Here is a 56361-nt window from a genome sequence, read left to right as displayed (position 1 = left end):
AGCCAGTACAGTACCGGAGGCGGCGTATTTTCGCGCGGCGGTGGGAGAAAAATGCTGAAGGTCATGGTGCAATTTAAGGTGGCGGAATCATGACGCCAGCGTTGCTGCCAGCCTTCAAAACAGCGGTGCTCTTCGAGCATTTCCATGCACGGCTCCTTGTTGTGTTGAATCTGAATATGTTTGCGAATTCACCATAATACAGATAATTCATGACGCCGTGAGTAACTTTCACTTCCGCAATGGGCAAACATACTTCATCATCTATATAACTTCGCGTTAACACTTTGTATCGACCCGGTCGCTGAAAGGCTGTGCCAATTTCAATAATTATCGCGGTGAATACTGGATTATGTGCGCAGCCTCACGCACAATGTTCTGGCTGTGACACAGCCTAAAAACTTTGCCCCACGCAGGGCAGAGGCGCCCCACCTGCAGGAGAAGAATAAATGTCATCACTCAGTAAAGAAGCGGCCCTGGTTCATGAAGCGCTGGTTGCGCGTGGTCTCGAAACACCGCTGCGCCCGCCCGTGCAAGAGATGGATAACGAAACGCGCAAACGTCTTATTTCCGGCCATATGACCGAGATTATGCAATTGCTCAATCTCGATTTGAGCGATGACAGCCTGATGGAAACGCCGCATCGCATCGCGAAAATGTATGTCGATGAGATTTTTTCCGGTCTCGATTACGCCAATTTTCCGAAAATCACCGTCATCGAAAACAAAATGAAGGTGGATGAGATGGTTACCGTGCGTGATATCACGCTGACCAGCACCTGCGAACATCACTTTGTCACTATCGATGGCAAAGCGACGGTGGCGTATATCCCGAAAGAATCCGTGATTGGTCTGTCGAAGATTAACCGTATCGTGCAATTCTTTGCCCAGCGCCCGCAGGTGCAGGAGCGTCTGACCCAACAAATCCTCACCGCACTGCAAACCCTGCTGGGAACTAATAATGTTGCGGTGTCGATAGATGCGGTGCATTACTGCGTGAAAGCGCGCGGCATTCGCGATGCGACCAGCGCTACGACCACTACCTCACTGGGCGGATTATTTAAATCCAGCCAGAATACGCGTCAGGAATTCCTGCGCGCTGTACGTCACCACAACTGACAAGGGCAGGACCATGGAGCGTAATGTCACGCTGGATTTTATTCGTGGCGTTGCCATCCTCGGGATCCTGCTTCTCAATATCAGCGCCTTTGGTTTGCCAAAGGCGGCATATCTCAATCCGGCCTGGTCTGGCAGCATTACTTTATCGGATGCCTGGACCTGGGCGGTGCTCGATCTCTTCGCGCAGGTCAAATTCCTCACGCTGTTCGCTCTGCTCTTCGGCGCGGGCTTGCAAATGCTGCTGCCACGCGGAAAACGCTGGATCCAGTCGCGACTCACGCTGCTGGTCTTACTGGGGTTTATTCACGGCTTACTATTCTGGGATGGCGATATCCTGCTGGCGTATGGCTTAATTGGCCTGATTGGCTGGCGGCTGATTCGTGATGCCCCATCGGTAAAAAGCCTGTTTAACACCGGGGCATTGCTGTATCTGGTAGGAATCGGCGTACTGCTGCTGCTGGGCACGATTTCTGGCGGCGAAACCAGTCGCGCCTGGACACCGGATGCCTCCGCGTTGCTGTATGAAAAGTACTGGAAGATTAATGGCGGCATGGAAGCGGTGAGTAACCGCGTGGATATGCTGTCAAACAGCCTGCTGGCGCTGGGGGCGCAGTACGGCTGGCAACTGGCGGGGATGATGCTGCTGGGCGCTGCATTGATGCGCAGCGGCTGGCTGAAAGGGCAGTACAGTTTGTCGCATTATCGACGTACAGGTGTTCTGCTGGTGTTGACCGGTATGGCAATCAATCTGCCGGCGATTATGCTGCAGTGGCATCTTGACTGGGCGTACCGCTGGTGTGCTTTCCTGTTACAAGCCCCGCGTGAACTGAGCGCGCCGTTTCAGACTATCGGCTACGCTGCGCTAATGTTTGGTTTCTGGCCGCAACTGAGTCGCTGCAAGATTGTTATCGCTATTGCCTGCGTCGGGCGCATGGCATTGACCAATTATCTGTTGCAGACACTTATCTGCACCACGTTGTTTTATCAGTTCGGTTTATTTATGCACTTCGACCGGCTGGCGCTGCTGTTTTTCGTAATTCCTGTCTGGGCTATTAACCTCCTTTTCTCCGTCATTTGGCTGCGTTTTTACCGGCAGGGCCCGGTGGAGTGGCTATGGCGTCAATTAACCCTGCGTGCTTCAGGGACATCATTGCCGCGAACATCCAGATAACGATCTGGATCACATTCATTAACAAAATGGATGTAACCGTTTTCATTCCTGTGACATGACTCACGCAGTCCTGTACCTCGTGCTGACAAAATACACAGCCTGGGGTGTCCGTGGGCAACCGCAATCTTAAACAGGGCAGTGAATATGGTAACCATACGTGATGTGGCACGGCAGTCTGGCGTTTCTGTAGCGACGGTTTCCCGCGTACTGAATAACAGTGCGCTGGTGAGTCCTGACACCCGTGAAGCGGTAATGAAGGCGGTGACACAGTTAGGCTATCGACCCAATGCCAATGCGCAAGCGCTGGCGACGCAGGTGAGTGACACCATTGGGGTCGTGGTGATGGATGTATCAGATTCATTTTTTGGTGCATTGGTGAAAGCCGTGGATCTGGTGGCTCAGCAGCACCAGAAATATGTGCTGATTGGCAACAGTTATCATGAAGCTGAAAAAGAACGTCATGCCATCGAAGTCCTGATCCGTCAACGTTGTAATGCTTTGATTGTCCACTCAAAAGCGCTGAGCGATCGCGAGCTAGGCGAGTTTATGGAACACATCCCGGGGATGGTGCTTATCAATCGCATCGTACCGGGTTATGCCCATCGCTGTGTCTGTCTGGACAATATCAGCGGAGCTAAAATGGCCACCCGCATGCTGCTCAATAATGGTCATCAACGTATTGGCTACCTGGCGTCAAGCCACCGAATTGAAGATGATGCGATGCGCAAAGAGGGCTGGATGAGCGCGTTGCAGGAACACGGCATCACGCCGGCGGAAAGCTGGGTAGGTACCGGTTCGCCGGATATGCCGGGGGGCGAATCTGCCATGGTGGAACTGCTGGGGCGCAATTTGCAGCTGACGGCGGTTTTTGCCTACAACGACAATATGGCCGCCGGGGCGCTGACGGCGTTAAAAGACAACGGCATCGCCATTCCATTACACCTGTCTATCATTGGTTTCGATGATATCCCGATTGCCCGTTACACCGATCCTCAACTGACCACCGTGCGCTACCCCATTGCGTCAATGGCGAAAATGGCGACGGAGCTTGCGCTACAAGGGGCGGCGGGCACGCTGGATCCGGCGGCAACGCACTGTTTTATGCCGACGTTGGTGCGACGTCATTCTGTGGCGTTGCGACAGAATGCGGCACCGATCACTAACTGATAATGTCACCTGATGTAACCGCTTTCAATCTGTGAGTAAATTCACAGTATCTTAACAATGCGATAGCTATGATGACACTGTTTGTTGCGCTGTAACTACTATGTAACGGTGAATAATCACTTTCATCGAGGTGTGGGCGTCTTAAACAACAATTAAAGCCTGTTTTTGGAGCGTTGCTAGACACGGAAGAAATATTTTTAAAAGTGAGCTTCGGCGTTCAGTAACAGTTTAGTAACGTTCTGTCCCGCCGAGCATTTATCTCAAGTACTACCCTGCATAATAAAACCGGAGATACCATGAATAAGAAGGTGTTGACCCTGTCTGCTGTAATGGCAAGCATGTTATTCGGTGCGGCTGCGCACGCTGCTGATACCCGTATTGGTGTGACGATTTATAAGTATGACGATAACTTTATGTCTGTGGTACGTAAAGCAATCGAAAAAGATGCCAAAACGGCGCCAGATGTACAGCTGCTGATGAATGACTCCCAGAACGATCAGTCTAAACAAAACGATCAGATTGATGTGTTGCTGGCAAAAGGCGTGAAAGCTCTGGCGATCAACCTGGTTGACCCGGCAGCAGCGGGCACGGTCATTGAGAAAGCACGCGGTCAGAACGTTCCTATCGTGTTCTTCAACAAAGAGCCTTCTCGTAAAGCGCTGGACAGCTATGACAAAGCCTTCTACGTCGGTACTGACTCCAAAGAATCCGGCATCATTCAGGGCGATTTGATTGCTAAGCACTGGGCGGCAAACCCGAACTGGGACCTGAACAAAGACGGTAAAATTCAGTTTGTTCTGCTGAAAGGCGAGCCGGGACACCCGGATGCTGAAGCACGTACCACCTACGTGATTAAAGAGCTGAACGACAAGGGCATTAAAACTGAGCAGTTGCAGTTAGACACCGCTATGTGGGATACCGCTCAGGCGAAAGATAAAGTTGATGCGTGGATGTCCGGTCCAAATGCTAACAAAATTGAAGTCGTTATCGCGAACAACGACGCTATGGCAATGGGTGCGATAGAAGCGCTGAAAGCACACAACAAAACCAGCGTACCGGTATTTGGCGTGGATGCATTGCCAGAAGCACTGGCACTGGTTAAATCTGGCGCAATGGCCGGTACCGTGCTGAACGATGCTAACAACCAGGCGAAAGCGACTTTCGATCTGGCGAAAAATCTGGCTGCTGGCAAAGGCGCAGCGGATGGCACGACCTGGAAAATCGAGAATAAAATCGTTCGTATTCCTTACGTCGGCGTCGATAAAGATAATCTGGCAGAGTTCACCAACAAATAAATACTCCGTATATGGGCGCAATTTCATTGCGCCCTTAATACCACGCTTTGCAAGGCCAACAAGGTATAATTATGGTCAGCACTCATACTCAGTCGTCGGGCGAATACTTGTTGGAAATGAGCGGCATCAACAAGTCCTTTCCGGGCGTTAAGGCTCTTGATAATGTTAATTTAAAAGTCCGCCCACATTCTATTCATGCCCTGATGGGCGAGAATGGCGCGGGAAAGTCGACATTATTAAAATGTCTTTTTGGGATCTATCAAAAAGATTCCGGCAGTATTTTATTTCAGGGTAAAGAAATCGATTTTCATTCTGCTAAAGAAGCGCTTGAAAACGGTATTTCAATGGTACACCAGGAATTAAACCTGGTATTACAACGTTCTGTGATGGACAACATGTGGCTGGGGCGCTATCCCACCAAAGGCATGTTTGTCGATCAGGATAAAATGTACCGTGATACCAAAGCGATATTTGATGAGCTGGATATTGATATCGATCCGCGTGCGCGTGTCGGTACGTTATCGGTTTCACAAATGCAGATGATAGAAATTGCCAAAGCATTTTCGTATGACGCCAAAATCGTCATCATGGATGAACCGACCTCATCGTTAACCGAAAAAGAGGTTAATCATCTGTTCACCATCATCCGTAAGCTGAAAGAACGTGGCTGCGGTATCGTATATATTTCTCACAAAATGGAAGAAATCTTCCAGCTGTGCGATGAAATTACCGTCCTGCGTGATGGTCAGTGGATTGCCACCCAGCCGCTGGAAGGGCTGGATATGGATAAGATCATCGCCATGATGGTGGGACGTTCGCTGAACCAACGTTTTCCGGATAAAGAGAACACGCCGGGTGAAGTGATTCTTGAGGTACGCAATCTGACGTCGCTACGTCAGCCGTCAATTCGTGATATCTCGTTTGATCTGCATAAAGGGGAAATCCTTGGTATTGCCGGGTTAGTTGGCGCAAAACGCACGGATATCGTTGAAACCCTTTTTGGTATTCGCGAAAAATCATCGGGTACGATTACGCTCCACGGCAAAAAAATTAATAACCACAGCGCCAATGAAGCCATTAACCATGGTTTTGCGCTGGTCACGGAAGAGCGCCGTTCAACCGGTATTTATGCCTATCTGGATATTGGATTTAACTCGTTAATCTCCAATATTCAGAACTATAAAAACAAAGTAGGTCTGTTGGATAATTCCCGCATGAAGAGCGATACCCAGTGGGTAATTGACTCAATGAGGGTGAAAACGCCGGGCCATCGTACACAAATTGGTTCCTTGTCCGGTGGTAATCAGCAAAAGGTGGTTATTGGTCGTTGGTTGTTAACGCAGCCAGAGATACTGATGCTGGATGAACCTACGCGAGGAATCGACGTTGGTGCAAAATTTGAAATTTATCAGTTAATTGCAGAACTGGCGAAAAAAGAGAAGGGGATTATCATCATCTCCTCTGAAATGCCGGAACTGCTGGGTATTACCGATCGTATTCTGGTTATGAGCAATGGTCTCGTGGCTGGAATTGTTGACACGAAAACAACAACGCAAAACGAAATCCTCCGTCTTGCGTCTTTGCACCTTTAAGATTAGGGGCTCCTCATGAGTGCGTTAAATAAGAAAAGTTTTCTTACTTACCTGAAAGAAGGCGGAATTTACGTTGTTCTTTTAGTTCTGCTGGCCATTATTATTTTCCAGGACCCCACATTCTTAAGTTTACTGAACTTGAGTAACATTCTGACCCAATCCTCGGTGCGTATTATTATCGCGCTGGGCGTAGCCGGACTGATTGTCACCCAGGGGACTGACCTGTCAGCCGGGCGTCAGGTTGGCCTGGCGGCGGTGGTTGCCGCGACGTTACTGCAATCCATGGAGAACGCCAACAAGGTGTTCCCGGAAATGGCCACCATGCCAATCATCGTGGTGGTGCTGATTGTTTGTGCCATCGGTGCCATTATCGGCCTGGTGAACGGTATCATTATCGCTTACCTGAACGTGACGCCGTTTATCACTACCCTCGGCACGATGATCATCGTGTACGGGATCAACTCACTGTATTACGACTTCGTTGGGGCATCGCCGATTTCTGGCTTTGACAGCGGGTTCTCCACCTTTGCGCAGGGCTTTATTGCGCTGGGCAGTTTCCGACTCTCCTACATCACCTTCTATGCACTGATTGCGGTGGCCTTTGTCTGGGTACTGTGGAACAAGACCCGCTTTGGTAAAAACATTTTTGCCATCGGCGGTAACCCGGAAGCGGCGAAAGTGTCGGGTGTTAACGTTGCGCTGAACCTGCTGATTATCTATGCGCTGTCCGGGGTGTTTTACGCTTTCGGTGGTTTGCTGGAAGCAGGGCGTATCGGCTCGGCAACCAACAACCTCGGCTTTATGTATGAGCTGGATGCCATTGCGGCCTGCGTGGTGGGCGGCGTGTCGTTTAGCGGCGGCGTCGGTACCGTCTTTGGCGTAGTGACCGGTGTGATAATCTTCACCGTCATCAACTATGGTCTGACCTACATCGGCGTGAACCCTTACTGGCAGTACATTATTAAGGGCGGCATTATTATCTTCGCCGTGGCGCTGGACTCACTGAAATACGCGCGTAAGAAGTAACGATAGACAACAAAAAGCCCGGGGCAGAGAAATGACTGCACCGGGCTTTTTGTTACTTGTGTTACAGCGTTACTGCATGTGCTTTCTCACCTGTTTTGAATTTGACCTCGCCTAAATCGATGCAGGCGACCGGACAAACGTGACCACACAGCAAGCAGCCGACGCATTTTTCCGTGTCGCAGTGCGGTGTACGGGTCTGCTCATCCCACTCCATCGCCTGATGTCCGCCGTCATAGCAGGAGATATAGCAGCGTCCGCAGCCGACGCATTTTTCGAGGTTGATATGCGGGTAGACGATGTAACTACGGTCAAGATCTTCAGCCGGAATAATATTGGCATTGGCAAGACCGACCATCTCTTCCAGTGAGTTAAACCCCTGATCGGCAAGATAGTGCGACAGTCCGCTGGTCATATCTTCCACAATACGGTAGCCGTACTGCATGATCCCGGTGGTGACCTGCAGCGTGGCAGCACCTAACAGCAAGAATTCGGCGGCATCTTCCCAGGTTTCAATACCGCCAATGCCGCTAATTGGGAAATCACGCAGTTCCGGGTGCGAACGCAATTGTTGGATAAAACGCAGAGCGATCGGTTTTACCGCCTTGCCGGAATAGCCAGAAATACTGGATTTCCCGTTGACCACCGGCATGCCGATCTTCCGCTTCAGGTCGATATTGGTGATGGATTTTACGGTGTTTATGGTCGCGATACCGTCAGCGCCTCCGCGTTTAGCCGCCAGAGCAACCTCGCACATATCACCGATATTGGGCGTCATTTTGGCTAACATCGGCAGGGAGGAACCGCGTTTAACTGCCCGGCAGTATTTCTCAACCAACTCCGGGCTTTGCCCGACATCGCTTCCCATCGCATGTGAAGTCATCTGCGGACACGAGAAGTTGCACTCAATCATATCCGCGCCAGCTTCTTCAACCAGTCGTGCCAGCTCCTGCCATTGCTGCTCATTTTCGCCCATGATTGACGCAATCAGCACCTTATCTGGATAGTGTTGCTTCAGCTTGTGAATAGCGGCCAGGTTCTCTTCCAGCGGATGTTCGGCAATCTGCTCCATATTTTTGAAGCCGATAAAGCCAGTATCTTCTTTTGTCAGATGGTCAAATCGTGGGGAGACTTCATTGGCAATAAAGAAGCCAATTGTTTTAAATACAATGCCGCCCCAGCCGGTGTCATAGGCTTTGGCGCACATCTCAAAACAGTTGCCTACCGGAGAAGATGAGAGGCAAAACGGGTTGGGGAATTTTACGCCGCAAAAGGTAATAGAAAGATCTTTCGTTAACATGAGCAAGCCCCCTCTAAATAGTGATGAATAGCCTGAGCGGCTTCTTTACCGGTTTTCACGGCAGACACCACGGTTTTGTCCCCTTTGATAATATCGCCAGCAGCGAAAAGAACCGGATCGGCGGTTTGATAATTGTGGGTTTCAATAAGATTACGTTGCGCTGTTAACGCGTGAAACGCATCCAACTGCGCATGCTGGCCGACGGCGAGAATAATATGCTCGGCTTCAAGAGAGAGTTCCCCTGGCAGACGCACGTGTTTAAAGGTGACTTTATTTCCGGCAACCGCAACCGGTGTAAAACCGTCGATGATCGACACGCCTAATGCCTGCGTGCTGGTAAACTCTTTGTCACTGGCGGGAAATTCAGCTAATTCTTCACGAGCGACACAGGTCACTGACGGGCAGCCGAGGAGTTTCAGCGTGCTGGCGACATCCATCGCCACATCGCCACCGCCGATGATTAATGCACTTTTGGCGACGGTAATATCGCCGCTTGATTGCCGGGCTCGTTGCAGAAAATCGACGGCAATTTCAACGTGATTCGCCTTCTCAAACAGAGGCAATGTTGAGCCGTAAGACATCCCAACAGTCACCAGCACGGCGCGATTTTCAGCTTTGAGTTGTTCGACGGCGATCGTGTTGCCGACTTCGCAATCGCACTTGATGGTGACGCCCATTTCAACGATGCGCGCAATCTCGAGATCCAACACGGATTGCGGCAGGCGAAACTCAGGGATACCAAAGCGTAACCAGCCTCCCGGTTGAGCCTGCTTTTCATAGATCGTTACGTCATAACCCAGGTTGCTCAGCGTTACGCTGGCCTGCAACCCCGCTGGCCCTGCGCCGATAATGGCGACTTTGCCTCGAGTTTTGGCTGCTGGTTGATAAATTTTCATCGCGGTCTGCTGTTCAAAATCGGTAATAAAACGTTGCAGGCGCGCAATATCGATCGGTTTATCTATTCCTGAGCGCGTACATCCGCGCTGACATAATTTTTCGGTGGGGCATACCCGGGCACAAATGGCACCGAGCGCATTATTTTCGCGAATAGTTTCGGCTGCACCTTTAAAGTTACGGAAATAAATGGAACGGATAAATTTTCCTGGGTCAGTTTGTGCAGGGCAATCCTGGCTACAGGGGGCATCGTGACATAATAAACAGCGCGAGGCCTCTTTTATGGCTAATAAGGGGGTGAAAGCGGGGGTTAGCTCATCCAGATAATTTTGTTGTGGCATCTTTTCTTCCTTAATGCTTGAGTAAATTAAGGCGAACTGTTAATAACAAAATATAAAAATAAGAAGCTATTCTTAAGGCTAAGCATTGCAGGACGAGTATTCTGTGAAAGAATTCACAAATAAAAGACGGTGTGAGGGAAATGCCGATAAGCAGCATTAATCCCTTATATTGAAATAGGAACTATTATCATAATATTAGCTATTCTCAAGCGCTAATATTAATAACTGGATTTTATCGATAAAAGATTAAATAAATCACCATGCCAAAGGATAAACATCCGCATCCGGCGTAAACAAGAACGTATGACCAGAATTGCAGCGGTTCTTGATGCCGATAGGCATAAACGGGTTCACGGGCGTTCTTTTTTATTTTATCCACCGCACCTGTACGCCAGCCTTTCCAGGCTTCACGAAAACAAAATACAGGGATTAACAGAAAGGCTAAAACGACGAAGAGGGTTTGCACATCCATGCTTACTTTCCTTGTTTCTTTTGTAATTCGAGCAATTGTTCAGGCGTGACCGCCGGGTAGCCCTGCGCATCATCCGGAACCTGGTGCAGGGCAGGGATGGGTACCAGTGGACCTAAAAAACGCGGCTCACGTTTAAAAAGATAGAGATCGGCCAGGGCGCCAAAACGTGCGCCAAATTCGCGAACGCGTACAGTCAGCATATCTTTTGGCGACGGTACCGCGTAGCACTGGGCCTGAATGCCCATATGCAGCGCAATAAACAGCGCGCGCTCGCAGTGGAAGCGCTGAGTGATAATGATGAAATCGTTGGTATCAAAGACTTTGCGGGTGCGCACAATAGAGTCAAGCGTACGGAAACCGGCGTAATCAAGCACGATGTCGGCAGGATCGACGCCAGCGGCAATCAGATCTTTTCGCATCGTCATCGGTTCGTTGTAGTTTTGCTGGGCATTGTCGCCGCTGAGCAGCAGATAATTCACCTTACCGCTGTTATAGGCGTTTAATGCGCCCTGAATGCGGTAGCGGTAATACTGGTTAATCACGCCAGTGCGATAATACTTCGCGGTACCTAATACCACGCCGACCTGGCGGTAGGGCAAATCCTGCAATTCGTCGTAGATATAGGGGGCCGTCTTCCAGCTCATCCATCGGTCGAGGCCAAGCACAGTCAACAGCAGCAGACCTGACAGGACTAACAAGCTGTAAAACACGCGCTTTAACATGTAGATAACTCGACAATGGAATGGAATGTTAATCAGGCTACTGTACCCGGCGGCGTAGCGCAAGAAACAGCAGTCTGATTGAGGGGATTTTCAGCAATATTGGCCGGATAGCGGTGTTGCTTTATCCGGCCTACATGACGACCTTTTTACGCTAGCAAAACGCGCTCGATGCGGTTGCAGCCCAGAGCTTTCAGGGTAGCGGCAGTGGCATCCCACTGGATCAACGGCGCATCGGCTTTTTCTGCCAGTACGGCGCGTTGAATATCCGGATAATCGTAGCCGTTCAGATTCAACAGGTTTAATGCACCCTGCAGCGGAGGCAGAGTGGGGTTAAAGGCGGCGTTTTCAGCGTAGCTACCGCTGAAGATTTGACCGTCTTTGCATTCCAGTGCCACACCGCTTGGGGCGTTGCTGTACGGCATATGGCAGCGGTTGGCTGCGGCGATCGCCGCCTGCGTCAGCGCGTCACCTTGCAGCGCAAAGCCGTGATCCTGCTCATCCATCAGCAATGTTTTGATGTCGAGATCTTTCGGACCAAAAGCATCCGGCAGGTAGTCACGCAGCGCGTGCGGCTCACGACCCGGCAAATGAATGCGTAAATCCAGCCCGCTGTTCAGCTCGTTCATAAACTGACGGCAGTGGCCGCAGGGGGTGTAGTTGACGGTAATGGCGGCGAGTCCCTTTTCTCCGCGCAGCCAGGCGTGACTGATGGCGCTTTGCTCGGCATGAACGGTTTGCTGCATCGTCGCGCCGAGGAATTCCATATTGCTACCAAAATACCAGTTGCCACTGACGCCGCGCGCAATGGCACCAACGTTAAAATGGGACAGATCGGTACGTGCGCAGGCGGCAGCCAGCGGCAGCAGAGCGAATGCCAGCGCGTCTTCGTCCAGTCCCGATTCGCGTTTCAGCAAAGAGACCTGCTCCGCAGTCAACATGGCGGGGAAATGGACATCCGCCAGAAGGGGGGCCAGGGCTGATTGCACGTTACCCGCGAGTTGGGCGAAAGCAGTTTGAAAACGTGGATGCATGGCGATGCCTCATAACAATGTAATGGAATCGTAGTTTACGGGCCTGTTACGGCTTTATATGTGATCCAAATCTCACTGTGTATGCAACTCATGAAACTTAAATGAAAAATGTGCAACGCATCGCAAATAAATGAACTAAAAATGACGCTAACCGACTACAGCCAGAATCACCGGGAACAGGAAGGGGGCCACCAGCGAGGTGATGATCCCGCAAATAACCAGTGCCAGGGAACTGAACGCACCTTCCTGGTAATCAAGCTCCGCGCAGCGTGCCGTACCCAGGGCGTGTGACGCGGTCCCCATTGCCAGTCCACGCGCGGCCTTGGTGCGAATGCGCATCGCATTTAACAGTGTGTGGCCAAACACGGCACCCAGGATCCCGACAAAGATGACGCAGACGGCGCTGATAGCAGGAATACCGCCGATGCTACCCCCCACTGCCATGGCGATCGGCGTGGTGACCGATTTAGGCATTATAGATGCGGCAATTTCTGGCGATGCCCCCATCAGTAACGCAATAGTGGTTCCGGTGACCATCGCCACAATGCTACCGGCAAAGCAGATGGCAATAATGGATTTCCAGCGGGCGCGGATTTGGTGCAGCTGTTCGTACAGCGGGTATGCCAACGCGACCACGGCAGGTTGCAGCAAATCGTTCAGCACTTCGCTACCTTTGAAATAGTGATCGTAGGGAATGCCGGTCAGGATCAGAAAAGGAATGATCACCACCATAGCAACCAGCAGCGGGTTTAGCAGCGGCATTTTGATCCGCATTGCCAGCTTACGTGCGCCAAAAAATACCGCCAGCGTGAGGGGTAACGACCACCAGATATACGCCATCATTCTTTTGACCCTTTTTGCCCAACGATTTTGCGTTCACCGTGCACAAGGTGTGAGCTCCAGCTCACCACGAGGAAAACGACCAGCGTACTGATGGTGCAGGACACCACGACCGGTCCAAATTGCGCGCGCAGCAAGTCAAAGTACTGCATGATCCCGACGCCAATCGGGACAAACAGCAGCGCCATGTAACGAATCAGGACGTAGCAACCGGGGTTAACCCATTTCGCTGGCAGTATCTGTAATGCCAGCAGAACAAACAGAATCAGCATGCCAATAATGCTACCCGGGATGGTGATAGGCAGCAGTGAGGCAAGAAAAATACCCGCATACAGGCAGGCATAAATCAGGATAAACGCGCGTAAATATTGCCAGATAATGTTCAGTGACTTGCTCATAGTAGAAACCCTTGACGAGACCTATTCATCATACAATTAAACTCAAAAACGTGCTACCGATCACATCATGAATTCTAAGCATAGTGGAAATAGATAACTGGAACATCAGGCAATAGCCCCAATCGACAGGCTGACGCCTGTGTGCTGCTGACAGTGCTTTGATCTCTTGTACGGAGACGCTACCATAGCGCCTCTCTTTTTTGCAGGTAACAATATGCGTGTTTTACTGGCGCCGATGGAAGGCGTGCTCGACTCACTGGTGCGCGAGCTGCTGACTGAAGTTAATGATTATGATCTGTGCATCACCGAATTTGTGCGCGTGGTGGATCAGCTCCTGCCAGCAAAAGTATTTCATCGGATCTGCCCGGAGCTGCATAACAACAGCCGTACCCCATCCGGCACGCAGGTGCGCATCCAACTGCTGGGGCAGCATCCACAATGGCTGGCAGAGAACGCGGCCCGCGCGGTTGAGTTGGGGTCGTACGGTGTCGATCTGAACTGTGGCTGCCCGTCAAAACTGGTTAACGGCAGCGGTGGCGGCGCAACGCTATTGAAAGATCCTGAACTTATCTATCAGGGCGCGAAGGCGATGCGCGAGGCGGTGCCGGGTCATTTGCCGGTAACGGTGAAAGTGCGCCTGGGCTGGGACAGCAGCGACCGGCAGTTTGAAATCGCCGATGCCGTTCAGCAGGCGGGTGCCAGCGAACTGGCGGTTCATGGCCGCACCAAAGAGCAAGGGTATAAAGCGGAGCATATCAACTGGCAGGCTATCGGTGAGATCCGCCAGCGTCTGACGATTCCGGTTATCGCCAACGGTGAAATCTGGGACTGGCAGAGCGCACAAGATTGTATGGCGGTCACCGGATGTGATGCGGTGATGATCGGACGCGGGGCGCTAAATATCCCGAACCTGAGTCGGGTGGTGAAATACAACGAACCGCGGATGCCGTGGCCCGACGTGGTGACATTACTGAAAAAATATACCCGTCTGGAAAAGCAGGGCGATACCGGGCTATATCATGTGGCGCGTATTAAGCAGTGGCTGGGATATTTACGCAAAGAATATGCCGAAGCGACGACGCTGTTTCAGGAGATTCGCGCTCTCAATAATTCACCGGATATCGCGCGGGCGATTCAGGCCATTGAGATTTAACCGGTCATTATATTACTGGCCGGAGACGGCGTTTACGCCGCCATCCGGCATTGATGTCAGAAAATCATCTTAAACACGCCAGTCACCACCAACAGTCCAATCAGAAAAATAATTAAAATAGCCCACAGCAGAATTTTCATTAGCCTTCCCTTTTTGGTAAGTTCAAATTTAGTATAGGAAACTATTGAAAACTCTGCCTGCAGGCACTGTTATGCCGGCTTACGTGCGCTGAGCAGAAACACCATCGGGCGCTCTTTCTCTTCATCCAGCGCGGGGTTGGCGGCAATCTGTTCAGCAGACGGTCCCCACTCATCAACACAGACAATCTCAAACCCGGCGCCAATCAGCGCGTTGATCCAGGTTGCCAGCTTGCGGTGTTGTTTTTTTACCCCTTCAGCAAACCAGTTGCTGATGCGTTCACCTTCCTGCTGATAGTGATTCACCGGCCAGGAGAGTTGCCCGGTTTTGTCTTTTATCCAACCCTGGGTGAGGGGCGCTGTATAAATTGGGTGTTCTGCCGAAAAGACCAACATTCCGCCTGGTGTTAACGCCTGGTAAATGGTTACCAATAATCGCTCTATATCCTGCAAATAGTGCAAGGCGAGCGAGCTATAAACCAGCTCAAAGGAATCCGCGGTCAACGTCAGCGCGTCAAGATCTTTGCGCTGGTACGAAATACCCTCTCCGGTGGTCATGTTGCAAGCCTGGGCTAACATTTTCTCTGAAATATCTAAGCCCACGACGCTTGCCGCGTGGTTATCGCGTGCGTAGCGGCAAAACCAGCCGTATCCGCAGCCTAGATCGAGAATGCGCTGACCTTGTAACGGAGGGAGCATGGCCTGTAATGCTGGCCATTCGGGCGCGCCGTCGAGTCCTTTTACGGAGCGGTCCAGCGTGGCATATCCGGCAAAGAAGTGCGGATCATCATAGATATTTTGTGACATCGTGCCTCCATTCATAAATTATTAGAATTATTTTATCCGTATTATTAAACGGGAATATATTTTTCTAATTATATATTTTGATGTCCAAAGATGTATTGCCACGCGTAACTAAAAAAGCATCTGCGACAAGTCGTACTCTTTGCACATCATTTCTTACCAGTATATCCCCATGAATCGTAATTCTGTGCTTCTTGCAGCGGCATGCTTGCCGCTTTTTATTCTGCTGCCCGGTTGTGCCCCAATGCACGATACCCGTCAGTCGCTCTCACAGCAGACGCCCGCTGAAAATGTGGATTCTGCGTTACCCGCGGCATTAAAAAATGGTTGGCCGGATAGCCAATGGTGGAAGGCATATCACGATCCCCAGTTGAATGCGTTGATTGACAGCACATTAAAGAATTCGCCTGATATGCAGGTGGCAGAGCAGCGTATCCAACTGGCAGAGGCGCAGGCGAAGGCCGTTGAGGCGCAGGATGGTCCGCAGATTGATTTCTCGGCAGACGTCGAGCGCCAGAAAATGTCGGCAGAAGGCTTGATGGGACCGTTTGCCCTCACCGATCCGGCGGCGGGCACCACCGGGCCGTGGTACACCAATGGCACCATGGGATTAACCGCTGGCTGGAACCTGGATCTGTGGGGTAAGAATCGGGCGGAGGTAACAGCACGCATTGGTGCAGTCAAAGCGCGTGAAGCTGAGCGCGAGCAAACCCGACAGCTTTTGGCGAGCGGTGTCTCCCGCTTATACTGGGAATGGCAGACGCAGGCGGCGCTGAAGACCGTGCTGACGCAAATCGAAACCGAGCAGCAAAATGTGATTACCGTCGATCGCGAGCTGTACCAAAACGGGTTGACCTCCTCGGTAGAAGGCGTTGAAACCGATATTGATTCCGGTAAAACGGAGCAGCAACTCAACGACGTCAACGGGAAAATGAAGGTCATCGAGGCGCGGTTGAGCGCGCTGACCAACACGCAGTCCACCTCGCTGAAGCTGCATGCCACCACGATGCCGGTCGTCGAAAGCCAGTTACCGTCCCAGTTAGGTTATTCCTTGCTGGCCCGCCGACCGGACCTGCAGGCGGCTCACTGGTACATTGAATCTTCTCTAAGCAGTATTGATGCGGCAAAAGCGGCATTTTATCCCGACGTTAACCTGATGGCCTTCCTGCAGCAGGATGCTTTACATCTGAGCGATCTGTTCCGCCATTCTGCCCAACAAATGGGGGTCACCGCCGGATTAACGCTCCCGATCTTCGACAGCGGCAGGTTGAATGCGAATCTCGACATCACCAAAGCGCAAAGTAACCTGACCGTGGCCAATTACAATAAAGCGGTGGTTGATGCGGTGAATGATGTCGCGCGTGCGGCAACGCAGGTGGATACGCTGGCGCAGAAGAATCAGCATCAGTTGCAGATCGAACATGACGCGCAGCGGGTAGTGGGGCTTGCGCAGGCGCGGTTCAACGCCGGGATTATCGCCGGCTCCCGCGTCAGTGAGGCAAAAATTCCGGCACTGCGTGAACAGTGTAACGGCCTGATACTACAAGGTCAGTGGCTGGATGCGTCTATTCAGCTCACCAGCGCCCTGGGTGGCGGATACCACGCATCCTGAGAGTCTGGCCCGGCAGATTCAGGCTGTCGGGTCGGTTTTTTGTTTATTGCGCCGTTTCATCCACCAGCGGACCGCCACCACCAGCCCAACAACCAGAATCAGCCATACCCCATGTTTGATATGCTGGTCGAGGCTGTGCAGCCACGGCGCGACCACTTCTCCACCCACATAACCAAGGGTAGTAAACAGCAATGCCCAGACCAGTGCGCCGAGAATATTCAGCGGTAAAAAGATTTTCGGCGGCAGGTGACTGGCACCAATCAGCAAGGGGCCAATGACCCGAAAGCCATACATAAAACGTGTCCCGACCACGAACAGGTATGGGCGCCGCTGGATCATTTTCTGTGCATACTGAATTTTTGCCCGATGACGCGAGAAGCGACGGAGAATGTTGCCGCCGTAACGACGACCAAGCAGATACAGCAACTGATCGCCAATCATTCCCCCCAGCGCGACAGAGACAACAACCAGCGGAAATTTGAGTAATCCCTGATGCGCCGCCACGCCGCCCAACAGGGTAATGGTTTCGCCTTCGGCCAGGCTGCCAATGATGAGCGCCGCATAGCCGTACTGGGCAATAAGATTGTTTATATCCATACGTCTGTATGACCTCCACAACCATTAGCATACACCTGATGAATTGTTGATGCCGGAAAAGCCGTCACCCAGCGCATCGGTATTTTTACCGTGTACATAAAATAATCAAAAGCTGAATTATACTTGAAGTGTTGAGGTCCGGAGCTGACAAGAAGGGGGCGGTATGAACCATGTCTGGGGGCTATTTTCCCATCCCGATCGTGAAATGCACGTGATCAACAGCGAAAACGAAAGTGTTTCGCATCACTATACCCACCATGTTCTGCTGATGGCGGCCATCCCGGTCATTTGCGCATTTATTGGCACCACGCAAATTGGCTGGAGTTTTGGCGACGGCAACGTATTGCAGTTATCCCTGTTGACCGGATTTGCGATGGCAATTCTGTTTTACGGTGTGATGCTGGCCGGCGTGGCCGTGATGGGCAGGGTTATCTGGTGGATGGCACGTAACTATCCGCAGCGTCCGTCGCTGGCACATTGCATGGTCTTTGCCGGCTATGTCGCCACACCGCTGTTTTTAAGTGGGCTGGTGGCGCTGTATCCGCTGGTCTGGCTGTGTGCCTTAGTCGGAACAATCGCGCTGTTTTACACCGGTTATTTGCTGTATCTCGGCATCCCGACATTCCTGAATATCAGCAGAGAGGAAGGACTCAGCTTTTCCAGCTCAACGCTGGCAATTGGCGTCCTGGTGCTCGAAGTTCTGCTGGCGATTACGGTTATCCTGTGGGGGTACGGATACCGATTGTTCTAAGCTAACAACCTGTCTACTCTGCGTTGCTGGTGTAAAAGCCAGCAACGCAGCATTTCGAGATGATTCTCCGGTGGCGGCAATGCTGCCGGGTGGTTATGATGCCTGCGCTAGCTTGAGCTTATTCTCTATCTCGGGCGGTGTGCGTTGTGACGTGCGTGAACCATTATCAGAAATCTCATCATGCTTAAATTTCGAGTTTCATTATTAAGCCTTGCCCTGGTGCTGGCAGTTCCTTTTGCACCCCAAGCCGTGGCGAAAACGGCGGCTACCGCAGCGGCCTCTCAACCCGAGATTGCGTCTGGTAGTGCGATGATTGTTGATTTGAATACCAATAAGGTCATCTATTCGAACCATCCGGACCTTGTGCGTCCGATTGCGTCGATCACCAAATTAATGACGGCGATGGTGGTGCTGGATGCACGACTGCCGCTGAACGAAAAGCTGAAAGTAGACATCAGCCAGACGCCAGAAATGAAAGGCATCTATTCTCGTGTACGGCTGAACAGTGAAATCAGCCGCAAAGACATGCTGCTGCTGGCGCTGATGTCATCGGAAAACCGTGCGGCGGCAAGCCTGGCGCATCATTATCCTGGCGGTTATAACGCGTTTATTAAAGCGATGAATGCCAAAGCGAAATCACTGGGGATGACTCAGACCCGCTTTGTGGAACCGACAGGGTTATCCATTCATAACGTGTCGACCGCCCGTGACCTCACCAAATTACTGATTGCCAGCAAACAGTATCCGCTGATTGGTCAGTTAAGTACCACGCGTGAAGACATGGCGACCTTTGCCAACCCGGCCTATACGCTGCCGTTCCGCAACACCAACCATCTGGTGTACCGCGATAACTGGAATATCCAGCTTACCAAAACCGGCTTTACCAACGCGGCGGGTCACTGTCTGGTGATGCGCACGGTCATCAACAACAAACCGGTGGCGCTGGTGGTGATGGATGCGTTTGGTAAATACACCCATTTTGCCGATGCCAGCCGTTTACGTACCTGGATAGAAACTGGCAAGGTGATGCCGGTTCCGGCGGCTGCACTGAGCTATAAAAAGCAAAAAGCCGCACAGATGGCGGCGACGGGTGAACAAACTGCGCAGAACGATTAAACCGTAGGCCGGGCAAGCGAAGCGCCCCCGGCAACGTGCCCGATGGCGCTTACGCTTATCGGGCCTACGATTCTTTCCAGAACTTCTGTTTACTGGTTTTACCGATCCCTGGGTTCATGCTGTTGGTCGGATCGTTGGCGCGATAAAAACGCGTCAAGGTTTCCGGCGCTTTGTACAGGTGTCCCACATTGTGCTCTGCCGGGTACTGCGCCCCGCGAGCCTGCAACAGTTCCAACATTTGCTCTTTCAGCGCATGCGCATCCACACCTTTCTTCACAATGTAATCCTGATGGAAGACATAGCACATAAAGTGTCCGTAATAGAGCTTATGCACCAGCTTACTGTCGATCTCGGGCGGCAGATGCTCATACCATTCCGTGTCGTTACGGCGCAACGCAATATCCAGCGCCAGAATATCTTCGACCTCATCGGCATGGACGGCCTGATAGCGAATCGCCGCCCCGGCTGCAGCAAAGCGGTGTAAAAAGGCTTTACTGCCTTCTTCCGGCGTACAGGCAAAGAAATCGCCCTCGGCAGTTTTGAAAAACTCAGTCAACCAGCTTTGTGCTTCGGCCACGCCGCCACCGGCCATTTTTAACAGCAGGTGGTGTTCGTATTTATCGCGCCAGCTTTTCATCCGCGCCGGTAAATGGCTGGGGAATAAATGGCCAAATTTCTGCATGGCACGGTCGGTAAAGTGCGGGCGGAAAATTTTCACTTTTTCCAGCATCGCGTCGGTGCGACCTTTCAGGGTAAAGAAGAACGGCATTTTGTCGGTGCCGAGCTTGTCTATCATCAGAAACGTATCTTTGCCGTACTGCTCGGCGATATCGTAGATATCACGGTGCATGTACTCGCCGGCGACCGGCAGGTGTTCGAACTTTGCCAGAATATGACGGCGGATCTCCGTCAGCACCTCTGGCTGATTGGTACCGATATAAAACACCTGCTGATTTTTCTCGGCTTCAAAGGTGTCGAGGCGCACCGCAAACACCGCCAGTTTTCCCGCGCAACCGGAAGATTCAAACAGCCGATCCGGGTCGGCGTTATAGCGTGCGGGGGTATCGGCTTCGATATCTCTGACGCGGGTAACGTAATCGTGATCGTGCGCGTGACGCCCGTCGTGATGCACATCGTCATCTTTAATGCGTTCGTCATCAAGTTTGCTGAGGATCTGCTCCGGCGTCTGGCCAAGTTCGATACCCAGATGGTTGACCAGCTGTAATTTGCCCTGTTCGTCAATTCGCGCAAACAGCGACATCTCGGTATATGCCGGGCCTCGCTGTACCAACGAGCCGCCGGAGTTGTTGCAAATCCCACCAATCACCGATGCGCCAATGCATGAAGAGCCAATCACCGAATGCGGTTCGCGACCAAATGGCTTGAGTGCTTTTTCCAGCGAATAGAGCGTGGTGCCGGGATACGCCAGAACCTGTTCGCCTTTGCCGATGACGTGCAGTTTGTCGAGGCGCAGGGTGCTGATAATAACAATCTCGCGATCGTAGTCATTGCCGCTGGGCGTAGAGCCTTCGGTTAGCCCGGTGTTGGCGGCCTGCATCAGGATAATTTTGTCGGCGACGACGCAGGCGTTCAGCACACGCCACAGTTCCAGCAATGAGCCAGGAAAGACAACGGCTAACGCCTCGCCCTGACCTGAGCGGAAGCCCTTGCGATAGCGGGCCGTTTTAGACGGTTCGGTAAGCAGGTGCGAATGACCCACCAGACGGGCCAGTTCGTTAAGCAACGCTTTATTATCGGTTGTTGTAATGGAAGACATTCTCCACTCCTTGTGGTGGGCAAAAATATCAGAAACAAGCATAGCGCTCTGTATGACAATACGCTTTCTCATTCAGGTTGTCTCTGAATTGGCTGTGCTTCATTCATCCCGGATTTCAAAATTAGGAGAATAACCTTAGCTTTCTTTATCTCTCCCGTTTAGGCTTACGGCAAACTGCGGTTTTTGTTATATTTTCGCTGCCTCGTCGGGAAAAAATAAAGAGAGAATCAACATGAAATGGCTTTGTTCTGTAGGTATCGCGGTGAGCCTGGCGTTGCAGCCAGCGCTGGCGGACTCCTTGTTTGGTAACCATCCTCTGACCCCTGAAGCACGGGATGCATTTGTTACCGATTTACTCAAACAGATGACCGTCGATGAGAAGATCGGCCAACTACGTTTGATAAGCGTCGGGCCGGATAACCCGAAAGAAGCCATCCGTGAGATGATCAAAGACGGGCAGGTTGGGGCGATTTTTAACACCGTTACCCGCGAGGATATCCGTAAAATGCAGGATCAGGTGATGGAACTCAGCCGCCTGAAAATCCCTCTCTTTTTCGCCTATGACGTACTGCACGGTCAGCGCACCGTGTTCCCGATAAGCCTCGGTTTGGCGTCATCGTTTAATCTGGATGCGGTCAGAACAGTGGGGCGCGTTTCTGCCTATGAAGCCGCAGACGATGGCCTGAATATGACCTGGGCGCCAATGGTTGATGTCTCGCGCGATCCACGCTGGGGACGCGCCTCAGAAGGTTTCGGGGAAGATACTTATTTGACCGCCACGATGGGCAAAACCATGGTCGAAGCGATGCAGGGTAAAAGCCCGGCCGATCGCTATTCGGTGATGACCAGCGTCAAACACTTCGCCGCCTATGGCGCGGTAGAAGGCGGAAAAGAGTACAACACCGTGGATATGAGTCCGCAGCGGTTGTTTAACGACTATATGCCACCGTACAAAGCCGGGTTAGACGCCGGGAGCGGGGCGGTGATGGTGGGTCTTAACTCGCTGAACGGCACCCCTGCGACTTCTGACGCCTGGCTGTTGAAAGATGTGCTGCGCGATGAGTGGGGCTTTAAAGGGATTACCGTTTCCGATCACGGCGCGATTAAAGAGTTGATCAAACATGGTACCGCCTCCGATCCGGAAGACGCGGTGCGCGTGGCGATCAAGTCCGGCATTAACATGAGCATGAGCGATGAGTATTACAGTAAGTATCTACCGGGCCTGATTAAGTCAGGTAAGGTGACGATGGCTGAACTGGACGATGCCGCGCGTCATGTGCTGAACGTCAAATATGATATGGGGCTGTTTAACGATCCGTACAGCCATCTGGGGGCCAAAGAGACTGACCCGCAGGACACCAACGCGGAAAGCCGTTTACACCGTAAAGACGCGCGTGACGTTGCCCGCGAAAGTCTGGTACTGCTGAAAAACCGCCTGGAAACGTTGCCGCTGAAGAAATCGGGGACTGTGGCAGTCGTCGGTCCACTGGCGGACAGCAAACGTGATGTGATGGGCAGTTGGTCGGCAGCAGGCGTTGCCGAACAGTCAGTGACGGTGCTGACAGGCATTAAAAATGCGCTCGGCGATAAGGGCAAAGTGGTGTACGCCAAAGGGGCGAATATCACTAACGATAAAGGCATTGTCGACTTCCTCAATCTGTATGAAGAGGCGGTGAAAGTCGACCCACGCTCGCCGCAGGTCATGATTGATGAAGCGGTCAAGGCCGCGCAGCAGTCTGATGTGGTGGTCGCTGTGGTCGGTGAAGCGCAAGGTATGGCGCATGAAGCCTCCAGCCGGACCGATATCACGATTCCGCAAAGCCAGCGTGACCTGATTACCGCGCTGAAAGCCACCGGCAAGCCGCTGGTGCTGGTGCTGATGAACGGTCGTCCATTGGCGTTGGTGAAAGAAGACCAGCAGGCCGACGCGATTCTGGAAACCTGGTTTGCCGGGACGGAAGGCGGCAACGCCATTGCCGATGTCCTGTTTGGCGATTACAACCCGTCAGGTAAACTGCCGATGTCTTTCCCGCGCTCTGTCGGACAGATCCCGGTCTATTACAGCCACCTGAATACCGGTCGTCCGTATAACGCCGATAAGCCGAACAAATACACCTCACGTTACTTTGACGAAGCCAACGGCCCGCTGTATCCCTTTGGCTATGGTCTGAGCTACACCACCTTTACCGTTTCTGATGTGAAGCTTTCTGCACCGACGATGAAGCGTGATGGAACGGTCACTGCCAGCGTGCAGGTAACTAACACCGGCAAACGCGAAGGAGCGACGGTGATTCAGATGTATTTACAGGATGTGACCGCTTCCATGAGTCGTCCTGTCAAACAGCTGAAAGGATTTGAGAAGGTGAATCTCAAACCGGGCGAGACGCAAACGGTCAGTTTCCCGATTGATATTGAGGCGCTGAAATACTGGAACCAGCGTATGCAATACGATGTGGAGCCGGGCAAATTCAACGTCTTTATCGGCGTAGATTCTGCCAGAGTGAAGCAGGGCGAGTTTGAACTGCTGTAATTTGAACTGCTGTAATGATCAGGTGAATTTGCGTCAGACCTGATGGCTCCACACGTGTCAGGTCCATAGATTCATCCCCACCGGCAAAGCCCCTGAGGTTTTGCCGGTCTTTTTATATTTATCACCGAGTTACTGCTAATCCTTCCCTCCGTTACCCCTCAATTGCCAGGTTAAGGTCAGATTTTTCGACTATGCTTTTCCCTCTATGTCCTGAAAAGGACAGTCAAAGGATGAGGAGAGCAGCATGATAATCTCAAAGGTCTGGGCGGGCTCGCTGGCGCTGTTTGCCGCGATGAGCTTACCCCTGCAGGCCGCATCACCCGTCACGGTGGGATCAAAAATTGATACGGAAGGGGCGCTGCTCGGCAATATGATTTTGCAGGTGCTTGAAAGCCACGGCGTGAAAACCGTCAATAAAGTCCAGTTGGGAACCACACCAGTGGTGCGCGGGGCCATCACCTCCGGCGAACTCGATATTTACCCGGAATATACCGGAAACGGGGCTTTCTTCTTTAAAGATGAAAATGACCCGGCATGGAAAAATGCGCAGGCCGGTTATGAAAAAGTCAAAAAACTGGATGCGGAACAGAACAAACTGGTCTGGCTAACGCCTGCGCCCGCTAATAACACCTGGACCATTGCCCTCCGTCAGGATGTCGCCGAAAAGAATAAGCTCGTTTCGCTGGCTGACCTGGGACGCTACCTGAAAGACGGCGGCGCGTTCAAACTGGCCGCCTCGGCGGAGTTTATCGAACGTGCGGATGCGTTGCCCGCGTTTGAAAAAGCCTATGATTTTAAACTGAATCAGAATCAGCTTTTATCGCTGGCAGGGGGAGACACGGCGGTAACCATAAAAGCTGCCGCGCAGCAAACCTCAGGCGTTAATGCTGCGATGGCCTACGGGACCGACGGCCCTGTTGCCGCGCTGGGGTTACAAACGCTCAGCGATCCGAAAGGTGTTCAGCCGATCTATGCTCCTGCGCCGGTGGTGCGTGAATCAGTATTGCAGGCCTACCCACAAATGGCGGAGTGGCTGCAGCCGGTATTTGCCAGTCTGGATGAAAAAACGCTGCAACAGCTTAATGCCAGTATCGCCGTTGAAGGACTGGATGCGAAAAAAGTCGCAGCAGATTACCTGAAGCAAAAAGGATGGGTGAAGTAACGGAGTTTGCATCAGGTGAGTGTTGTATCAACGATGTCTGTTAATCGAGTGCTGTTGCTGCTGGTATTTCTGCTAATGGCGGCAGCCGCGCTGCCTTTCATCAGTTATGCCCCCAATCGTCTGGTCTCTGGCGAAGGTCGACAACTCTGGGAACTCTGGCCCGGTTTTGCGTGGGGGCTGGCGGCGATGTTTCTGCTACTGGTGGCGCTGTGTTTTATCTCCGGTCGCGCCGGCAACGTGTTAACCCTGATCGTAGTGCAACTGCTGCTGATAGCGGCGTTGATTGCCGCCGGTAAAACGGCAAGCGGGCTGGCGCAGACGGGAAGTCCGCTGGCGAGAACCAGTCTGGGTAGCGGATTCTGGCTTGGGCTGGGACTGATGCTGCTGGCGCTCAGCGACGCGATTCGTCGTCTCACCGCGAGGCCACTGTGGCGTTGGTTACTGCATATGCACATTGCCATCGTCCCCGTTGCGCTGCTGCTGACCGGGATGTTCAACGACCTTTCGCTGCTCAAAGAGTATGCCAATCGTCAGGATGTCTTCGACGATGCGCTGGCGCAACATCTGACTATCCTGCTCGGAACCGTGCTGCCAGCGCTGGTGATTGGCATCCCGTTGGGCATCTGGTGCGCCTTCTCTACGTCGCGGCAGGGGCCGGTATTTGCCGTACTGAATATTATTCAGACCATTCCGTCCGTGGCGCTGTTTGGCCTACTGATTGCCCCGCTTGCCGGGCTGGTTCAGCATTTTCCCTGGTTACGTGCATTGGGCATTGCCGGAACCGGGTTGGCCCCTGCGCTGATTGCGCTGGTGCTGTACGCGCTACTGCCGCTGGTGCGCGGCGTGGTGGCGGGGCTGAACCAGGTTCCTCTCGATGTGCTGGAAAGCGCCCGGGCAATGGGAATGAACTCACGTCAGCGCTTTTGTTCGGTACAACTCCCGCTGGCGTTACCGGTCTTCTTGCGCAGTTTACGTGTCGTGATGGTGCAGACGGTGGGGATGGCCGTTATTGCCGCACTGATTGGCGCGGGGGGATTTGGCGCATTGGTTTTTCAGGGATTGCTCAGCAGTGCCGTCGATTTAGTGCTACTGGGTGTCGTCCCGGTGGTGGTGCTGGCGGTGCTGATCGATGCCCTGTTTGATTTAGGTTTAGCTCTGCTGAAGGTGACCGTTGATGATTGAATTTAGCCATGTCTGTAAAACCTTTGGCCAACAACACGCGGTCAACGATCTCAATCTGCATTTTCGCGAAGGCAGCTTTTCCGTCTTGATTGGTACGTCGGGGTCGGGGAAGTCCACCACGCTCAAAATGATTAACCGTCTGGTGGAGCATGATAGCGGGACGATTCGCTTTGCTGGCGATGAGATCCGCAGCCTGCCGGTGCTGGAATTAAGACGACGGATGGGATACGCCATTCAGTCTATTGGACTGTTTCCGCACTGGACCGTTGCACAGAACATTGCCACCGTATTGCAGCTGCAGAAATGGTCGCGTTCACGTATTGATGACCGAACGGATGAACTGATGGCGTTGCTGGGGTTGGAAGAGGGGTTGCGTCATCGTTATCCTCATCAGCTCTCCGGTGGGCAACAACAGCGGGTGGGAGTGGCGCGTGCGCTGGCCGCCGATCCCCAGGTGCTGCTGATGGATGAACCCTTTGGTGCGCTGGATCCGGTAACGCGCAGCGCCTTGCAGCAGGAGATGACCCGCATTCACCGGCTGTTGGGACGCACCATTGTGCTGGTTACCCATGATATTGACGAAGCGCTGAGGCTGGCGGAACACCTGGTGCTGATGGACGCAGGTCAGGTGGTGCAACAGGGCACGCCGCTATCGATGCTCACAGCACCGGCTAACGACTTCGTACACACCTTTTTTGGCCGCAGCGAACTGGGTGTTCGGCTGCTGGCGCTGCGCACCGTCGGTGATTTTACCCGCCGTCATGAGCAGCTCAGCGGTGAGCCGTTGGTAGACGAGATGACGCTGCGCGATGCGCTCTCTATTTTTGTGGCGCGGGGGTGCGACGTCCTGCCGGTGGTTGACGCACAGGGCGGAGCCTGCGGGACGCTCCATTTTCAGGATCTACTCTCACCGAGGCCGCACCGTGAAACGTCTGACTGATCCGCTGTTATGGCTGGTTATCTGTTTTCTGCTGCTGCTGGCGGGGTTGCCGCATAGCCAGGCGCTGTTTAGTGCGCTGTTCCCGCAGCTGCCGCGTCCGGTTTATCAGCAGGAGAGTTTTCTGGCGCTGGCGTTGGCCCATTTTAGCCTGGTCGGGATCTCGAGCCTGGTGGCGGTGATCATTGGTATGGGGGCGGGGATTGCGGTCACGCGTTCATCGGGAACCGAATTCAGACCACTGGTGGAAACCATTGCCGCCGTGGGGCAAACTTTTCCGCCGGTCGCCGTGCTGGCCATCGCTGTTCCGGTGATGGGGTTTGGCCCACAGCCAGCCATCATCGCGCTGATCTTGTACGGTGTGTTACCGATTTTACAGGCGACGCTGGCGGGGCTGGGCGGAATATCGGCCAGCGTGCTGGATGTTGCCAGTGGAATGGGGATGAGTGGCGGGCAACGGTTGCGCAAAGTGGAGCTGCCGCTGGCCGCGCCGGTTATTCTGGCTGGCATTCGCACGTCGGTGATTATTAATATTGGCACCGCCACGATCGCCTCAACCGTGGGGGCAAACACGCTGGGTACGCCGATAATCATCGGGCTGAGCGGATTTAATACTGCCTATGTGATACAGGGGGCGCTGCTGGTCGCGTTGGCGGCCATCATTGTCGATCGCGGGTTTGAGCGAGTCGCGCAACAGCTTACCCGGCACGTAAAATAAAGGTATAGCCTGCAAGCATCACACCGCCGATTCCGCCGATGGCCATCAACAGGAAGAGGGTGATCACGCCGATTTTAGCTGCGCTCATGATGTACTCCTTATGGTATATAAAAGGATTGTACACGTTTGTTAATGGAATATTAAATACCGAGTGGATAAATATCGTGGCCTAGCGCACGCCACTCGGTTAATTGTTGGTGTTGAGCGGCCGTCTGGTTATCGCCGCACCACACCAGAAGTGTCCGGCCTTCAAACAGTTCCGGTCGCAGTTGATTGAGCGAGTGAGCCAGTACGTCAACCCGCCATCCTTGCTGGCTGGCGACCCAGCCCTCCAGCCATAGCCGGGTGGTATCGTGAATATTCCAGCCGACGACCAGCGCGTCTTTACCTTGTTTCTTACGGGCTGAGGCGAGGCAAATCGCAATGTAGTTAATCAGCACGCCGTCAAGAATGCCGAGCAGTGCCTGAAGAATAGGTTGCTGACATTGCAGGCGTCGCCGCAGCGGAATGAACAGATGGGTGTTCAGCGTCTGGGCGGGATAATCCTGGCCACGTTCTTTGATCCACAATCGCAGACTATGCAAATTATTACTTTGCAAATAGCTCAACAGTGTTTCTTGCTGCTCGCGCCAGCCGTTGTGCACATCAATGCTCTCATTGCTGAGCAACATTTTTACCTTACTGACCTGCACACCGTTGTTTATCCAGCGTTTGATCTCGCGGATCCGGTCGATATCTGCATCGTTAAACAGGCGATGACCGCCGTCTGTGCGCTGCGGTTTCAGTAATCCATATCGCCGCTGCCACGCACGTAAAGTGACAGGGTTGATATCACAAAGCAAAGCCACTTCACCGATGGTGTAAAGCGCCATTTGTTGTCTCACTCTTGCTCGCGAGGTCCCAGTTTTACTTTAGACGCTCTTTTGCGAACCAGGTAGTTTTGTCTGTTTTTTGCTCACGGAATGGGTGATTTTGTAGTCATACCCACGCTTTTGAGTGACCGTTCTCACAAATTCCTTATTTTTTGCAACAGTTCAAAGAAAGTTACGCGCAGCCCATGTATGTTACGCGCTTTTAAGAAGACTGTGGTTGGCGGGTATGTACGAGTTTAATCTGGTGTTGCTGCTGCTACAGCAGATGTGCGTGTTTCTTGTTATTGCGTGGTTAATGAGCAAAACGCGTTTATTTATCCCGCTGATGCAGGTCACTATCCGGCTGCCGCACAAACTCCTTTGCTACGTCACCTTTTCCATTTTTTGCATTCTGGGTACCTACCTGGGGCTGCATATTGAAGATTCCATTGCCAACACCCGTGCCATTGGCGCGGTGATGGGTGGCTTGCTTGGCGGCCCGGTGGTTGGGGGGCTAGTCGGGTTGACTGGCGGCCTGCATCGCTATTCGATGGGCGGAATGACCGCGCTGAGCTGCATGATCTCGACCATTGTTGAAGGACTTCTCGGCGGGTTGGTACACAGCGTACTGACCCGCCGCGGTCGCACTGATAAAGTCTTTAGCCCGCTGACGGCGGGCGCGATCACCTTTTTTGCCGAACTGGTGCAGATGCTGATCATTTTATTGATTGCGCGTCCCTTTGATAATGCGCTGCATCTGGTGAGCAATATTGCCGCGCCGATGATGGTCACCAATACTGTGGGTGCAGCCTTATTTATGCGTATTTTGCTCGACAAACGGGCCATGTTCGAAAAATACACCTCGGCGTTTTCAGCCACTGCGCTAAAAGTTGCCGCCTCAACGGAAGGCATATTGCGCCAGGGGTTTAACGAGGTTAACAGCATGAAGGTGGCCCAGGTACTGTATGAGGAGCTGGACATTGGTGCAGTGGCGATAACCGATCGCGATAAGTTGCTGGCCTTTACCGGAATTGGTGACGACCATCATCTGCCAGGTAGGCCGATTTCATCCTCTTATACCCAAAAAGCGATTGATACCGGCGAAGTGGTGTATGCCGACGGCAACGAGGTACCTTACCGCTGCTCACTGCATCCGCACTGCAAATTAGGCTCGACGTTGGTTATCCCTTTGCGTGGTGAAAACCAGCGGGTGATGGGGACCATCAAACTGTATGAAGCCAAAAACCGCTTATTTAGTTCGATCAACCGCACGCTTGGCGAAGGGATTGCGCAGTTGCTGTCAGCGCAGATCCTTGCCGGGCAATATGAACGGCAAAAAGCGATGCTCACGCAGTCAGAAATTAAGCTTCTGCATGCGCAGGTGAATCCCCATTTTCTGTTTAATGCGCTCAATACCATTAAAGCGGTGATTCGCCGCGACAGCGAGCAGGCCAGTCAGTTGGTGCAATATCTGTCGACCTTCTTTCGCAAAAACCTCAAACGGCCGTCAGAAATTGTGACGCTGGCAGATGAAATTGAACACGTTAACGCCTATCTGCAAATTGAAAAGGCGCGCTTTCAGTCGCGCCTGCAGGTCACTTTAACGGTACCGGATGAACTTTCGCATCAGCAATTGCCAGCATTTACGTTGCAGCCCATTGTCGAGAATGCGATTAAGCACGGTACCTCTCAGCTACTTGATACCGGTGAAGTCTCCATTACCGCCCGGCGAGAAGGGCAGTATCTGATGCTGGATATCGAAGATAATGCCGGCCTGTATTTGCCGACAACCGAGGCCAGCGGGCTGGGGATGAATCTGGTGGATAAGCGACTACGTGAACGGTTTGGCGATGATTTTGGCATCAGCGTAGTGTGTGAACCTGACCTCTTTACCCGAATCACTTTACGACTTCCCCTGGAGGAACTGGCATGATCAAAGTGTTGATTGTGGATGACGAACCGTTAGCGCGGGAAAATCTGCGGATCCTGTTGCAGGAGCAAAGCGACATTGAGATTGTGGGGGAATGTTCGAATGCCGTTGAGGCCATCGGCGCGGTGCATAAATTGCGCCCTGATGTGCTGTTTCTCGATATCCAGATGCCACGTATTAGCGGTCTGGAAATGGTGGGCATGCTCGATCCTGAACACCGTCCGTATATTGTTTTTCTCACCGCATTTGATGAGTATGCGGTGAAAGCCTTTGAAGAGCATGCCTTTGATTATTTGCTCAAGCCGATTGAAGAAACCCGGCTGGAGAAAACGCTGATCCGTTTACGCCAGGAGCGCACGAAGCAGGATGTGTCGGTGCTGCCGGAAAACCAGCAGGCGCTAAAATTTATTCCGTGTTCCGGTCACAGCCGCATTTATCTGCTGCAAATGGACGATGTTGCGTTTGTCAGTAGCCGCATGAGCGGCGTTTTTGTCACCAGCAGCGACGGCAAAGAAGGTTTTACCGAGCTTACGCTGAGAACGCTGGAGAGCCGCACGCCGCTGTTGCGCTGCCATCGACAATATCTGGTGAACATGGCGCAGCTGCAGGAGATTCGCCTGGAAGATAACGGCCAGGCCGAGTTGATTTTACGTAACGGCCTGACCGTGCCGGTGAGCCGCCGTTATCTTAAAAGCCTAAAAGAGGCGATTGGTCTGTAAAACTGGTACACTGCGCGCCATTGCATCACCGACAGTTGAAGGCTCTATGCTAAGTAACGACATTCTTCGTAGCCTGCGCTACACCCTGAAAGCGAACAATAACGACATGGTGCGGATCCTTGCGCTTGCTGACATGGAATCCACCGCCGCAGGTTTCGACACCTGGATGACGAAAGAAGATGAAGACGGGTTTATTCGTTGCCCGGACATCATTCTCTCCGGTTTTTTAAACGGCCTGATCTACCATCTGCGCGGTAAAGATGATTCGGCGCCGGAACTGGCGCTTGAGCGTCGGGTGAACAACAATACGGTGCTGAAAAAGCTGCGTATCGCCTTTTCACTGAAAACCGATGATATTCTGGCCATTATGACCGAGCAGAAATTCCGCGTGTCGATGCCGGAAATCACCGCCATGATGCGTGCGCCGGAACATAAAAACTACCGCGAGTGTGGAGACCAGTTTTTACGTTATTTCCTGCGTGGTTTGACTCACCGGGTACATCACACGAAAGCGTGATTTAATACCCGCAGGTCCGTGCATGCGTAGCGCTAACGGGCAAAAAAAGCCGGATAATAATCCGGCTTTTTTTGTTTATTTCACCTGTTGGCCCGGTTTGGCGCCTTCGTCAGGGCTTAACAGGAAGATGTCTTTCCCGCCAGGGCCGGCGGCCATCACCATGCCTTCAGAAATGCCGAAGCGCATTTTACGCGGTGCCAGGTTAGCCACCATAATGGTCTGACGACCAATCAGCACCTGCGGGTCCGGATAGGCTGAACGGATGCCGGAGAAGACATTACGCTTTTCACCGCCCAGATCCAGGGTCAGGCGCAGCAGTTTGTCGGAGCCGTCAACGAACTCGGCGTTTTCGATCAATGCCACGCGCAGGTCAACTTTGGCAAAATCGTCAAAGGTGATGGTTTCCTGAATCGGGTCGTCCGCCAGCGGGCCGGTAACCGGTGCGGCAGCCGCTTTCACTTCTTCTTTTGATGCTTCAACCAGGGCTTCAACCTGTTTCATGTCGATGCGGTTGTACAGCGCTTTGAAGGTGTTGACCTTGTGGCCGAGCAGCGGCTGCTGGATGGCATCCCAGGTCAGTTCGCTGTTCAGGAATGCTTCGACACGCTCGCTCAACGTTGGCAGAACCGGTTTCAGGTAGGTCATCAGGACGCGGAACAGGTTAATACCCATGGAGCAAATCGCCTGCAGATCGGCGTCACGGCCTTCTTGTTTGGCGACAACCCACGGAGCCTGTTCGTCAACGTAGCGGTTAGCCACGTCGGCCAGCGCCATAATTTCACGAATGGCTTTACCGAACTCGCGGCTTTCCCACGCTTCGCCAATCACTGTCGCGGCGTCGGTAAAGGTCTTGTACAGTGCCGGATCGGCCAGTTCAGCCGCCAGTACGCCGTCAAAACGCTTACTGATAAAGCCCGCGTTACGGGACGCCAGGTTGACCACTTTGTTGACGATGTCGGCGTTAACGCGCTGAACAAAATCTTCGAGGTTCAGGTCGATGTCATCGATACGTGAAGAAAGCTTCGCCGTGTAGTAATAGCGTAGGCTGTCGGCATCAAAGTGCTTCAGCCAGGTGCTGGCTTTAATGAAGGTTCCGCGAGATTTTGACATCTTCGCGCCGTTCACCGTCACATAACCGTGGACGAACAGGTTAGTCGGTTTACGGAAGTTACTGCCTTCCAACATGGCAGGCCAGAACAGGCTGTGGAAATAAACGATATCTTTACCGATGAAGTGATACAGCTCGGCGTCAGAATCTTTTTTCCAGTATTCATCAAAGCTTGTGGTATCGCCGCGCTTGTCACACAGGTTTTTGAACGAGCCCATATAGCCAATCGGCGCATCCAACCAGACATAGAAGTATTTGCCTGGCGCATTCGGGATTTCAAAACCGAAGTACGGTGAGTCGCGGGAAATGTCCCACTGCTGCAGGCCGGATTCAAACCACTCCTGCATTTTGTTCGCAACTTGTTCCTGCAACGCGCCGCTGCGCGTCCATGCCTGCAGCATTTCGCTGAATGACGGCAGGTCAAAGAAGAAGTGTTCGGAGTCACGCATGACCGGCGTCGCGCCAGACACCACGGACTTCGGCTCGATAAGTTCGGTTGGGCTGTAGGTCGCGCCGCACACTTCGCAGTTATCGCCGTACTGATCCGCAGCCTTACATTTCGGGCAAGTTCCTTTAACGAAACGGTCCGGCAGGAACATGCCTTTTTCCGGGTCGTACAGCTGGGAGATAGTGCGGTTTTTAATAAAACCGTTTTCTTTCAGGCGCGTGTAAATAAGCTCGGACAGCTCCCGGTTCTCATCGCTGTGCGTGGAGTGGTAGTTGTCGTAGCTGATATCAAACCCTGCAAAATCAGTCTGATGCTCCTGACTCATTTCACCGATCATCTGCTCTGGTGTAATGCCAAGCTGCTGAGCCTTCAGCATGATTGGCGTACCGTGTGCGTCGTCCGCGCAGATGAAGTTTACCTGGTGGCCGCGCATTCGCTGGTAACGGACCCAGACATCAGCCTGGATGTGCTCCAGCATATGGCCGAGGTGGATGGAGCCGTTGGCGTACGGCAGCGCGCACGTTACCAGAATTTTCTTCGCGACTTGAGTCATAGTGGGCAATTACTTCTTTTGTAGTGAAAAGGGCTTTGATAGTACCAAAATGGTAATTACTGCGCCAAGTGATAAGGGCATTTATCCGTAAATGAATAATTGTCGCGGTTGGAGTAAACTAGCTGGTGACAATCGTCTTTCAGAACAACAAAAAGGAGTCGGGATGAACGCACAATCCCAGGCCAAATCACCAGAAACCCTGCGCGCGATGGTCGCCGGGACGCTGGCGAATTTTCAACATTCAACCCTGAAGCATAATCTGACGACGCTAAAAGCGTTGCACCATGTCGCCTGGATGGATGACACGCTGCACGTTGAGCTGGTGATGCCGTTCGTCTGGCACAGCGCGTTTGAAGTATTAAAAGAGCAATGCAGTGCCGATCTACTGCGTATCACCGGCGCGAAAGCCATTGACTGGAAGCTGTCGCACAACATTGCGACGCTGAAACGCGTGAAAAACCAGCCGGGCATCAACGGTGTGAAAAACATCATTGCCGTCAGTTCCGGTAAAGGTGGGGTAGGGAAATCCTCAACCGCCGTTAACCTGGCGCTGGCGCTTGCTGCGGAAGGGGCGAAGGTCGGTATTCTCGATGCCGATATTTATGGCCCGTCTATCCCGACGATGCTCGGTGCAGAAAATCAGCGCCCGACCTCACCGGACGGCACCCATATGGCGCCGATTATGTCTCATGGCCTGGCAACCAACTCCATTGGTTATCTTGTCACCGACGATAACGCCATGGTGTGGCGCGGCCCGATGGCCAGTAAAGCGCTGCTGCAGATGCTGCAAGAAACGTTATGGCCAGATCTCGATTATCTGGTCCTGGATATGCCGCCGGGCACCGGTGACATTCAGCTGACGCTGGCGCAGAACATCCCGGTAACGGGGGCGGTTGTAGTAACCACACCGCAGGACATTGCGCTTATCGATGCCAAAAAAGGCATTGTGATGTTCGAAAAGGTGGAAGTGCCGGTTCTGGGTATCGTCGAGAACATGAGTATGCATATCTGCAGCAACTGTGGTCATCATGAGCCAATCTTTGGCACCGGTGGCGCGCAGAAGCTGGCGGAGCAATATCGTACTCAACTGCTGGGACAAATGCCTCTGCACATTTCACTGCGTGAAGATCTCGATCGCGGTACGCCAACGGTTATCAGCCGCCCAGACAGCGAATTTACCGCCATTTACCGTGACCTGGCAGGACGTATCGCCGCACAGCTGTATTGGCAGGGTGAAGTTATTCCGGGAGAAATTGCCTTCCGCGCGGTGTAATTTATAGCGTTACAGATATTCACCGCATCAATGTATTATTGATGCGGTGAATACTTAGAGTGAAAAAGCTTCGTAATATTGTTTATCCTGCCTGTATAATTCATGTCTTTTTCCGAATAAATCACCTCAATGCATCATTGCAATTGATCAAATCAAACCAATTAATCTACAATCTCAATTGGTTTTAGCAAGGAAGTTAACCCATAATTAACCGGACCGACGGCGAATGCGCTGTTTCCCACCCATTACAGGAATAATGAATGCAATGAAAATTGGTTTATTGTTGGGACTTATTACTCTGGCTTATGGAATGAGTTCTTCTGTCTTCGCCTCTGATACTGCCACATTAACTATCAGTGGCAGGGTGACTGAACCGACGTGTAGCGCTGATGTTGTTAACAATAAAGTGCAGCAACGCTGCGGCGGCATCACCTTGACTCCAAACATCCACGAGGTTGCGTCTCATCCTGTAAGAGGCGTGGTAACCGAGCTTGTGCCCCTGGGAGGGGATGCCACTCGGCAAATAGTGTTAAGCCGTTACGATTAATATACGGAAATTACTATTAAGCACTAATCATAATTGTGAATGGTTGGTGCTTTTTTATTGTCTTTGCGAATAATGTCGAATGATTAATTACGCTAATTTATTAAATGCAAAAATAGTATTCGCCATTACTTATTTGTTGTAATTATATTGCTGTTTATAACTTGTTTTAAATCAATAAAACAAGGTGTTTACATTGCGGTAACGTTTCTTGTGTGCGAATTTAATTTCAAGAGTTGAACCTCTTAACAAATAGAAATTAATTCATTAAGGAAGATACTATGAAACGTTCAATTATTTCTGCGGCTGTACTGTCTGCTGTATTTATGAGCGCTGGGGCGTTTGCTGCTGGCACCGAAACAGGACAGTTAACCATTGAAGGGAAAATAATAAACAGCCCGTGCAGTTTCAAGGACAATGATAGTAATAGTACTATTACCCTAGATGATGTTGATATTTCTCGCTTTGCTGGATTAAATGTAGGTGATGCTCTTATTGAGGAGTATAGCGATCAAGCAAACCCAATGAAGATAATTTGTCCTAAAGGTACTACTCTTAAAACGGTGAGTATCAATCGCGGGGAATTCACCGCTGCTGGGATTCTTAGAAAAGAAAAAGGTAGTTCTGATGGTGTCGGATTTAAATTGAAATTAGGTAAGAATCCATTAACAAAAGATCAGGCAAATAATATTGGTGAATATCTTTCTTGGCAAGAAACAGCTGAAGGGGTGGAATATACTCTGGATTTCAGTGCGCAATATGCACGATCTGATGCTACGCCAGTCATCGCAGGAACATTATCATCAGTGTTGGTTATTGGTGTTTCTGCTGAGTAAATTTCTATGCCGGTGTCTTCACCGGCAATTCATGTTAAAAGGACGAACGCGAAATGAAATGGATTCTGACAGCTTTTTTAATCGCATCTGCGCAACCCGTCCATGCTGGTATAGTGATTTATGGCACTCGTGTTATCTATCCGGCAGAAAAGAAAGAAGTATTGGTTCAATTGATGAATCAGGGGGGGCGGTCTTCACTGGTACAGTCATGGATTGATGACGGAGACAGCTCGCTACCACCGGAAAAAATTCACGTACCCTTTATGCTTACTCCTCCGGTGGCTAAGATAGCAGCGGACTCTGGTCAGCAGTTGAAAATTAAAAAAATGCCGAATATGTTGCCAGATAACAAAGAAAGTTTATTTTTTCTCAATGTACTGGATATTCCACCAAACAATCCAGACAGTACTGGTAAAAATGTATTGAAATTTGCAATGCAGAATCGAATTAAATTATTCTATCGGCCTAAAGGAATAGCACCAGTTAATAAAAGTACATTTCAAAAACTGTCTATGAAACGTAGTGGTAGTATTTACTCCATTAAGAATGATGCAGCTAATTGGATCACGGTAACAGAAGTTAAAGCTAACAATGTCAAGATCAACAACGAAAGCATTATGCTTGCACCGCTATCCAGTGCAGATGTGGCATTAAAAAACACTAATGCCAATAATTATAAAATAACCATTATTGACGATCACGGTAATTATATTAGCGATAACGTCAGCCTAAAATAACAGGAGCTGGTTATGTTAAGGATGACTCCGATTGCTTCGGCGGTATTACTGTTGCTACTCGGCATTGATGTCCATGCCGCAGAGGAAACGTTTGATACTCACTTTATGATGGGTGGAATGAAGGGCGAGAAAGTTTCTGATTTTCGCCTCGATGATAACCAACCCCTGCCAGGCCAATATGATATTGACATCTACGTCAATAAACAGTGGCGTGGTAAGTATGAACTAACCGTTAAGGAGAATCCGGATGACACCTGTTTATCCCGTGACGCATTAACACGTCTGGGGATAAATATACAGGCGCTGGACAAGCAGAATGAATGCCCAACCTTGAAGCAGGCGGTACAAGGGGGCAGCTATGCCTGGGATGTCGGCACGTTTCGCCTGGATCTCAGCGTCCCGCAGGCCTATGTGGATGAACTGGAGAATGGCTATGTTCCTCCAGAAAACTGGGATCGTGGCATCAATGCCTTCTATACCTCGTACTACGCCAGCCAGTATTACAGCGATTATAAGGATTCTGGTAACAGCAAAAGTACCTATGCGCGTTTTACCAGTGGGTTAAATCTGCTGGGGTGGCAGTTGCATTCTGATGCCAGCTATAACAAAACTGATGAAAGCCGCGGGGAGTGGCAAAGTAATACCTTGTATCTGGAACGCGGCATCCCGCAAATTTTGGGCACTCTGCGTGCCGGGGATATGTATACCTCATCGGATGTTTTTGATGCGGTGCGCTTTCGCGGCGTACGGTTGTATCGCGATATGCAGATGCTGCCGAACTCAAAACAGAATTTTACGCCGCTGGTTCAGGGGATTGCGCAAAGCAACGCGCTGGTCACCATCGAACAGAACGGCTTTGTCGTTTACCAGAAAGAGGTTCCGCCTGGCCCGTTCTCAATTGCTGATTTGCAGTTGGCTGGTGGCGGTGCGGATCTTGACGTCAGTGTCAAAGAGGCTGACGGATCGGTAACAACCTATCTGGTGCCGTACGCTGCGGTGCCTAATATGTTGCAGCCGGGTGTCTCAAAGTATGACTTTGCGGCAGGGCGTAGCCATATCGAAGGCGCCAGTAACCAGACCGACTTTGCACAGATGAGCTATCAGTACGGGCTGAATAATCTGTTAACGCTGTATGGCGGCACCATGCTGGCGGATAACTACAATGCGTTTACGTTGGGTACCGGCTGGAATACGCGTATCGGCGCGATTTCTGTCGATGCCACACAATCGCACAGCAAACAGGATAATGGCGATGTGTTTGACGGGCAGAGCTACCAGATCGCCTATAACAAGTATTTGACGCAAACTGCCACCCGTTTTGGCTTAGCAGCGTATCGCTACTCCTCCAAAGACTATCGCACGTTTAACGATCACGTCTGGGCAAATAACAAAAATAGCTACCGTCGTGATGAAAACGATGTGTACGACATTGCGGATTATTATCAGAACGATTTTGGCCGTAAAAACAGCTTTTCGGCGAACGTCAGCCAGTCTCTGCCGCAAGGTTGGGGTTCATTCACGCTCAGTACGCTGTGGCGAGACTACTGGGGGCGTAGCGGTAGCAGCAAAGATTATCAGCTGAGTTATTCCAATAGCTGGCAACGGATTAGCTATACCTTTTCAGCTAGTCAGACTTATGATGAAGATCATCACGAAGATAAACGTTTTAACATCTTTATCTCCATTCCGTTTGACTGGGGAGATGACATTAGCACTCCGCGCCGACATCTGTATGTTTCTAACTCGACCACCTTTGATAATGATGGTTTTACGTCTAACAATACCGGGATTTCCGGCACCGCAGGCAGTCGCGATCAGTTTAACTATGGCGTCAACCTCAGCCATCAACGGCAGGACAGCGAAACAACAGCGGGCGGTAATCTGACCTGGAATGCGCCGATAGCGACGTTAAACGGCAACTACAGCCAGTCGTCTAAATATACGCAAGCGGGCGGCAGCATTTCGGGTGGCCTTGTGGCCTGGTCGGGAGGGGTGAATTTAGCCAACCGGTTGTCAGAAACCTTCGCCGTGATGCATGCGCCGGGTCTGGAAGGGGCGTATGTAAATGGGCAAAAATACCGTACCACCAACCGTAATGGTGTGGTGGTCTACGATGGGTTGACGCCTTATCGTGAAAACCACTTGATGCTGGATGTTTCTAATACTAACAGCGAAACCGATCTGCAAGGGAATAGGCGTAATACAGCCCCACATCGGGGAGCAGTCGTTCTGGCGAAGTTTGATACTGACCAACGTAAACCTTGGTATATCCGGGCGTTGCGGCCTGATGGTTCACCGCTGACGTTTGGTTATGAAGTAGAAGATATTCATGGACACAATATTGGCGTGGTCGGCCAGGGAAGCCAGCTCTTTATTCGCACTAATAAAGTGCCATCAGAGATAAAAGTAGCTGTCGATAAACAACAGGGACTTTCATGCTCAATCACTTTCGGCAAAACGATTGATGAAAGTAAAGTTTATATTTGTCGGTGAAGGAAGTATTATGAAATTATTTATTTTAATTATTGTTTTTTTTAGTTTTAACTCTTTCGCTAATTGCTATATTTCCGATGGTGGAACTGAATTTGTAGAAAAGAGTGAAATATTGACTCTTTCATCAATGAATAATAATAAATTCGTTTTAAGAGATTTTGGGTTCAAGAAAACACCTATGTGTCGAAATATCTGGAATGCTGGTGTTGATACAGTATTTGATATTGAATTACCTCCTTCACCTTATTTCAAGGTCGAGGGTGCAAATGGTCGGTTTATTTACCTAAAAGCAAACTATCCTAGTTCGCCAAAGGAGGTGGCGTATAGCGTAAGTATTTGGGAATTAATCTATATATCTCAGGATATTAATAAAATAAATAATCAGGTATTAACATTTTCATTTGATGTTATTTCCAGTGACGATCAAATTCCTACAAATGTTAAAAATTTGTCTGAAGGTTTTCAGGTGAAATTTGTGCCTAAAATAAGCTCTCAATCTGGTGCCATACCAAATACAGGACATGAGTATGTTTTTACATTAAAACCTGATATAAGAATGGTCATGAAAACATGTAAGTTTTCTGATGGGGTACTTAACGCTCCAGATGTTACTATTAAGGATTTGAGAGGGAAAGCACAAAGTTTTTTAAGATTAACAAAAACAGCCGGTGAAGTTGCTTTCATTTGCAATGCAGGGTTGTCCTCCAATTCATTTCGATATCATTTCGAATCAAATAATGTAGATGGTAGCATACTGAAAAATGAAGACGAAAAAACATCTACAGGCGCGGGTGATGTCGGATTTGAGATTTCATTGGATGGTGCTGATAGGATAAATTTTGATGATGGTCGTAGTAAAAACTATAACCTTTTAAATTTTAAAGATATTAATTATCTTGAGCAAAAAATCGATCTCGTTTTGTATGGAAAATATGTGGCATATAGTAACGACATTCGTATGGGAAGCGTAAGGAGTTTGGTAAGAGTAGTCGTGGAATATTACTAATTATCTTAGAGTAGTATAATTTTAAATATGCGCTCTCATTTAATTGAAAGCGCGATATCTCTATATTAACGATGATAAAAAATCTCGCCGTCGTAGGCTTTGATGATCTTGCCATCGGCATCATTGACCAGCACATACGCGCCACCCATGTAGGTCCAGTGGGTGCCTGCCGTCGGTGCGGGTAGGTTGCGCAGGTTCCACTGCTTAATGGTGTATTCTTCGGTGAGGTACAGGGGCGGAACCTTGTCACCGGGTTTGAAATGGGTAAAGTCAGCAATAAAGCCGCTCAGCTCATATTTATCGATGCCTTTAGGGGCTGCGATGGCGGCAGGCGCTGCCCAGACGGTGCTGGTTACTAGCAGCAGTGCACCCAGCAACATTTTATTCTTCATACCCATCCTCTCTACTCATTCGGGTCGTCAACAACGGTCGTGTATCATTCCGGGCTTACAGGATATCTGACAAGCACTATTTTGTGAGAACTCCAGTTATTTCGTAAAAAGTGTAAATGAAGTACGAGCAGGCGGCAACGTTGAACCGCAATTTAGCAATACCGCTGCTGCTCTGCAATTTACATCAGTTTGTTGTGATGCAGTCACAGGACGACATCGCAAGATGTCAGCATCTTTACTATCTTCAATCAATAAAGGCGACCGAAGTCGCCTTATGATTGTTTACCCCTTGGAAAGTTGGGCTTTTACGACTGTATCGGCTTCAACTTTAAGAGAGAGTACATAACCTTGTTTCTTCCATAAACCGTTATTAGGTTTCCATCCTTTAGCAAGGAGATATTCAGCACTGGTAGAAATTGGTTGATTTAGTACGTGATCGGCATCAGCAGTAAATGCGTTAGAGCCTGATTTAGCCTTCGCATTTTGCGCTTTGGTTTTGTGAATATCACAAGTCCCATCACCATCACTAACTTGTGTGCAACCAGAACGTTCTAATTGAGCGCGATAGTGTGCATTAATTGCATGGGCAGGCATAACGGCGAAAGAGCATACAAGAGCAATCAGGGCTAATTTAGTTTTCATGATAAACCTTAGTTATGATGAGAATGTTTTTTCGCGTCCAGTTTACGGCTATTTTCCGTGTAAGTCTGGTAACGATCGGCGTTGGCGCGATTATCAGCATGATATTGCTCAAAGCACGCGGTACGATCAATGCCGTTAGCTTCACAATCATCAAGATATTGTTTTTCCAGATTACAACCGGAAAGTGAAAAAGCGCCTGCTACGATAGCTATCATCATTAATTTATTATACTTCATTTCCAAGCCTATAATTAATTATTATTACACTAACCCGCCATTTTTGAAATGACGATGTTATACATCACCTGATAAATACACCTGGAGCTACAAGGCATAAAGAAACGATTGCGGAAACAATCACTCCTTTTGTCATGTTATTGTTAACCTTAAGAGGTATAGACAAAAACCTTTTTATCCATATGAAACATCAATGTGTTTGATTGATATAAAGCCTAACCGCGGTTATCGGTATAAATCAATACAGATTAATCTTTAAATCATAATCTTTTTTAGTGAAGTGAAATAACTATCTGATAGGCCAAGGATTTAGATGACAACAGAGATCACAAAAAAGCATCCGGGGCTATGGCTTTAGGGTGTGTATTTTTTTATTTAATGTTTACATGTAGATAAGTTACCTTTAAAAGATGGTGCCCGCCTCATTAAATAGCAAAATAACGATTTAACTGTCCGATCAGAAGAATGAGTATCGTTATAAAAGGACGCTTCAAAATGAGCTAACAAATACTTTTTAACCCGTTCTTTAATTATTTGAAAAAACCTATTAGCTGAGTTGTTTAAAACACAATCATAAAAAACGCGAATTAAATTTTTTCTCCTTCATTTTATTAATAAATTACGTTATCGATTACAAATCTCAAAATGCCGATCCAAAATAAAAAAGATCGCATGAGAGAATATCGATTTCCTCTATTGTCGCTTTATAAAGTGTCTCTTCTTCATCGGGAAAAATTGAGCGCGCGAACTGTGAGATTGATTGAAACTCCTTGCACCTGTTCTGGATAATGCAAGCGTAGGTCTGATTAATGACATAAGAAACAATTAATTACATTTCCATGTGATAGGAAGCCTATTCAAACTTCTGCTTTAAAGGAACTTCTCTCGGCATATAGATACCGCCTTTTGGACGTTTGCGCTCTTCAAAGTGTATTGCAAGAGATAAATACATAATTGAATTTCGTGATAGGCCAATGAGTTGCATAAGCCTTAATTCAAATTGGCATATTGGAATTAAAAGAGAGTGAGACGATAGTTTTTCTTTTTCATGAATCTTTGATTTCACATTTTCAAACTGTGAGTTTAATTTATCGATTTGGTCTTGAAGTTGTGCTAATAATTCAGGATTGCATTCTTTTTTCGCTTGTTTAAGTTTTAGCCCAATCTCTCTAATTTCAATTGGCAGTGTGTTAATTTGTTCTTGTAGCTTCCTTAATTCTTCATCACAATAGCTATTGTGTGATGTAGCAAACTCATCTCTGAAATCATCAACTATTTTTAAAGAACGATGCTCTATTGCATTTCTAATATCAGCAAATGCTACAGCATCGGGATCTAACCATTACGAAACAGAAGTTGAATTTTGCACATCACGGATATCTTTCAAAATGTAGAATAAAGCGTGAATGAAATGATTGTTGTTTTCTTTCAGTTTCTTATGCGGTTTTCATTCATTTCTTGACTCCTTATCACTAAAGTCTATAAATAGACTGTCTATACTGATTCGAGATTCATCCTTTAATTCGTTAAGATTGAAAAATCTACTAATCAAATAAGTGATTTTATCAAAGAGTGAATGCGCTATTTTTAAGGCTGATTTACATTGAGAAACTTTTAAGCTGTTGAGGGCGTATGTCATGTCCTCAACATGCGGGTAAGTCGAATTGTAGATGTGATTTGTATCATCAGGCATTAACAAAATAGCTCCAGAACTGCTCATGATGATCGAATGGAAAACTACCTTTTATCTCTTTATTCTATATTAAATACGTATTGGTGGATTTAATCAATTATTTATTGTTGATCAGGTTGCAGGTATTTTATCTTGAAAATGCTTTTTGTATTAGGATAGGGGGTTAATGAGATGATTGTAATTCCAAAGTACTCTTTTTAAGAGGGGCATTACTGCCCCATAAGTATCAAAACTCTCTTGATAACGTGATGTATCCATTAAATCTAATAGAGCATTCATCCTTGTTCATCAGGCTGGATGCAATAAATACATCTTTTTTTTTCGCCTTATTCATATAAGTGTATTTAGCTGTGATAGATTTTACGCCATTATAATAATAGCTAGAGAAATAAATCTTATTATATGTATCTTCTGTTTTCTCCTTACTAGGATCTTTATTGTAATCAATTCGTGCTAAAGATTCCGCATAGGTTTTAGAGATTGGAGAAATATCAATGATATCTACTTTGGCTTTAGTTTTATCAACAGTTGATGTATCAATTTTTAAATCTTTTGATAGCGCATCAAATAAAGATGATTCCATTGATAAGCCAACAGCGGCGCATCCATAATCTTTTGCATATGCAAATATTGGGATTAAAGCAAATGAACAGACTAACATTTTTTTAAACATAATTAATCTTCCACTACTAAAACTTTATCGCTGCTAGCGTCAATGATTTTACGATATGGCAAGTTAAGGATAATGCAACCATCAGAAGCTTCTCCAGGATGGGCAGCACTATCACCATGAATCATAAAACCATCACGCCCACACATTTGATTTTCAATGTATGGCGTAAGTCTCATCGTCCATGCTCTAGTTCTACGATGGTAGAAAGCGGGGCCGATAGTGTAAGTGCCTCTAGGAAGTGGGCCGTTATCTTTTACACACTCATTAGCAGAATCATTTTTATATCCAGGTCTGCCAGAATATTTAGCATCAAATTGATAGGTTCCATTCAGATAAAAGCTGTGAGCGCTTATTTTATAAACCCAAGTCATTACGCTACCTCCTTATTTCCGTTCCATGAATCAGAATGAATTATATTTCCATCAAGATAATGCCAGGTGATTTTTTCATATGCCAAATAGAATGCTTCAAGATGGTTGTGTTTTTCAAATGTAGGTTTTTTTATGTCAAACATGAAAGGTTCAATTTCATTAATTCTGACATTATCCATTGTTACACGGAAATACTCTTCTTCTTGTCCGTTATAGTTTATGCGGTAGAACTTCAATACAGCTTGTTTAAATTTTCTGCCGGATGATACACCTTGATAGAGGTAAGGAGATGAACAATCGACTTCTTTGATTAGTGCGTAATCACCATGCTGGCGCTTACTGGTGATCTTTCCGGTTTTGTCGTCAGTTGGTAACTCTACATTATGCATAAGCTCTAAAATCTCTATAGAATCTTCTCTACCATGCACATCAACACTGCCTTTAACTTGATTTCCTGCATCATCGGTAAGCCATAGATACACAGGTATTGCCATATCAAAATCCCTCTTAATTATGCTGGTATTGAGCGTTAAATGTACTACTTATGGATGTATACGGAAAATATTTTTCCGAGAAACCTATTGAAATAAAAGTGATTTAAGTAAAACTACATTGGGTGTTAGGGTAATCCCCCCGAAAAACCGGTGAGATAAGCACTGTGATAAATGCTGTGTTAAATCGAAAATTCTTGCTCCTGGGGCTAAGCCCCGGTTACACTAAATATCTACACATTTTCAATGTTTAAATGATTGTTTTATAAATGAAATGACTCGGGGTGCCCTTCCTTGTGAAGGCTGAGAAATACCCGTACCACCTGATCTGGATAATGCCAGCGTAGGGAAGTCTGACACTGCTCGTGTCCCTTCTTTCACGCGGGCAGGAGCTGAACCATGCAGCCTGACCTGCACAGCCGCGCACTCGCGGCCCACGCCTTACAGCAATTTAGAACCCTTTCTCCACTCACACATTGTATGACCAATGAGGTCGTGCAGAATTTTACCGCCAATACGCTTCTGGCATTGGGCGCGTCACCTGCGATGGTGATTGAACCCGAAGAAGCCAGCCAGTTTGCGGCTGTTGCCCATGCAGTGCTGATTAATGTCGGTACGCTGACCGGGAGCCGCGCCATTGCTATGCGTGCGGCGGTCGAACAGGCGCAGCGGGCGAATACGCCCTGGACGCTCGATCCCGTTGCCGTTGGGGCACTGGAGTTTCGCCGTCGTTTTTGCCTGGATTTGCTCTCGCTCCAGCCTGCTGCCATTCGCGGTAACGCCTCTGAAATACTCGCGCTAGCGGGAATGTGCGGAGGTGGGCGCGGTGTAGATACCACCGACACAGCAGCCGCTGCGCTGCCGGCGGCACAGGCGCTGGCATGCCGGGTCGCCTCCATCGTCGTGGTAACCGGGGAGGTGGATTACGTTACCGATGGCCAGCGTACCGTGAGTATTCGCGGTGGCGATCCATTGATGACGCGTGTCGTTGGCACCGGATGTGCGCTGTCGGCGGTGGTGGCTGCCAGCTGTGCGTTGCAGGGGGATCGGCTGAGTAACGTCGCGTCTGCCTGTAGCTGGATGAAACAGGCCGGTGAATTCGCCACTGAGCACTCGACAGGGCCAGGAAGCTTTATTCCTGCATTCCTTGATGCTTTATATAACCTGAACGCGCAGGAGCTGGCATGAAACGGATTAACGCATTAACAATTGCCGGAACCGATCCCAGCGGTGGTGCAGGTATTCAGGCGGATTTAAAAACATTCTCTGCGCTCGGGGCCTATGGCTGCTCGGTCATCACGGCTCTGGTGGCGCAAAATACGCGCGGTGTGCAGTCGGTTTATCGGATCGAACCTGATTTTGTTGCCGCGCAGCTGGACTCCGTGTTCAGCGATGTACGCATAGATACCACCAAAATCGGTATGCTGGCAGAAACGGATATTGTGGAAGCGGTCGCCGAGCGTTTACGCCGCTTTCAGGTACGAAATGTGGTGCTTGATACAGTGATGTTGGCGAAAAGCGGCGATCCGCTGCTGTCCTCCTCTGCGGTAGAAACACTGCGAACTCGCCTGCTGCCGCAGGTGTCGATCATTACCCCGAATCTGCCGGAGGCCGCCGCATTGCTCGAAACAACCCATGCCCAAACGGAGCAGGAAATGCTGGAGCAGGGGCGTGCTCTGCGGGCATTGGGCTGCGAGGCGGTGCTGATGAAGGGCGGTCATCTGGATGACGCGCAAAGCCCTGACTGGCTGTTTACCCGCGAGGGCGAGCAGCGCTTTACCGCGCCAAGAGTGAAGACCAAAAACACCCATGGCACCGGTTGTACGCTGTCGGCAGCGCTGGCTGCGCTACGCCCGCGTCATGCAAACTGGGCCTATACGGTGCAGGAGGCCAAAATATGGCTCTCGGCGGCACTGGCCCAGGCAGATTCCCTGGAAGTGGGCGAGGGGATAGGTCCGGTACACCATTTCCACGCGTGGTGGTAACAGGGATAAATGCGTATACTGGCTGAAGATTCAGCGGTCAGGAAAAAGATAAATGGAACAAGCGCATACCCAGCTTATCGCGCAACTGAATGAACGCATTTCGGCGGCGGATAACACGCCGCTGTATCTTAAATTCGCCCAAACGGTGAAAAACGCTGTCCGCAGCGGCATCCTCGAGCATGGCAATATTCTGCCTGGTGAGCGCGATCTCAGCCAGCTGACCGGCGTTTCGCGCATTACGGTGCGTAAAGCGATGCAGGCGCTGGAGGAAGAAGGGGTAGTGACCCGCGCCCGTGGTTACGGAACGCAGATCAACAATATCTTTGAGTATTCGCTAAAAGAAGCGCGCGGCTTTTCTCAGCAGGTGGTGTTACGCGGAAAAAAACCAGATACGCTGTGGGTCAATAAACGCGTGGTGCCTTGTCCGGAAGAGGTGGCGCAGCAGCTGGTTATTACCGCCGGCAGTGACGTTTTTCTGCTTAAGCGTATTCGCTATGTGGATGAAGACGCCGTATCCATTGAAGAGTCCTGGGTCCCTTCGCATCTTATTCATGATGTGGATGCTATCGGCGTCTCGCTGTACGACTATTTTCGCAGCCAGCATATTTTCCCGCAGCGCACGCGCTCCCGCGTCAGCGCCCGCATGCCGGATGCGGAGTTCCAGTCGCACATTCAGATGGACAGCAAAGTGCCGGTGCTGGTGATCAAGCAGGTCGCGCTTGACCAGCAGCACCGGCCCATTGAATACAGCATCAGTTACTGCCGCAGCGACCTATACGTCTTTGTGTGCGAGGAGTAACGCATCGCGCGAGGGGGCGCAATCGCCGCCGCGATGCCCGACCACCCACGATCCCACCGCGTTGCCAAGCAACACGGCATCGGCTAGCGACCAGCCAGATGCCAGCCCGGCCAGCATGCCGCCTGCGTGACTGTCGCCAGCGCCAATGGTGTCAACCACGGTCGTTGGAAATGCAGGCACGCAGCCGGATGTCGTTTCACTGAAATACCATGCGCCGTCTTTATCGTGGCGAACTACCACCGGCGCGGCAAAGCGCTTCACCCACTCAGCGCCAAAACCCTCGACATCCACGCTTAACCTGAACCGTTCTGCGGCAATGTCTGCTTCCTGCCGATTCAGTGACACCAGCGGGTGACAGGCCAGTATTCGCGCCATTAAGGCATCGGAGATGTCGCCGATGCGCGGCCCAAAATCGATAAACGGCGTCACCTCATCCAGACTCTCCAGCCACTGCACCAGCAGCTCGCCGCACGACGAAGCCAGCTGATAGCCGGAAAGATACACCAGGCTGTGGCGCGGGATCGTCAACTGCGCAAGCCAGTCGGCGTTCCACTGAATTTCGACGCCACTGAAGGACATAAAGGTACGTTCACCGTCTGGCTCAACTAGCGCCAGACACCAGCCATTATCACCTTCGGCATGGTCAATCAGACTGTGTAAACCCTCTTTTGCCATCCGGTTGCGGATGATATCTGCCCACACGCCTTGACCTAGCGGCAAGGCATTGCTGGCGTCGATACCTAAACGCTTAAGCGCGACGGCGATGTTCAGCGCACAGCCGCCAACATTAACGCCTTGTTGTTTAAGCTCGATGTCACAACCGCGCCAGGGCAGGGCATACGCATCGGCAATCACATCGATCACCGCTGCACCGACTACCGTCACCGGGCGCCGGGTGTGCAACTGCGGGATAAGTGCCTGCAAACGCGTGGTGCTCATCGCGCCTCCCGTTGCTCACGCAGGCGCATTAATCCGCTGGCGTAGCGGGTAAAGTCCAACTGATTGACCGCATCCAGTTCCTGTTTCAACACAGGGTCAATCGCGCCGACGCCGTGCAGTGCACCGCAAATTGCCGTTGCCATAGCACCGATGGTGTCGGTGTCACCGCCAAGATTCGCGCACAAAATAGCGCAGCGCTTAGGATCGGTGCGTGCCAGTTCCACCATAGCGATGGCGCAGGGCACGGATTCAATGGTGCTGGTGCCGGCCCCCACTACCTGATATAGCTGCTCGCTGGCAGATTCGATGCCATCGGCATGACGGACGATTTTCAGTGCCAGTTCGAGGCGAGCCGCGAGCGATGCGCTAAAGGTAGTAATCCGTTTTTGCTGGGCGTGGCGGGCAATGGTGGGTAGCGCATCGACAATATCGCACCATTGTTCGCCGTCGATCGCGCGCGACACTGCCCACGCGATAACCACGGCCCCGGCCACCGCCAGATCCGATTTATGAGTCGGGCTGGACGCCAGCGCCACATCATCAATGAAGGCATCAAGATCGCGTGCCGGGAGCAGGCAGCCTAACGGTGAAACGCGCATGGCCGCACCGTTGGTGACACCGTTGTTTTCCAGCTCCGTAACGGGTTTTCCGTCGCGGATGGCCTTAAGGGCAATCTTCGAGGTGGGGCCCAGCACGTTTTTACTGAAGGCATCGAAATCTTCCGCCCAGGCCAGGATATTTCGGCCAATGACGTCGGGGACAATTTTCCCGTCGCATTCCAGCAGAGCATCTGCCAGGCACAGCGCCATGGCTGTGTCATCAGTGAACTCAGCCTGGTTAAAATAGCAGGCGGCGTTATTTTCCGCGGGGCCGGGCAAAAAACGGTCGATCCAGCCAAAGTGTGCTTTCACGCGGGTTCTGGGCCATAGCTCTGAAGGCATGCCCATCGCATCCCCTAACGCCTGCCCATAAAGAGCACCGAGAATACGCTCTGCTTTCATTTTACTTCCCCTTTTTTCAATGCCAGATCGCGGTCGTTCACGTTAATTGCGGTGATTTCTTTGTCAGACTCGCGAAAGAAAATCATAAACAGTACGGCAATGACGGCAATCATGACTGCGCCAAATCCCCACATGCCCGCCCAGTTAAAGGTGAGACCGTTAACCGGCTCTTTATACGCAAACATTTTTTCCATCATCACCCCGCCCAGGCGATAGCCCAGCAGACTGCCGAATCCTTGACAGCAGAGGGTGATCAACCCCTGTGCGGCGGTACGCATATGCACAGGCGCTTTTTTATCCACGTAGATATAGGCCGTAACATAGTAGAAATCGTAACTGACGCCGTGCAGCAGAATGCCGAGAAACAGCAGTGCGTAGGTGAAATATTCTTCCGCGCCGCCGTAGACGAAAAAGCCATAGCGGATCGCTGCAGTAATAAGACCAAGCAATAATACCTTTTTAATGCCAAAGCGCTTAGTAAAGAACGGCAGCGCCAGCATAAAGAAGATTTCCGAGAACTGACCCAGCGTCATCCAGCCGGTGGCATTTTTCATTCCGACTTCGGTCAGGTAACCATTGGCGAAGATGTAGTAAAACGCCAGCGGCATTGCAAACAGAAACGAACAGAAGAAAAAGACAAGGAAGTTCTTATCACGCAGCAGGATCAGTGCATCCAGCCCCAGCATGACTTTGATATCCATCTTGCCGGTACTTTTTGGCGGCGTATCCGGCAAGAAGAAGGCGAAGACACCCAGCAGCGCGGAGCTCCCGGCGGTGATCAGCAACGGGATATTGGTGGGGGAGATATCGCTGTAGCCCAGCATTTGCGGTAAGAACCCGCAGGCTAAACCGGAGGCAATCCAGCCAATGGTGCCCATCACGCGGATGCGTGGGAAGTCACGCTCGACGTCCGGGACGTTGGCAAAGGCAATACTGTTGGTCAGCGCAATGGTGGGCATATAGGTCAGTGAATACGCCAACAATAGCGGGAAGAAGCCGCCGAAGGTGGTCTGCTGCGCGGCGAAGTACATCAGAATGGCGCCGACGAACATTAACACCGCCAGGACTTTTTGCGCGGAGAAAAAGCGGTCAGTGAGCGAACCGACAAAAATCGGTGACAGGATTGCGGCAATGGCGGTACAGGCGTAGGACCAGCCAATTTCTCCGGCGCTGAATCCGCTTTTACTCAGCCACAGCCAAAGCGGTACAAACCAGGCGCCCCAGATAAACCACTCCACGAACATCATGAACGACAGCTTTGCTGTAGTTTTCATCTTTACATCCTTCATGACAGGTAAGGTACGTTTTCATAGTACCAGTAGATAATACCTTTAAAATACCTTTGTGTTTTAATTTTGACCGCCTTAACGTTTTTTAATGCCTGAATCGAGCCAGCGGAAATGACTGAAAAGTGCGCTAAAGATGGAAAAAAAGCGCAGTCGGTACCAGGCTTATGGCTGCCCGCAACAAGGCGGGTCAGGACAATTCACATTCCGGTATCCAACCGGAACTTACGGGAGCATAGCTATGACTGATATTGCGCAGTTGCTTGGCAAAGATGCCGACAACCTTTTACAGCATCGTTGTATGACCATTCCTTCTGACCAACTTTACCTGCCAGGGCATGATTACGTCGACCGCGTGATGGTAGACAATAATCGCCCGCCTGCCGTGCTGCGTAATATGCAGACGCTGTACAACACGGGCCGACTCGCTGGCACGGGATACCTGTCGATTCTGCCGGTCGACCAGGGCGTGGAGCATTCCGCCGGAGCCTCGTTTGCCGCCAACCCGTTGTACTTTGATCCGAAGAATATTGTGGAGCTGGCTATCGAAGCGGGCTGTAACTGCGTGGCGTCGACCTACGGCGTGCTGGCTTCCGTATCTCGTCGCTATGCACACCGTATTCCGTTCCTCGTAAAAATTAACCACAACGAAACGCTCAGCTACCCGAATACCTTTGACCAGACGCTGTATGCCAGTGTGGAGCAGGCATTCAATATGGGCGCGGTGGCGGTCGGGGCTACGATCTATTTTGGCTCCGAGGAATCGCGTCGTCAGATTGAAGAGATTTCTGCAGCGTTTGAACGTGCGCATGAACTGGGGATGGTGACGGTGCTGTGGGCCTATCTGCGCAACTCCGCATTTAAGAAAGACGGGGTGGATTATCACGTTTCCGCCGACCTGACCGGGCAGGCAAACCACCTGGCGGCCACCATCGGGGCGGATATTGTTAAGCAGAAAATGGCGGAAAATAACGGCGGGTATAAGGCCGTTAACTTTGGCTATACCGACGATCGCGTCTACAGCAAGCTGACCAGCGACAACCCGATTGACCTGGTGCGTTATCAACTGGCGAACTGCTATATGGGCCGCGCCGGGCTGATTAACTCCGGCGGTGCGGCAGGGGGCGAAACCGATCTCAGCGATGCGGTGCGCACGGCGGTAATTAACAAGCGTGCCGGTGGTATGGGTCTGATCCTCGGACGTAAAGCGTTCAAGAAAACCATGGCAGATGGCGTTAAGTTGATTAACGCCGTGCAGGACGTTTATCTGGATAACAAAGTAACCATTGCGTAAATTATCGCGGGTTGTGGTCATGTCACGGCAACCCGCGTTTCTTGAAAAATTAAATTCAAAATATCATTTCAGTATAATCGCAATATTAGTCCGATCTACCTCACGTTTCTCCTGCCTTTTGTGAAAAGCATCACCTCTCCCTGTGCACTTGCACAGAAAATAGTCATGCCTTAGCGCGGAATGTCCGAGGCAAAGTTGCTTTTTTGCACATACATTTAGATGTGAAACAGCATTTCAAAGTTGCGCTAAGGACCCAATAATGAAAATTGAAGCTATCAATGTCTCCGTCTTCCAGTATCCCACCCGCCGGGTTTCTGATACCGCCGGACATTCCCATCCGGGGCCGGAAAGCCTCGCCAAAATGGCCATGCTGACCATTACCGCCGATGACGGAACCCAGGGGTATTCGTTTGCACCGCCGGAAGTGGTGCGCCCGTTTGTGGTGAATACCTTTTTTCGCAAAGTGATGGTCGGTCAGGACCCGTTTAATCGGGAGCGCATCTGGCAGGATCTGGTGCACTGGCAGCGGGGAAGCGCGCATCAACTGACCGAACGCGCGCTGTCTTTTGTTGAGCAGGCGCTGTGGGATTTGATAGGCCGCAAGCTCAACATGCCGGTCTACAAGCTGCTGGGTGGTTTTCGCGATAAGGTCCCGGCCTACGGCAGCACCATGTGTGGTGACGATCTGCCCGGCGGACTGTCGACGCCGGAAGAATATGCCTGCTTTGCCGAAAAACTGGTCGCTCGTGGATATAAGGCGATCAAACTGCATACCTGGATGCCGCCGGTCTCCTTCGCGCCAAATCCGAAGATGGATGTGAAAGCCTGCGCCGCCGTGCGCGAGGCGGTCGGACCGGATATTGATCTGATGATCGACGGCTATCACTGGTACAGCCGTACAGAAGCGCTGTACATCGGCAAGGAACTGGAAAAACTCAACTTTGCCTGGTTTGAAGAGCCGATGGAAGAAGAGAGCATGGCGTCTTACGCCTGGCTTGCCGAAAATCTCTCCATTCCGATCATTGGCCCGGAAAGCCTCGGTGGAAAACACCACAGCCGCGCGGACTGGGTGAAGGCGGGCGCATGCGACATTTTACGTGCTGGTGCCAACGGTGTGGGGGGGATCTCGCCCACCCTGAAAGTGGCCAACCTGGCCGAGTCGTTTGGCATGGACTGCGAAGTACACGGCAACGGTGCGGCGAGCCTCGCGGTGATTGGCGCGATTCGAAACTGTCGCTGGTACGAGCGCGGCCTGCTGCATCCGTTCCTCGACTACGACGAACCGGCCGCCTACCTGAACAGCATTGTTGACCCGATGGACGCCGACGGTTTTGTGCATCTGCCACAGCGCCCCGGTCTGGGGGAAGACATCAATTTTGCCTATATCGAAGCCAACACCGTCAGCCACGACTGACTGAAAACAATAAATGCCGGATAAGCCAAGCGTCATCCGGCAACATGTACCCTACAGTACAGGCAAACAATAGATGAAAAAAACTTCCTTACTGGGCGCGTGTTTACTCGCACTCGCCGTGTCGATGGGGAGCAGTGCGGCGTACGCCAAAACGCCGCCCGATCAGCTCATCATTGGTATGAACATGAATAACCTGCTGACCCTCGATCCGGCCGCCATGACCGGCAACGAAGTGGTGGGCATTGTGGTGAATTTATATGACTCGCTGGTGGAGTTGGATCCTGCCCAGTTGACCCATGTGAAACCCGCGCTGGCGACATCCTGGGATGTCAGTCCGGATGGCACCACCCTGACTTTTCATCTGCGCGATGACGTGACCTTTCACTCCGGTAATCCGCTGACTGCTGACGATGTGGTGTGGTCGATGCGTCGGATCCTGCACCTGAATCTGGCGCAGTCGTCGGTGTGGAAATCCTACGGCTTTAGCAAAAAAAATATCGACCAACAGGTCAGCGCCCCGGACAGGTTTACAGTGAAAATCACGCTGCCCAAAGCCAACGATCCGCAGTTGATTATCTATTCACTGGGGGCGCTGGGGAATCTCGGCGTGCTGGACAGCAAAACCGTGCAGCAACATGTGCTGAATAACGACTGGGGTAACCACTGGCTGACCACCAATGAAGCCGGGTCTGGCCCGTTTACCCTTGATACCTGGCAGGCGAAAGATGTCCTGCGCATGACGCGTAACCCGAACTACTGGCGCGGCGAGGCGAAAATGAGCCGCGTGGTGTTGCGCCATTTTCAGGAATCCCAGACCCTGCGTCTGATGATTGCCAAGGGCGATCTGGATATTGCCAGTAATATGGCGGTTTCAGACATCAATGCCCTGCGTAGCGATCCTGACCTGAGCGTGGATGCCGTCCAGCGAGGCACGATGTATTACGTGGCAATGAGCATGAAGGAGGCGCACTTCGCCAATCCGAAAGTCCGTGAAGCCGTGCGTTACCTGATTGATTATCAGGGGATCAATAAAGCGCTGATGCCGGGATACGGCGTATTGCATCAGCGTCCTATCAAGGCAGGAATGCCCTCCACGCTGCCTGACCCTGGCTATCGCCTCGACATTCCGCGCGCTAAAAAGCTGCTGGCGGAGGCGGGATACCCGGACGGTTTCGACACCACGCTGCGGGTGCTGGCTGACCAGCCTTTCCAGAATATCGCGATTGCCGTGCAGTCCACGCTGATGCAGGCGGGTATTAACGCCAAAATTATCACCGGAACCGGTAATCAGATCTACGGCGCAATGCGCGAGCGTAAATTTGACATGCTGGTCGGGCGCGGCGGCAGCGGCATGGAACCGCATCCGCACTCCAGCCTGCGGGCGCTGGTCTATAACCCGGATAACAGCGATGCAGCCCGGCTTACCAACTTTCAGGGCTGGCGCACAGGTTTCTACGATAAACCGCTTAATGACATGATCGACAGCGCCCTGCTGGAGCGTGACCCGCAAACGCAGACTCGCGCGTATCAGGCGATCCAGACCCGCTACGACCAGCTCGTTCCTGCGCTAATTCCGCTGTCGCAAATGGTGGATTCGGTCGTTGTGCGCCGTGAGGTGCAGAATTATCAGCCGCATCCGTCGGCCACCACGTTTTTGCGTGATGTGTATAAAACCGGAGGTGAACAATGAGCGTTGCCATACTTGCACCTGGCTCACGCGCCCGGCGTGTCTCGACCCGTCTGATACAGGTGGCAATGACGTTGTTTGGATTGCTGCTGCTAACCTTTTTTATCGGTCGCGTCATGCCGATCGACCCGGTACTGGCGATCGTGGGACCTGATGCGGATCAGAGTACCTATCAGCAGGTGTATCACCAGTTAGGCTTTGATAAATCGCTGGCGGCGCAGTTTGGTATTTACTTCACCAATCTGCTGCACGGCGATCTGGGTAATGCGCTGCTGACCGGTAAGCCGGTGATGGATGACATTGTACGCGTTTTCCCGGCCACCATTGAGCTGGCGACGATGGCCATTGTGGTAGGGGCGGGTCTGGGGATCCCGCTGGGGGTGTTGGCGGCAGCACGACGCAATAGCCTGTCGGATTACGTGGTGCGCATCATTAGCCTGGCAGGTTATTCCACACCGATTTTCTGGGTGGGGATGATGGGGTTGCTGGTGTTCTATGCCTGGCTAAGTTGGGTGGGCGGCGCGGGGCGTCTGGATCTCGGACTGGACGGGCTGGTGCCGCGCCAGACTGGATTAATGACCGTCGACGCGCTGTTGGCCGGCAATG

General features: G+C 50.9%; 55 protein-coding genes, 1 pseudogene and 1 riboswitch (2 of these 57 running past the window's edge). Of the genes and pseudogenes, 31 read left to right on the top strand and 25 right to left on the bottom strand.

Annotated features, from left to right (window positions below):
* On the bottom strand, positions 1–146 hold the 5' portion of the coding sequence (fghA, locus tag QNN86_RS01945; protein ID WP_414210542.1) for an S-formylglutathione hydrolase. The gene continues 691 nt to the left of window position 1, outside the view; 146 of the gene's 837 nt are visible here — the first part of the coding sequence; it begins with the start codon at positions 144–146; the stop codon falls past the left edge of the window.
* A 300-nt stretch (positions 147–446) separates the two neighbouring features.
* On the opposite strand from fghA, the gene folE reads away from it, so the two are divergent.
* From folE to mglC, 6 genes are all read left to right on the top strand, one after another.
* Positions 447–1115 (top strand): GTP cyclohydrolase I FolE, encoded by a 669-nt coding sequence (folE, locus tag QNN86_RS01940; RefSeq protein ID WP_096756482.1) that lies wholly within the window; start codon positions 447–449, stop codon positions 1113–1115.
* A 13-nt stretch (positions 1116–1128) separates the two neighbouring features.
* The gene (yeiB, locus tag QNN86_RS01935) at positions 1129–2286 is read left to right on the top strand and encodes a DUF418 domain-containing protein YeiB (protein ID WP_181617331.1); all 1158 of its coding nucleotides are present in this window, start codon (positions 1129–1131) and stop codon (positions 2284–2286) included.
* Between the two features lie 144 nt (positions 2287–2430).
* On the top strand, positions 2431–3453 hold the full coding sequence (galS, locus tag QNN86_RS01930) for an HTH-type transcriptional regulator GalS (RefSeq protein ID WP_096756484.1): 1023 nt from the start codon (positions 2431–2433) through the stop codon (positions 3451–3453).
* A gap of 296 nt (positions 3454–3749) precedes the next feature.
* On the top strand, positions 3750–4748 hold the full coding sequence (gene mglB, locus QNN86_RS01925) for a galactose/glucose ABC transporter substrate-binding protein MglB (protein WP_096756485.1): 999 nt from the start codon (positions 3750–3752) through the stop codon (positions 4746–4748).
* A gap of 71 nt (positions 4749–4819) precedes the next feature.
* Positions 4820–6340, top strand: a complete 1521-nt coding sequence (gene mglA / locus QNN86_RS01920; RefSeq protein WP_181617330.1) for a galactose/methyl galactoside ABC transporter ATP-binding protein MglA — start codon at positions 4820–4822, stop codon at positions 6338–6340.
* A gap of 15 nt (positions 6341–6355) precedes the next feature.
* Positions 6356–7366, top strand: coding sequence for a galactose/methyl galactoside ABC transporter permease MglC (gene mglC, locus QNN86_RS01915; RefSeq protein ID WP_115258030.1), 1011 nt, complete (start codon positions 6356–6358; stop codon positions 7364–7366).
* 61 nt (positions 7367–7427) lie between these two features.
* On the opposite strand, the gene preA is transcribed toward mglC, so the two are convergent.
* From preA to QNN86_RS01880, 7 genes are all read right to left on the bottom strand, one after another.
* Positions 7428–8663 (bottom strand): NAD-dependent dihydropyrimidine dehydrogenase subunit PreA, encoded by a 1236-nt coding sequence (gene preA / locus QNN86_RS01910; protein WP_181617329.1) that lies wholly within the window; start codon positions 8661–8663, stop codon positions 7428–7430.
* Entirely contained in the window at positions 8657–9898 is a 1242-nt protein-coding gene (locus QNN86_RS01905) for an NAD(P)-dependent oxidoreductase (RefSeq protein ID WP_414210541.1), read from the bottom strand. Before QNN86_RS01905 ends, preA begins: the two co-directional genes overlap by 7 nt.
* A 232-nt stretch (positions 9899–10130) precedes the next feature.
* On the bottom strand, positions 10131–10370 hold the full coding sequence (locus tag QNN86_RS01900) for a DUF2542 family protein (RefSeq protein WP_096756490.1): 240 nt from the start codon (positions 10368–10370) through the stop codon (positions 10131–10133).
* A gap of 2 nt (positions 10371–10372) precedes the next feature.
* Complete coding sequence (gene sanA / locus QNN86_RS01895) at positions 10373–11092, bottom strand: outer membrane permeability protein SanA (protein ID WP_096756491.1); 720 nt, start codon at positions 11090–11092, stop codon at positions 10373–10375.
* Between the two features lie 146 nt (positions 11093–11238).
* Positions 11239–12123: a cytidine deaminase gene (gene cdd / locus QNN86_RS01890; RefSeq protein WP_117343465.1), complete on the bottom strand. Its 885-nt coding sequence runs from the start codon at positions 12121–12123 to the stop codon at positions 11239–11241.
* A gap of 147 nt (positions 12124–12270) precedes the next feature.
* Positions 12271–12966 carry a CidB/LrgB family autolysis modulator gene (locus QNN86_RS01885; RefSeq protein ID WP_096756493.1) on the bottom strand — a complete coding sequence of 232 codons (696 nt, stop codon included), beginning with the start codon at positions 12964–12966 and terminating at the stop codon, positions 12271–12273.
* Positions 12963–13361, bottom strand: coding sequence for a CidA/LrgA family protein (locus tag QNN86_RS01880; RefSeq protein WP_096756494.1), 399 nt, complete (start codon positions 13359–13361; stop codon positions 12963–12965). Before QNN86_RS01880 ends, QNN86_RS01885 begins: the two co-directional genes overlap by 4 nt.
* 214 nt (positions 13362–13575) lie before the next feature.
* On the opposite strand from QNN86_RS01880, the gene dusC reads away from it, so the two are divergent.
* Positions 13576–14514, top strand: coding sequence for a tRNA dihydrouridine(16) synthase DusC (dusC, locus tag QNN86_RS01875; RefSeq protein WP_153879885.1), 939 nt, complete (start codon positions 13576–13578; stop codon positions 14512–14514).
* 56 nt (positions 14515–14570) lie between these two features.
* On the opposite strand, the gene yohP is transcribed toward dusC, so the two are convergent.
* Together yohP and QNN86_RS01865 are read right to left on the bottom strand one after the other, a co-directional pair.
* The gene (gene yohP, locus QNN86_RS01870) at positions 14571–14654 is read right to left on the bottom strand and encodes a small membrane protein YohP (protein ID WP_000698460.1); all 84 of its coding nucleotides are present in this window, start codon (positions 14652–14654) and stop codon (positions 14571–14573) included.
* Positions 14655–14723: 69 nt separating this feature from the next.
* The gene (locus QNN86_RS01865) at positions 14724–15458 is read right to left on the bottom strand and encodes a class I SAM-dependent methyltransferase (RefSeq protein WP_117343468.1); all 735 of its coding nucleotides are present in this window, start codon (positions 15456–15458) and stop codon (positions 14724–14726) included.
* 169 nt (positions 15459–15627) lie between these two features.
* Here QNN86_RS01865 and mdtQ point away from each other — a divergent pair, with 169 nt between their 5' ends.
* Positions 15628–17067: a multidrug resistance outer membrane protein MdtQ gene (gene mdtQ / locus QNN86_RS01860; protein ID WP_117343469.1), complete on the top strand. Its 1440-nt coding sequence runs from the start codon at positions 15628–15630 to the stop codon at positions 17065–17067.
* Between the two features lie 18 nt (positions 17068–17085).
* Here mdtQ and QNN86_RS01855 read toward each other — a convergent pair whose 3' ends face one another.
* Positions 17086–17664 carry a DedA family protein gene (locus QNN86_RS01855; RefSeq protein WP_115258037.1) on the bottom strand — a complete coding sequence of 193 codons (579 nt, stop codon included), beginning with the start codon at positions 17662–17664 and terminating at the stop codon, positions 17086–17088.
* 163 nt (positions 17665–17827) lie between these two features.
* On the opposite strand from QNN86_RS01855, the gene QNN86_RS01850 reads away from it, so the two are divergent.
* Positions 17828–18415 (top strand): Yip1 family protein, encoded by a 588-nt coding sequence (locus QNN86_RS01850; protein WP_117343470.1) that lies wholly within the window; start codon positions 17828–17830, stop codon positions 18413–18415.
* 180 nt (positions 18416–18595) lie between these two features.
* Complete coding sequence (gene pbpG, locus QNN86_RS01845; RefSeq protein ID WP_096756501.1) at positions 18596–19531, top strand: D-alanyl-D-alanine endopeptidase; 936 nt, start codon at positions 18596–18598, stop codon at positions 19529–19531.
* Positions 19532–19595: 64 nt separating this feature from the next.
* Here the strand turns inward: pbpG and dld are convergent, their stop codons facing one another.
* Positions 19596–21308 carry a D-lactate dehydrogenase gene (gene dld / locus QNN86_RS01840; protein WP_135911736.1) on the bottom strand — a complete coding sequence of 571 codons (1713 nt, stop codon included), beginning with the start codon at positions 21306–21308 and terminating at the stop codon, positions 19596–19598.
* 232 nt (positions 21309–21540) lie between these two features.
* Between dld and bglX the strand changes: the two genes are divergently transcribed.
* The 5 genes from bglX to QNN86_RS01815 all read left to right on the top strand — a co-directional run bounded on the left by bglX (position 21541) and on the right by QNN86_RS01815 (position 27837).
* Positions 21541–23838 carry a beta-glucosidase BglX gene (bglX, locus tag QNN86_RS01835; protein WP_279277929.1) on the top strand — a complete coding sequence of 766 codons (2298 nt, stop codon included), beginning with the start codon at positions 21541–21543 and terminating at the stop codon, positions 23836–23838.
* A gap of 244 nt (positions 23839–24082) precedes the next feature.
* Positions 24083–25000, top strand: coding sequence for an ABC transporter substrate-binding protein (locus QNN86_RS01830; protein WP_279277930.1), 918 nt, complete (start codon positions 24083–24085; stop codon positions 24998–25000).
* Between the two features lie 33 nt (positions 25001–25033).
* Positions 25034–26182, top strand: a complete 1149-nt coding sequence (locus QNN86_RS01825; protein ID WP_279277931.1) for an ABC transporter permease — start codon at positions 25034–25036, stop codon at positions 26180–26182.
* A complete protein-coding gene (locus QNN86_RS01820) occupies positions 26175–27122 on the top strand; it encodes an ABC transporter ATP-binding protein (protein WP_279277932.1) in 948 nt (315 codons plus the stop codon). Before QNN86_RS01825 ends, QNN86_RS01820 begins: the two co-directional genes overlap by 8 nt.
* Complete coding sequence (locus QNN86_RS01815) at positions 27106–27837, top strand: ABC transporter permease (RefSeq protein WP_279277933.1); 732 nt, start codon at positions 27106–27108, stop codon at positions 27835–27837. Before QNN86_RS01820 ends, QNN86_RS01815 begins: the two co-directional genes overlap by 17 nt.
* Here QNN86_RS01815 and QNN86_RS01810 read toward each other — a convergent pair.
* A complete protein-coding gene (locus QNN86_RS01810; RefSeq protein ID WP_003027354.1) occupies positions 27818–27925 on the bottom strand; it encodes a protein YohO in 108 nt (35 codons plus the stop codon). The two genes, QNN86_RS01815 and QNN86_RS01810, sit on opposite strands and share 20 nt — an antisense overlap.
* 52 nt (positions 27926–27977) lie before the next feature.
* Positions 27978–28709, bottom strand: coding sequence for an HTH-type transcriptional regulator MlrA (gene mlrA / locus QNN86_RS01805; RefSeq protein WP_115258046.1), 732 nt, complete (start codon positions 28707–28709; stop codon positions 27978–27980).
* A 226-nt stretch (positions 28710–28935) separates the two neighbouring features.
* Between mlrA and QNN86_RS01800 the strand changes: the two genes are divergently transcribed.
* Genes QNN86_RS01800 through QNN86_RS01790 form a run of 3 tightly spaced genes read left to right on the top strand, consistent with a single transcriptional unit; the run spans position 28936 to position 31854 of the window.
* On the top strand, positions 28936–30621 hold the full coding sequence (locus QNN86_RS01800; protein ID WP_096756509.1) for a sensor histidine kinase: 1686 nt from the start codon (positions 28936–28938) through the stop codon (positions 30619–30621).
* Positions 30618–31337 (top strand): two-component system response regulator BtsR, encoded by a 720-nt coding sequence (gene btsR / locus QNN86_RS01795; RefSeq protein WP_115258047.1) that lies wholly within the window; start codon positions 30618–30620, stop codon positions 31335–31337. The genes QNN86_RS01800 and btsR overlap by 4 nt, the downstream gene beginning before the upstream one ends.
* Before the next feature lie 46 nt (positions 31338–31383).
* Positions 31384–31854 (top strand): DUF1456 family protein, encoded by a 471-nt coding sequence (locus tag QNN86_RS01790; protein WP_115259919.1) that lies wholly within the window; start codon positions 31384–31386, stop codon positions 31852–31854.
* A 75-nt stretch (positions 31855–31929) separates the two neighbouring features.
* On the opposite strand, the gene metG is transcribed toward QNN86_RS01790, so the two are convergent.
* On the bottom strand, positions 31930–33963 hold the full coding sequence (gene metG, locus QNN86_RS01785) for a methionine--tRNA ligase (RefSeq protein WP_115258048.1): 2034 nt from the start codon (positions 33961–33963) through the stop codon (positions 31930–31932).
* A gap of 163 nt (positions 33964–34126) precedes the next feature.
* Between metG and apbC the strand changes: the two genes are divergently transcribed.
* The 6 genes from apbC (at position 34127) to QNN86_RS01755 (ending at position 40852) form a co-directional block, all read left to right on the top strand.
* On the top strand, positions 34127–35236 hold the full coding sequence (gene apbC, locus QNN86_RS01780; RefSeq protein ID WP_096756512.1) for an iron-sulfur cluster carrier protein ApbC: 1110 nt from the start codon (positions 34127–34129) through the stop codon (positions 35234–35236).
* Between the two features lie 265 nt (positions 35237–35501).
* A complete protein-coding gene (locus tag QNN86_RS01775) occupies positions 35502–35783 on the top strand; it encodes a DUF2574 family protein (protein WP_279277934.1) in 282 nt (93 codons plus the stop codon).
* Positions 35784–36061: 278 nt separating this feature from the next.
* On the top strand, positions 36062–36616 hold the full coding sequence (locus tag QNN86_RS01770) for a fimbrial protein (RefSeq protein WP_414210540.1): 555 nt from the start codon (positions 36062–36064) through the stop codon (positions 36614–36616).
* 53 nt (positions 36617–36669) lie between these two features.
* On the top strand, positions 36670–37353 hold the full coding sequence (locus QNN86_RS01765) for a fimbria/pilus periplasmic chaperone (protein WP_182269589.1): 684 nt from the start codon (positions 36670–36672) through the stop codon (positions 37351–37353).
* A 12-nt stretch (positions 37354–37365) separates the two neighbouring features.
* On the top strand, positions 37366–39846 hold the full coding sequence (locus QNN86_RS01760; RefSeq protein ID WP_414210539.1) for a fimbrial biogenesis outer membrane usher protein: 2481 nt from the start codon (positions 37366–37368) through the stop codon (positions 39844–39846).
* A 10-nt stretch (positions 39847–39856) separates the two neighbouring features.
* Positions 39857–40852, top strand: a complete 996-nt coding sequence (locus tag QNN86_RS01755) for a hypothetical protein (RefSeq protein WP_414210538.1) — start codon at positions 39857–39859, stop codon at positions 40850–40852.
* A 65-nt stretch (positions 40853–40917) separates the two neighbouring features.
* Here QNN86_RS01755 and QNN86_RS01750 read toward each other — a convergent pair whose 3' ends face one another.
* From QNN86_RS01750 to QNN86_RS01720, 7 genes and pseudogenes are all read right to left on the bottom strand, one after another.
* On the bottom strand, positions 40918–41250 hold the full coding sequence (locus QNN86_RS01750; protein ID WP_096756518.1) for an RcnB family protein: 333 nt from the start codon (positions 41248–41250) through the stop codon (positions 40918–40920).
* A 465-nt stretch (positions 41251–41715) separates the two neighbouring features.
* Positions 41716–41886 (bottom strand): annotated as a pseudogene (locus tag QNN86_RS01745) (hypothetical protein); the annotation flags it as partial.
* An 8-nt stretch (positions 41887–41894) separates the two neighbouring features.
* Complete coding sequence (locus tag QNN86_RS01740; RefSeq protein ID WP_117343479.1) at positions 41895–42122, bottom strand: hypothetical protein; 228 nt, start codon at positions 42120–42122, stop codon at positions 41895–41897.
* A 1447-nt stretch (positions 42123–43569) separates the two neighbouring features.
* Positions 43570–43761: an LA2681 family HEPN domain-containing protein gene (locus tag QNN86_RS01735; RefSeq protein ID WP_414210652.1), complete on the bottom strand. Its 192-nt coding sequence runs from the start codon at positions 43759–43761 to the stop codon at positions 43570–43572.
* Positions 43762–44041: 280 nt separating this feature from the next.
* The gene (locus QNN86_RS01730; RefSeq protein WP_181617315.1) at positions 44042–44488 is read right to left on the bottom strand and encodes a Shiga toxin A subunit; all 447 of its coding nucleotides are present in this window, start codon (positions 44486–44488) and stop codon (positions 44042–44044) included.
* 2 nt (positions 44489–44490) lie between these two features.
* Positions 44491–44859: a tlde1 domain-containing protein gene (locus tag QNN86_RS01725; RefSeq protein WP_182269591.1), complete on the bottom strand. Its 369-nt coding sequence runs from the start codon at positions 44857–44859 to the stop codon at positions 44491–44493.
* Entirely contained in the window at positions 44859–45353 is a 495-nt protein-coding gene (locus QNN86_RS01720) for an Hcp family type VI secretion system effector (RefSeq protein ID WP_414210537.1), read from the bottom strand. The genes QNN86_RS01725 and QNN86_RS01720 overlap by 1 nt, the downstream gene beginning before the upstream one ends.
* A 267-nt stretch (positions 45354–45620) precedes the next feature.
* Positions 45621–45717, top strand: a riboswitch (TPP riboswitch).
* 32 nt (positions 45718–45749) lie between these two features.
* Here QNN86_RS01720 and thiM point away from each other — a divergent pair.
* From thiM to QNN86_RS01705, 3 genes are read left to right on the top strand one after another with little or no spacing between them, the layout of a single operon-like run.
* Entirely contained in the window at positions 45750–46538 is a 789-nt protein-coding gene (thiM, locus tag QNN86_RS01715) for a hydroxyethylthiazole kinase (protein ID WP_414210536.1), read from the top strand.
* Positions 46535–47335, top strand: a complete 801-nt coding sequence (thiD, locus tag QNN86_RS01710) for a bifunctional hydroxymethylpyrimidine kinase/phosphomethylpyrimidine kinase (RefSeq protein ID WP_414210535.1) — start codon at positions 46535–46537, stop codon at positions 47333–47335. Before thiM ends, thiD begins: the two co-directional genes overlap by 4 nt.
* A gap of 52 nt (positions 47336–47387) precedes the next feature.
* The gene (locus QNN86_RS01705; protein ID WP_414210534.1) at positions 47388–48134 is read left to right on the top strand and encodes a GntR family transcriptional regulator; all 747 of its coding nucleotides are present in this window, start codon (positions 47388–47390) and stop codon (positions 48132–48134) included.
* Here the strand turns inward: QNN86_RS01705 and QNN86_RS01700 are convergent.
* From QNN86_RS01700 to QNN86_RS01690, 3 genes are read right to left on the bottom strand one after another with little or no spacing between them, the layout of a single operon-like run.
* Positions 48108–49073: a PfkB family carbohydrate kinase gene (locus tag QNN86_RS01700; protein ID WP_414210533.1), complete on the bottom strand. Its 966-nt coding sequence runs from the start codon at positions 49071–49073 to the stop codon at positions 48108–48110. The two genes, QNN86_RS01705 and QNN86_RS01700, sit on opposite strands and share 27 nt — an antisense overlap.
* Positions 49070–50074 (bottom strand): ADP-ribosylglycohydrolase family protein, encoded by a 1005-nt coding sequence (locus tag QNN86_RS01695; protein ID WP_414210532.1) that lies wholly within the window; start codon positions 50072–50074, stop codon positions 49070–49072. Before QNN86_RS01695 ends, QNN86_RS01700 begins: the two co-directional genes overlap by 4 nt.
* Positions 50071–51348: a nucleoside permease gene (locus tag QNN86_RS01690; protein ID WP_117343241.1), complete on the bottom strand. Its 1278-nt coding sequence runs from the start codon at positions 51346–51348 to the stop codon at positions 50071–50073. The genes QNN86_RS01695 and QNN86_RS01690 overlap by 4 nt, the downstream gene beginning before the upstream one ends.
* A 253-nt stretch (positions 51349–51601) precedes the next feature.
* On the opposite strand from QNN86_RS01690, the gene fbaB reads away from it, so the two are divergent.
* The 4 genes from fbaB to QNN86_RS01670 all read left to right on the top strand — a co-directional run.
* Positions 51602–52654 (top strand): class I fructose-bisphosphate aldolase, encoded by a 1053-nt coding sequence (gene fbaB, locus QNN86_RS01685; RefSeq protein WP_005129139.1) that lies wholly within the window; start codon positions 51602–51604, stop codon positions 52652–52654.
* Positions 52655–52913: 259 nt separating this feature from the next.
* Positions 52914–54068 (top strand): mandelate racemase family protein, encoded by a 1155-nt coding sequence (locus QNN86_RS01680; protein ID WP_115258060.1) that lies wholly within the window; start codon positions 52914–52916, stop codon positions 54066–54068.
* A 73-nt stretch (positions 54069–54141) separates the two neighbouring features.
* Positions 54142–55758, top strand: a complete 1617-nt coding sequence (locus tag QNN86_RS01675; RefSeq protein ID WP_096756530.1) for an ABC transporter substrate-binding protein — start codon at positions 54142–54144, stop codon at positions 55756–55758.
* Positions 55755–56361, top strand: the 5' portion of a protein-coding gene (locus QNN86_RS01670; RefSeq protein ID WP_115258061.1) for an ABC transporter permease. Its footprint extends 431 nt past the window's final position; the window shows 607 of its 1038 coding nt (coding positions 1–607); its start codon is at positions 55755–55757; the stop codon falls past the right edge of the window. Before QNN86_RS01675 ends, QNN86_RS01670 begins: the two co-directional genes overlap by 4 nt.

The sequence above is a fragment of the Citrobacter sp. C348 genome, assembly GCF_047467975.1.
In the GTDB taxonomy this organism is placed as follows: Bacteria; Pseudomonadota; Gammaproteobacteria; order Enterobacterales; family Enterobacteriaceae; genus Citrobacter; species Citrobacter gillenii.
This window is presented reverse-complemented; position numbering and strand designations above follow the sequence as displayed.

What these genes read in the sequence shown, in the direction of transcription:
- folE (WP_096756482.1), top strand. Translation starts at nt 447, where the DNA reads ATGTCATCACTCAGTAAAGAAGCGGCCCTGGTTCATGAAGCGCTGGTT.
- yeiB (WP_181617331.1), top strand. Translation starts at nt 1,129, where the DNA reads ATGGAGCGTAATGTCACGCTGGATTTTATTCGTGGCGTTGCCATCCTC.
- galS (WP_096756484.1), top strand. Translation starts at nt 2,431, where the DNA reads ATGGTAACCATACGTGATGTGGCACGGCAGTCTGGCGTTTCTGTAGCG.
- mglB (WP_096756485.1), top strand. Translation starts at nt 3,750, where the DNA reads ATGAATAAGAAGGTGTTGACCCTGTCTGCTGTAATGGCAAGCATGTTA.
- mglA (WP_181617330.1), top strand. Translation starts at nt 4,820, where the DNA reads ATGGTCAGCACTCATACTCAGTCGTCGGGCGAATACTTGTTGGAAATG.
- mglC (WP_115258030.1), top strand. Translation starts at nt 6,356, where the DNA reads ATGAGTGCGTTAAATAAGAAAAGTTTTCTTACTTACCTGAAAGAAGGC.
- preA (WP_181617329.1), bottom strand. Translation starts at nt 8,663, where the DNA reads ATGTTAACGAAAGATCTTTCTATTACCTTTTGCGGCGTAAAATTCCCC.
- QNN86_RS01905 (WP_414210541.1), bottom strand. Translation starts at nt 9,898, where the DNA reads ATGCCACAACAAAATTATCTGGATGAGCTAACCCCCGCTTTCACCCCC.
- QNN86_RS01900 (WP_096756490.1), bottom strand. Translation starts at nt 10,370, where the DNA reads ATGGATGTGCAAACCCTCTTCGTCGTTTTAGCCTTTCTGTTAATCCCT.
- sanA (WP_096756491.1), bottom strand. Translation starts at nt 11,092, where the DNA reads ATGTTAAAGCGCGTGTTTTACAGCTTGTTAGTCCTGTCAGGTCTGCTG.
- cdd (WP_117343465.1), bottom strand. Translation starts at nt 12,123, where the DNA reads ATGCATCCACGTTTTCAAACTGCTTTCGCCCAACTCGCGGGTAACGTG.
- QNN86_RS01885 (WP_096756493.1), bottom strand. Translation starts at nt 12,966, where the DNA reads ATGATGGCGTATATCTGGTGGTCGTTACCCCTCACGCTGGCGGTATTT.
- QNN86_RS01880 (WP_096756494.1), bottom strand. Translation starts at nt 13,361, where the DNA reads ATGAGCAAGTCACTGAACATTATCTGGCAATATTTACGCGCGTTTATC.
- dusC (WP_153879885.1), top strand. Translation starts at nt 13,576, where the DNA reads ATGCGTGTTTTACTGGCGCCGATGGAAGGCGTGCTCGACTCACTGGTG.
- yohP (WP_000698460.1), bottom strand. Translation starts at nt 14,654, where the DNA reads ATGAAAATTCTGCTGTGGGCTATTTTAATTATTTTTCTGATTGGACTG.
- QNN86_RS01865 (WP_117343468.1), bottom strand. Translation starts at nt 15,458, where the DNA reads ATGTCACAAAATATCTATGATGATCCGCACTTCTTTGCCGGATATGCC.
- mdtQ (WP_117343469.1), top strand. Translation starts at nt 15,628, where the DNA reads ATGAATCGTAATTCTGTGCTTCTTGCAGCGGCATGCTTGCCGCTTTTT.
- QNN86_RS01855 (WP_115258037.1), bottom strand. Translation starts at nt 17,664, where the DNA reads ATGGATATAAACAATCTTATTGCCCAGTACGGCTATGCGGCGCTCATC.
- QNN86_RS01850 (WP_117343470.1), top strand. Translation starts at nt 17,828, where the DNA reads ATGAACCATGTCTGGGGGCTATTTTCCCATCCCGATCGTGAAATGCAC.
- pbpG (WP_096756501.1), top strand. Translation starts at nt 18,596, where the DNA reads ATGCTTAAATTTCGAGTTTCATTATTAAGCCTTGCCCTGGTGCTGGCA.
- dld (WP_135911736.1), bottom strand. Translation starts at nt 21,308, where the DNA reads ATGTCTTCCATTACAACAACCGATAATAAAGCGTTGCTTAACGAACTG.
- bglX (WP_279277929.1), top strand. Translation starts at nt 21,541, where the DNA reads ATGAAATGGCTTTGTTCTGTAGGTATCGCGGTGAGCCTGGCGTTGCAG.
- QNN86_RS01830 (WP_279277930.1), top strand. Translation starts at nt 24,083, where the DNA reads ATGATAATCTCAAAGGTCTGGGCGGGCTCGCTGGCGCTGTTTGCCGCG.
- QNN86_RS01825 (WP_279277931.1), top strand. Translation starts at nt 25,034, where the DNA reads ATGTCTGTTAATCGAGTGCTGTTGCTGCTGGTATTTCTGCTAATGGCG.
- QNN86_RS01820 (WP_279277932.1), top strand. Translation starts at nt 26,175, where the DNA reads ATGATTGAATTTAGCCATGTCTGTAAAACCTTTGGCCAACAACACGCG.
- QNN86_RS01810 (WP_003027354.1), bottom strand. Translation starts at nt 27,925, where the DNA reads ATGAGCGCAGCTAAAATCGGCGTGATCACCCTCTTCCTGTTGATGGCC.
- mlrA (WP_115258046.1), bottom strand. Translation starts at nt 28,709, where the DNA reads ATGGCGCTTTACACCATCGGTGAAGTGGCTTTGCTTTGTGATATCAAC.
- QNN86_RS01800 (WP_096756509.1), top strand. Translation starts at nt 28,936, where the DNA reads ATGTACGAGTTTAATCTGGTGTTGCTGCTGCTACAGCAGATGTGCGTG.
- btsR (WP_115258047.1), top strand. Translation starts at nt 30,618, where the DNA reads ATGATCAAAGTGTTGATTGTGGATGACGAACCGTTAGCGCGGGAAAAT.
- QNN86_RS01790 (WP_115259919.1), top strand. Translation starts at nt 31,384, where the DNA reads ATGCTAAGTAACGACATTCTTCGTAGCCTGCGCTACACCCTGAAAGCG.
- metG (WP_115258048.1), bottom strand. Translation starts at nt 33,963, where the DNA reads ATGACTCAAGTCGCGAAGAAAATTCTGGTAACGTGCGCGCTGCCGTAC.
- apbC (WP_096756512.1), top strand. Translation starts at nt 34,127, where the DNA reads ATGAACGCACAATCCCAGGCCAAATCACCAGAAACCCTGCGCGCGATG.
- QNN86_RS01775 (WP_279277934.1), top strand. Translation starts at nt 35,502, where the DNA reads ATGAAAATTGGTTTATTGTTGGGACTTATTACTCTGGCTTATGGAATG.
- QNN86_RS01770 (WP_414210540.1), top strand. Translation starts at nt 36,062, where the DNA reads ATGAAACGTTCAATTATTTCTGCGGCTGTACTGTCTGCTGTATTTATG.
- QNN86_RS01765 (WP_182269589.1), top strand. Translation starts at nt 36,670, where the DNA reads ATGAAATGGATTCTGACAGCTTTTTTAATCGCATCTGCGCAACCCGTC.
- QNN86_RS01760 (WP_414210539.1), top strand. Translation starts at nt 37,366, where the DNA reads ATGTTAAGGATGACTCCGATTGCTTCGGCGGTATTACTGTTGCTACTC.
- QNN86_RS01755 (WP_414210538.1), top strand. Translation starts at nt 39,857, where the DNA reads ATGAAATTATTTATTTTAATTATTGTTTTTTTTAGTTTTAACTCTTTC.
- QNN86_RS01750 (WP_096756518.1), bottom strand. Translation starts at nt 41,250, where the DNA reads ATGGGTATGAAGAATAAAATGTTGCTGGGTGCACTGCTGCTAGTAACC.
- QNN86_RS01740 (WP_117343479.1), bottom strand. Translation starts at nt 42,122, where the DNA reads ATGAAGTATAATAAATTAATGATGATAGCTATCGTAGCAGGCGCTTTT.
- QNN86_RS01735 (WP_414210652.1), bottom strand. Translation starts at nt 43,761, where the DNA reads ATGACATACGCCCTCAACAGCTTAAAAGTTTCTCAATGTAAATCAGCC.
- QNN86_RS01730 (WP_181617315.1), bottom strand. Translation starts at nt 44,488, where the DNA reads ATGTTTAAAAAAATGTTAGTCTGTTCATTTGCTTTAATCCCAATATTT.
- QNN86_RS01725 (WP_182269591.1), bottom strand. Translation starts at nt 44,859, where the DNA reads ATGACTTGGGTTTATAAAATAAGCGCTCACAGCTTTTATCTGAATGGA.
- QNN86_RS01720 (WP_414210537.1), bottom strand. Translation starts at nt 45,353, where the DNA reads ATGGCAATACCTGTGTATCTATGGCTTACCGATGATGCAGGAAATCAA.
- thiM (WP_414210536.1), top strand. Translation starts at nt 45,750, where the DNA reads ATGCAGCCTGACCTGCACAGCCGCGCACTCGCGGCCCACGCCTTACAG.
- thiD (WP_414210535.1), top strand. Translation starts at nt 46,535, where the DNA reads ATGAAACGGATTAACGCATTAACAATTGCCGGAACCGATCCCAGCGGT.
- QNN86_RS01705 (WP_414210534.1), top strand. Translation starts at nt 47,388, where the DNA reads ATGGAACAAGCGCATACCCAGCTTATCGCGCAACTGAATGAACGCATT.
- QNN86_RS01700 (WP_414210533.1), bottom strand. Translation starts at nt 49,073, where the DNA reads ATGAGCACCACGCGTTTGCAGGCACTTATCCCGCAGTTGCACACCCGG.
- QNN86_RS01695 (WP_414210532.1), bottom strand. Translation starts at nt 50,074, where the DNA reads ATGAAAGCAGAGCGTATTCTCGGTGCTCTTTATGGGCAGGCGTTAGGG.
- QNN86_RS01690 (WP_117343241.1), bottom strand. Translation starts at nt 51,348, where the DNA reads ATGAAAACTACAGCAAAGCTGTCGTTCATGATGTTCGTGGAGTGGTTT.
- fbaB (WP_005129139.1), top strand. Translation starts at nt 51,602, where the DNA reads ATGACTGATATTGCGCAGTTGCTTGGCAAAGATGCCGACAACCTTTTA.
- QNN86_RS01680 (WP_115258060.1), top strand. Translation starts at nt 52,914, where the DNA reads ATGAAAATTGAAGCTATCAATGTCTCCGTCTTCCAGTATCCCACCCGC.
- QNN86_RS01675 (WP_096756530.1), top strand. Translation starts at nt 54,142, where the DNA reads ATGAAAAAAACTTCCTTACTGGGCGCGTGTTTACTCGCACTCGCCGTG.